Here is a 55,766-nt window from a genome sequence, read left to right on the forward strand (position 1 = left end):
GCGACGACATCCTGCTCGTCGCGTCGGACCGGATCTCGATCTACGACGTGGTGCTGCCCACGCCGATCCCGGACAAGGGCAAGATCCTCACCCAGCTCTCGCTCTGGTGGTTCGACCAGCTCGCCGACGTCGCGCCGCACCACGTGCTCTCGGCCACCGACGTGCCGGCCGAGTGGGCCGGTCGCGCGGTCCGGTGCCGGCGACTCGAGATGGTGATGGTGGAGTGCATCGCCCGGGGTTATCTCACCGGGTCGGGGCTCAAGGCGTACGAGAAGGACGGCGCCGTTTCCGGGGTCGCCCTGCCGGACGGGCTGATCGAGGGGTCGCGCCTGGCCGAGCCGATCTTCACGCCGACCACCAAGGTGGCGCCGGGCGAGGGGCACGACGAGTTCATCACCTACCCGGACGTGGAGGCGCGGGTCGGTGCGGACGTGGCGGCCGAGCTGCGGCGGATCACGCTGGAGGTGTACCGGCGCGGGTCGGCGGTCGCCGCCGAGCGGGGCATCATCATCGCCGACACCAAGATCGAGCTGGGTTGGGCGGACGGCCGGCTGACCATCGGCGACGAGCTGCTCACGCCGGATTCGTCGCGGTTCTGGGCGCAGGACGAGTGGCAGCCCGGCGGCACCCAGCGTTACCTGGACAAGCAGTTCCTCCGGGACTGGTCGACCACCGAGTTGCGGGACTGGGACCGGACGGCGCCGGGCCCGGAGATCCCGGAGCAGGTGGTGTCTGCCACCCGCGACCGCTACGTCGAGGTGTACGAGCGCCTCACCGGGGACCGCTGGCGCTGACGGTCACGCCGCGGGGTCGGTGTCGTCCGCGCGGGCGTCCTCGTCGGTGGCCGCGTCGTCGCGGGAGTCACGGGTGGCCGCGTTCAACGCGGGGTCGTGCGTGACGATGTCGGCGGCCTCCGCGGTGCTCTTCGGCGCCACGTCGTCCGATGCGCTGATCCGGGGGTCGGTCATGAGAGCCTCCAGGGTTAGAAGGGCGCGCTGGGCCGGCGCGGGGAGGACGACCACCAGGAGAAGCCGCCCGCGGGCCGGGCGGGTCCGGTGCGCCTGGTCATCAGGTGGGCGCCGTACCCGGAGGCCAGCATCGCCAGCAGCAGGCCGGTCCAGCCGCCGAGCAGGATGCAGACCGGCACCAGTGTCCACAGCAGAACGGCCAGCGCGACGCGCAGCCGGCGGCGCGGGTGGACCAGCCGGTCGAGGCGGCGTTCGAAGGCCGGATCGGCGGCGCGCAGGTGCATCACCATGCCGTCGAAAACGTACTTTTCGTTCGGATCCAGCACGATGAGCACCTCCACCAACGCCGTGCCGACGTTGTCGTCTACCCGCCCGGCCCGGGGTGAAACCCGGTGTACGTTTCAACGGTGACGTCGACACGCCAGGGACCCGTGGTCGGCGCGCCGGAGCACCCGCACAGCGTGGCGGAGTGTTCGCGCACCGACGCGGCGCTGGCCCGTGCCTTCCAGTTCCTCGGCAAGCGGTGGAACGCGGCCGTGCTGGGCAGTTTGAGTCACGGCCCGGCGGGCTTCCGGGAGATCTCCCGGAGCATCGAGCGGATCAGTGACTCGGTGCTCTCCAACCGGCTCACCGCGCTGACCGAGGCGGGGCTGATCAGCCGGACGGTCGATCCGGGCCCGCCGGTGTCGGTGACCTATGCGCTGACCGGGCGCGGTGCGGCGCTGATGCCGGCGTTCGCACAGATCTCCGCGTGGGCCGAGGAACACCTCCCGGACTGACGTTGGCACCTCGAGCACGTCCGTGGCACTCTCTATCAAGAAGCCACTAGCTTTTTAGAAGTGAGTAGACGTGGACTACGGTCATCAGCTCGAATTCGGCACGTTCATCACCCCGGTCAACGCCCCGCCGCAGGTCGCGGTCGCCCGCGCGCAGCTCAGCGAGCGGCTCGGGTACGACCTGGTGACGTTCCAGGACCACCCGTACCAGCCGGCCTTCCTGGACACCTGGACGCTGCTGACCTGGGTGGCGGCGCAGACCGAGCGGATCCGGATCGCCGGCAACGTCCTCAACGTCCCGATGCGGCCGGCCCCGGTGCTGGCCCGCGCCGCCGCCAGCCTGGACCTGCTGTCCGGCGGCCGGTTCGAGATGGGCCTGGGCGCGGGCGGCTTCTGGGACGCGATGGAGGCGATGGGCGTACCGCGGCGGACGCCGGGCGAGTCGGTCGGGCAGCTGGCCGAGGCGATCGACGTCATCCGCCGGCTCTGGGACACCGACGCCAAGGGGACGCTGCGGTTCGAGGGCGACTACTACCGGCTCCGGGGCGCGAAGCGTGGCCCCCGGCCGGCGCACCACATCCCGATCGCGGTGGGCGGGTACAAGCCGCGCATGCTGCGGCTGGTCGGTGCGAAGGCGGACGGCTGGCTGCCGTCGCTGTCCTACCTGAAGCCGGGCGACCTGGCCGCCGGCAACGAGATCATCGACGCGGCGGCCCGGGACGCCGGGCGGGACCCGCGGGAGATCCGCCGGCTGCTCAACGTGTCCGGCGACCCCGGCCGGCCGGCCGAGCAGTGGGTGGAGCAGCTGCTTCCGCTGGTCCTGTCCGACGGGGTCGGCACGATCATCCTGGGGTCGGACGATCCGGGTGAGATGCAGCGGTTCGCCGAGGAGGTGGCGCCGGCGTTGCGCGCGGCGGTGGCCCGGGAACGCGCCTCCGGCGGAGTTGCGGCCGGGCCGGTGCGCGCCGCCGCCGCGCTGGCGAAACGGCGGGAGGACATCGACTACGACGGCCTTCCGGAGTCGCTCGCGGCGGTCGCGATCGAACCCGGAGACTTCGGGTACGCGGGGGTCCGCTCCACCTATCTGCGGGGCGGCGCGCCGGGGCTGGTCCTGCAACCCCGGGACGCCGAGCAGGTGGCCGGTGCGCTCGCGTTCGCCCGCGACCAGGACGTGCCGCTCGCGCTGCGCAGCGGCGGGCACGGGATCAGCGGCCGCTCCACCAACGACGGGGGCATCGTCATCGACCTGTCCCGGATGAACCGCATCGAGGTGCTGGACGAGGCGCACCGGCTGGTCCGGGTCGAGGCGGGCGCCCGGTGGACCGACGTGGCGTCCGCGCTGGCGGCGCACGGATGGGCGCTGAGCAGCGGGGACTACGGCGGCGTGGGGGTCGGCGGGCTCGCCACCGCGGGCGGCATCGGCTGGCTGGTGCGCGAGCACGGCCTGACCATCGACCACCTGCGCGGTGCCTCGGTGGTGCTGGCCGACGGCACCCGGGTGTCCTGCTCGGAGACCGAGCACCCGGACCTGTTCTGGGCGGTGCGCGGCGCCGGCGCCAACTTCGGCATCGTGACCGCGTTCGACTTCGTGGTCGACGAGGTGGGCGACGTCGGTTTCGGGCAGTTCGTCTACGACGCGACGGACGCGGCCGGGCTGCTGCAGCGGTGGGGCTCGGCGATGGAGGCGGCACCGCGCGACGTCACCACGAACCTCATTCTCGGACCGCCGCGGCGCGGACAGGCGCTGGCCCAGGTGTACGGCGTGGTCGACTCGTCCATCCCGGACGTGATCATCGACCGGCTCCAGCCGATCGCCGACGTCGCCCCGCTGCTGGACCAGCAGGTGCAGCTGGTGCCGTACGCCGGAGTGATGAACGTGCCGGACGCGCCGCACGACGGCCGCGGCGAACCGGTCGCGCGGTCCGGGCTGATCGAGCACCTGACGCCGGAGTTCAGTACGGCCGCCGCCGACCTGATCCGCAGCGGCGCGGTGTACTTCTTCCAGGTGCGGTCCGTGGGCGGCGCGGTCGCGGACGTACCGGCGGACGCCACCGCGTACCCGCACCGGTCGGCGAACTTCTCGGTGGTGGCGTTCGGGTCGTCGAAGGAGCGGCTGGACGCGGCCTGGGCGGAACTGGCGCCGTACTTCTCCGGTCTGTACCTCAGCTTCGAGACCGACCAGCGGCCCGAGCGGGTGGCCGAGGCCTGGCCGGAGAAGACGCTCGACCGGTTGCGGACGCTCAAGCGGAGGTACGACCCGGACAACGTGTTCCGGGACAACTTCAACATCGATCCGGCGGCACCCTAGCGAGGTCGGCCAGGTGATCCGCCCACAGCTCGGCCAGGGCCGCGTCGGCCGGCGGGTGGATCTCCTGCCCGCCGCCGTAGATGTGCCGCCAGTCGTGGCCGGGCACCTCGCGGAGCAACTCCTCGAACGGCAGCCGGTGCTCCACCGGCACCATCCGGTCCCACCGCACCTCGGCGTACCAGGTGTGCCGCCGCGGGTCACCGGTCCAGTGCGGGCCCGGGAAGATCGTGCCGTCGGCGAGCCGCCCGCTGCCGACGATCCCGCGGTCGCGGCGCTGGCGGAGCAGGAACACCCGGTCGCCGGGCGCCGTGCCGCGTCGCCGGGAGCCGAAACTCCACCGGCCGGCGGCCGGGCGCCCGGCCGAGGTGGCGGCGATGTCCGCCCGGTAGTTGTCCGGCGGGAACCCGGCGTCGGTGGCATCCCAGATAAGGAGATAGGTGCGCACGTCCGATTAGCTCCATAGTGAACAGGTGGGCGATCTCATCGTGATCCGGGGCAACTCCGGGGCCGGCAAGAGCACGGTCGCGCGGCAGCTGCGGCTGCGGATCGGCCGGGGCTGCGCCCTGGTCGAGCAGGACTATCTTCGCCGGGTTCTGCTGCGGGAGCACGACGGGGTGCCGGATCCGATCGCGCCGGAGCTGATCGGCCTGAACGCCCGATTCGCGCTCTCCCGCGGCTATCACGTGATCGTGGAGGGGATCCTGGACCGGCCGCGCTACGGCGCCATGCTGGCCGAGCTGATCCGGGACCACGACGGCGCCGCCTACGTGTACTACCTGGACGTCTCGTTCGACGAATCGGTGCGCCGCCACGCCACCCGGCCGCAGGCCACCGAGTTCACCGCGGAGCAGATGCGGGCGTGGTACCGGGAGCGGGACCTGCTCGGCGTGCCGGGAGAGCGGGTCATCCCGGAGACGGCCGGTCCGGTGGCGGTGCTCGAGCTTATGGCGCGGGTTCGGTGATCCGGGGCCGCGGCCACGCCGCGTTGCTTCCGCAGCCGGCGCAGGACAGCTGGTCTCCGCAGTGGGTGCACCAGTCGTTGGTGCGGCGCAGGTACCACCCGAGCGCCACGCCCGCGAGCAGGCTGATCAGACCGATGACGGCAGCGACGGCAATCGCGCCGGTCATGCGGCCGACTCGCGGACGATCCTGCGGACGAGCCCGGACACCGGCACCGGCCGGTCCAGCGGATCGGCGTCGGCACGCCGGGTGACATAGGACGCGGTGAAGGTGTCGACGCCGGTGCCGCGGTGTTCACCGGGGCGGTAGGTCACGGTGACGGCAAGCGGCGAGGCCGCCTCGATCACACCGGCCCGCCAGCCGTTCCGGAAGACCCACACGCGGTCGGATTTGCGGTAACTGTCGGCCGGGGCCACGTCCGCCGGATCTCGCTCCGGCGGGGCGATCGTCGGGGTGGACATGGGAGAGCCTCCAAGATCCCGTGAGCTGACCCCCGCGGCCGAGCGCGTCGGCCGTCAGGTCATGAAACTCAGCACGCTCTGTCAGCAAGCAAGTACGTGTCTGTCAGCTATCATGCTCGCTGACAAGTGCGTCCGCAAGGCCGAATGCACGTGCATTTGACTTGTGCGGAAGCATGGGACTTGGACCTTCGATCGGTTTCGTTGCGAAGGATCTCCCCCTTAAGATGCGAAGGGTCTGCGACCGGCGGACCCAGAGCCCGGACCGAAGCGGTGAGGAGTCAGGTGAGTACGGAGGAGGCGCCGGGTAGCGGCCCCACCGTTCTGCGCATCCTCCTCGGTGCTCAGCTGCGGCGGCTGCGCGAGGGCAGGGCGATCACCCGGGAAAGCGCCGGGTACGAGATCCGGGCCTCCGGCTCGAAGATCAGCCGGATGGAACTCGGCCGGGTCAGCTTCAAGGAGCGCGACGTCGCCGACCTGCTGACGCTGTACGGCGTGAGCGACCCGAAAGAGCGTGAGGCGCTGCTCGGGCTGGCCCGGCAGGCGAACAACCCCGGCTGGTGGCACCACTTCGGCGACATCCTGCCCGGCTGGTTCCAGTCCTACCTGGGCCTGGAGGCGGCGGCGACGCTGATCCGGACGTATGAGATCCAGTTCGTGCCCGGCCTGCTGCAGACGCCGGAGTACGCCCGGGCGGTGATCCTGCTCGGTCACGCCGGTGCCGACGCGGACGAGATCGACCGTCGCGTGGAGCTACGCCACCAGCGCCAGCAGATCCTCCATCGGGGCAACCCGCCCCAGCTGTGGGCGGTCATCGACGAGGCGGTGCTGCGCCGGCCCATCGGCGGCGTCGACGTGATGAAGCGGCAGATCGAGACGCTCATCGAGGCGGCGAAGAAGCCGCACATCCGGCTGCAAATCATTCCGTTCCACGCGGGCGGGCACGCCGCCGCGGGCGGTCCGTTCGCGATCCTGCGGTTCCCCGAGCCGGAGCTGCCGGACGTGGTCTACGTCGAGCAGTTGACCAGCGCGATCTACCTGGACAAGCGCGAGGACGTGGACCACTACGCCATCGCGATGGAACGGGTGTGCATCGACGCCGAGCCGCCCAACCACACTCCCGAGATTCTCGAGAAGCTGCTGCACGAGGTCGGACGGCCGGCGTAGACGCCGCCTGGTTCAGGCGAGCAGGTTGTCGAAGTCGCCGTCACGGACGCCGAGGATGAAGGCCTCGATCTCGGCCGGGGTGTAGATCAACGTCGGACCCTGGGGGTCACGGGAGTTCCGCACGGCCACGCCGCCGTCCGGCAGCGGAGCACACTCGACGCAGTTCCCACTCGGGTTGCTACGGCCGCTCTTCTGCCAGATCACACCCTGCAACTGCCCGGCTGGCATGCCGTTGTAGATGTGCGCCATCTGTTGCTCCCTAGGTCCCAATCCGATCGACGTTCGATCGGCGGTCTTGCTCACCCTGCGTCCCCAAGTGGGAGCCTGTCGTGCAAATGCACGTGCATCCGGCCTTGCGGAATCACAGGATTCTGAGCATGATAACGCAAGGACACCACCTGAATAGGGTCACTAAGGGTGACATCTTTAAGTGACGAAGCGGTCGCGGAAACGGTCCGTCGGTCGCTCGAACGCGAGGCTCCTTGGCGGGGGCGTCCGAGCGGGAGGAAGCCCACCCATGTCGGCACCGAACATCGGACCCGAAATGCCCGACTCCAGCCACCCCGATGCCGTCGACCACGCCCGGAAAGGCAATCCCGCCTCGATGTACCGCGACGAGCCCCTCACCGACGACGTCCATGCGGCGTCCACCCGGGCCAGTGCGGTGACGCACCGGTTCGGCGGTGTCCGTTACGCGCTGAGTCGCCCCGAGACGGACCCGGGCACGCCCTCGGACGGCGGTGATCCGCGTGCGGGTGAGTGAGGCCGTCCGCTGTGGCCGCCAGGCATACGCGGGTGCCCGCCCCGACCGCCGGGTCCGGGTGCCGGACGCACCGGTGATCCGCGGCGGGCGCCTCCAGCTCAGCGTGCCGCGCGGGCCGCTGCACGAGTTCGCCGAGGTGGACTACTGCTACGGCGTCGGGCCGCTGACGCTGCGGGTGGACCGCATCGGGTGGGACCGCCCGGTGCCGCACGACGGCGACACCTGGCTCGAGGTGGAGGGCGTGGTGATCAGCCCGGCCGGGCGCGAGGGTGCCCGCCGGCTGGTGCTGGTCCGGGCCCGGCGGTTGCCGGTGCGCCCACCCCGCAAGCGCCCCCGCCTGCGCCCCTAGACGGCCGGTCGGGCGGTCTGGTTCCCCCGTGCCAGGCCGCTCGGCCGGTCCCAGGGATCACCGGCGGTAACTCACCGAAGCAACCATCACGTTACGAAGAGTGATGATCGACGGCCGTTCAGGCGGCCGATGCGCTGTCCCGGTAGGGCCGTATTCGCCCGGCTCTCGCCGTTCCCGTCACGACCCGGTCACGGCCCGCGCGCTTCGCGGTGTAGAGGTTACGGTCCGCAGCGGACAGCAACTCGGCCTGAGTGAGCCCGGCAGCCTCCCGGCGGCTGGCCACCCCGATGCTCACCGTGACGGTCAGTCCGTCGGCGAGGACGTCCCACGGGTACGACGCCACCGCCCGGCGGATCTCCTCGAGCGCCGCGACGGCACTCGGAGTCCCGGTGCCCGGCAACGCCAGCAGGAACTCCTCGCCGCCCAGCCGCGCCGCGAAGCCGTCCGGAGCGACCGCCGCCAGCTCCGTCTCCAGCAGCTTGGCCACCTGGATCAGCACCTGGTCGCCGACGTCGTGCGAGAGCTGGTCGTTGATCTGTTTGAAGTGGTCCAGGTCGACGAGGGCGAGGGTTAGCCCGGGATCGGAGTCGACCAGCGACGGCAGCTGCTCGTCGACGTACCGCCGGTTGCGCAGCCCGGTCAGCGGGTCGCGCCGCGCCTGCTCGCGGAACCGCTCGGCCTCCTGCCGGGCCTCCGCGGTCTCGAACATCGCCTGCCGGGTGCGCGCCTGCGCTTCGCGCTGCGCGGAGTGCAGGCTGTGGTACGCCGAGAAGAACACCTTGTGCGCCGCGTACGCCTCCGCGAACTCGCCCCGGACCGCGTGCAGTTCGGCCTGTTCCTGGTGCACCCGCACCAGGACGTCGTTGAGTTCCCGTTCGACACAGAGCGCCCGGGACGCGTCCAGGCTCGCCTGGGCCCGGTCGGTGGCGCCGAGGCCCCGTTGCGCCCGGGCCAGCGTCAGCAGGTACTCGGCGAGCGCGTCGGCGTCCTCGTGCCGGCCGTCGCGGTGCCGCTCGATGCCGTTGAGCAGCGTCTGCTCGGCCTCCGCGTACCGTCCGTTCTCGATCTCGATGGCACCGATGGTGTCCAGCGCCGCCGGGTCCAGCTCGAACCCGTACTCGGCGGCCACCGCGCGCAGCTTGCCGGCGACCTGCTGGGCACGCTCGTAGTCGCCGTAGAGGTACTCGGTGTATGCGTAGTTGTTGAGCATGCCCACCAGCAGATGCGGCTGGGCGAACTCCCGGCTCAGCTCCTCGGCCTGTGCGTAGCGCAGCCGGGCGTCCGCCATCGATCCGCTCAGCCCGAGCGAGTCGGCCAGCTTGGCCCGGTGCCAGATCTGCATGTGCGCGGTGGCCTGCTCGTCCAGCAGCTCCACCGCCAGCACCGAGTGCTCCAGGCACTGCGCCGCGTCGCCGAGGAACCGGTGGATGTTGGCCCACACCAGGTGGGTCCGGGCCCGTAACGGGGTGGCGTCGTGGTCCACCGCCCAGTGGTGGATCTGCCAGATCCGCCGGGCCGCGCCGGCCAGATCGCCGTTGCGCATCAGCATGTTCACCTGGCACAGCCGGGCCCGGTGCAGGAGCAGGTCGTCGCCCAGTTCGGCGGCCCGCCGTTCCAGCTCCACGGAGGTCCGGAGCGCGGCGGTCGCGTCCCAGAGGTAGGCGTCCTCGATCTCGAGCAGATCAGCCGACAACTGTGCCGCACGACTCGCGTGCTGATTCACCGACTCACTTCTCCAGATCTCGGGTCGACGATCGAGGGGCGGAGCGCCGGGGTGAAGACAACGCACACCTTTCCGGTACGGGAGATCACCGTTCTGTACCCGAAGGCTAGCGCTGAGTAACCGCTGAGCCCAGCGTTGCGCACGTGATCCACCTCGCTACTCCGCCGGAGTACCGGACTCCGGCCGTCCCGCGGGGAGGGGGAGCGCGGCGCCGGGAGGGGGCGTCCCGGCGCCGCGCCGGGGGAGGGCGGTCGGTCGCTGATGACTGCGGAGAGTTGATTCTGTCGTCGTCGGGGACGGAACGGCGAGGGGAAAAGCCTTAAGTTTGACTGAAAGTCCGCAGCGTAACGGCGTCCCCGCGGTCAGTTGCCCGCTCCGGGGCATTGGTCACGTAACGTGATGATCAGTGGTCGTACAGCCCGGGAAAGAACCGGTCCACCGCGACCACGTCGTACACCTGGCGTACCTCGGTGACGCGCCCGCCCTCGACGGCCAGGAACTCGGCCATCCGGACCGTGCCGAACGGCGCGGTCAGCTCGTAGACCAGCGCGGCACCGTCGTCCGCGGGACTGCGCGACACCACGGTCACCGCGTCGGCGAACACCGCGATCCGGTGCAGCGTCTGAACCAGTTCCTCGTCGTCCACCGCGGCGTCGAGGTTCCATTCCACCTCGGCGTCCGGGGCGAGCACCCGGCGGACCGCGGCCCGGTCGTCGCTGATCCACGAACCGGTGTAGAAGTCGACCACGTCCATCAGGCGTGCGCCCCGCTGACCGTGGGAGCGATCCGCCGGGACGGCATCGGCTCCGGCGGCACGGCGAGCCCGAGCAGCGCGGCGGTGGCCTGGGCGGCGCGACGGGCCGCGTGCCCGTCGCCGTACGGATTGTCGCCGGCCACCATCGCGGCCCGGCGGACCTGGCTGTCCAGCAGGTGCGCCGACTCCCGCACCAGCATGCCGATGTCGGGGTCGATCAGCCGGGCGCAACCGGCCTCCAGCGCCTCGATCCGCTCGGCCACCGGGCCCAGGAGCAGCGCCGGTACGCCGAACGACGGCGCCTCCTGCAGTCCGGCCGAGTCGGTGATGAGCAGGCTGGCCTCGCTCAGCGACCGGGACAGGTCCGCGTGCGACAGCTCCGCCGTCACGGTGACCCGGTCGACGTCCAGATGGACCGGTTCGCTGGTGGCGAGCCGCACGTGGACGTCCGGGTAGCGCTCGATCAGCCGGCGCGCGCCGGCCACCAGGACGCGGGCCGGGGTGTGCTCGGTGACGGCCAGGACCAGGCGGCGGTTCGCGGCCCGGCCCGGACCGGCCGCCTGCAGCGCGGCGTCCACCAGCGTGCTGCCGCTGACCAGCACGTCGCCGGTCGCGCGCCGCTCGTCCAGGAGGTTCATCGCGGCCAGCGCGGTCGGCGCCAGGTGCAGCGCGGCGACCTGGGTGACCAGGCGCCGGTCGTCGTCCCGGTAGGCCGGCCGGTCCGGGCTCTCCGCGCGCAGTCCGGCCTCCACGTGCACCACCGGAATCCGGCGCCAGTGTGCGGCGAGTGCCGCGGCCAGGCTGGTGATGGAGGCGCCCTGGACCAGGACGGCGGACGGGGTACGGCCGGCCCACAGCCGGTCCAGGTCGTGGATCATCGCACCGACCAGTTCCGCGTGCCCGTTGCCGGCCGGCTCGCGCAGGCTGATCTCCGGCTGCAGGCGGTACCGGGCGAGCGTGCGGGCGACCGCGTCCGGCTCCGGCCCGCCGGCCACCAGCACCGGGCGGAGCAGGCCGGCCGCGGTCATCGCGCCGGCCACGGGGGCGAGCTGGACGGCTTCCGGCCGAGTGCCGCAAACCAGATGCACCTCGGGGATCGACATCCAGGACGCCTCGCTTCTGCCAACTCGTTCACCGGTCGACAGGGACCCTAGGATGTCACTGTGAGTGACACAAGGTCGTGCGGCACTCCGGCCCGGAGACTGACCTTTCGGCCAGGTCAGCGCGGTCCGCACGGGGCGGTCAAGCAGCCCAAGCTGTTATACGGAACGTGACTTGGTCAGTCCGGAGGGGCCTGGCGGAGCAGCGTCGGGTTGTCCCGGAGCAGCGCGGCGAGGCGCTTCGCCGCCATCTCGGTCTCCTCGCTGTCCACCCGCAGCGGGATGGGCTCGGGCAGCGGGGCGGGCATCCCGCGGGCCGGTTCCGCGGGGGTCCCGCGCTCGGCGGCCGCGGGCTCCGCCGGGGCGCGGTGCTGCTCGGCGCGCACCGGATTCGGGTTCTGCGGCGGCACCGGCGGCGGGGGCGTGGCCGCGAACGGGTGCAGGTACGGATTCTCGGCCGGGGCGCCGTTGCTCGGCTCCTCGTAGTGCGGCGTCGCGTCGTACGCCTCGTCGGCATACCCCGGTCCGGGGTCCTCGTAGCGCAGCCGCCGGGTGTCCGACCCGGAACCCGCGGCCGGGTACGCCTCGGGCTCGGGGACCACGTACGGCTCCTCGACCGGCTCGTCCGGGTCGAGGTCGAAGTCCGCGTGCCGGGGTGAACCGTTCTCCGTCGGCGTGGCCCGCTGCGCGACCGCGTTGTCCGCGTTGACCTGCACCACGCCGTCCTCGACGAAGAAGTGCAGCAGCGTCGGATCACCGGCGCCCTCGACACCGACCGTCACCTCGAGCCGGGGGTGTCGGCCGACCACCCCGGCGATCGCCTCCACCAGCTCCTGGACCGCGAGCGGTGTGCCCGCGGCCTCACCGGCGGCGCGACGGCGTAGCTCGTCACGGCGTGCCAGTTTGTCGAGCGCGTCGTCCAGTCCGCCTCGCACGTCACCGTCCTCCCGTCGGAGAAGTCGCCCGGATACAACTGTGCCCGCTCAGGTGCCGATTTGGGAACCGCCACCTGAGCGACCCGGCGCACACCCTATGTCGACTTGAGCTTGATGGCGCGGTCGAGTGCCTGGTCTAACACCACGAGCAGGGCATCTCGGACGGAACCGCGGAAACGTGCGTCGAACGAGATCACCGGAACCGCGTCCCGTACCGCGAGAGCCCAGCGCACCTCGTCCAGGCGGTAGCTCAGCTGGCCGTGGAACGTGTTGATGCCGACCACGAACGGCAGCCCGGCCCGCTCGAAGTAGTCGACCGCCGGATAGCAGTCGTCGATCCGGTTGGTGTCGACCACCACCAGGGCGCCCAGTGCGCCGCGGATCAGGTCGTCCCACATGAACGCGAACCGGGCCTGCCCGGGCGTGCCGAACAGGTAGAGCTTCAGCGTCTGGTCGATGGTGACGCAGCCGAAGTCCATCGCGATCGTGGTGGTGGTCTTGGCCGAGGCGGGCCCCGGATCGTCCACCCCGACCGACTCCATGGTCATCTCGGCCTCGGTGGTCAGCGGCGAGATCTCCGAGATGGCGCCGACCGTCGTCGTCTTGCCCACACCGAACCCGCCGGCCACGATGATCTTGACGGGTACCGGCGGTGCGCCCGGCCGACGCTCCTGGGGTACGCGGGCCGTCCCCACGATGCGGTCAGGAAAGGGCTCGAAGTCCACGGATCACTCGCCTGATGGTGTCGGGGTCGGGGAAATCGCTGTCGAGGACATGCACGTCCAGGTGGCCGGCCGCGCGCAGGTCGCCGACGAGAATGCGGGTGACGCCGAGATGCAGGCGCAGCCGGGCGGAGATCTCCGCCACCGACAGCGGCTCCGAGCAGAGCGTCACGATGGCGCGCTTCTCCGGCGGAAGCCGCGTGGGCGCCGCGCCGGGCGCGGCGGTGACCTGCGTCTCCAGCCCGATGTTCGGATCCGGCCCGGCCACCCGGCCGGACGTGAGCACGAACGGGCGCAGCCCGCTGGCCGGCTCGTCGGGCGGCGGCCCGGCCGGCCTCGGCGCCGGCCGCACCGCCGGCGAACCGGACTGCAGGAACGGCCGGACCCCCGGCGTCGCCGGGTGATCCGGGTCGTCGGGGTCCGGGCGGATCATTGCTGAACGGCGTTCTTCAATTCAGCGATGAGGCGGGGGCTGAGCGCGCCGCCCGCGCGGGTGGCGAAGAGCGTCATCTCGTACGCCAGCGTGCCGAGGTTGGCGCTGCGGTCGGCGATCACGCCGAGCACCGAGCCGGCGCTGATCGCGGTGACCAGCAGGTAGCCGTCCTGCATGTCGATGATCACGCGGTTCAGGCTGCCCAGGTTGTACCAGCTGGCGGCGCCGCCGGAGAGGCTGGTCAGCCCGGACACCACGGCGGCGAGCCGTTCCGCGTTGGGCCGGTCCTTGATCGCCGACATGGCCATCAGCAGGCCGTCGGAGGAGACCGCAATGGCTTCGATCACACCGGCGGTGCCGGAGGTGAACGAGTCCAGCAACCAGTTGAACGTCTTGGCCTCGGCACTCAGCTGCGCGTGCGCGTAGTCGCGGCCGTTGCCGGTGTCGGTGCTGTAGGGGGATGTCATCGCGGTTGTCCCTCGGGTTGTGGCTGTGTCTCATTCAGGGCGAGAGCGACGCCGTACTCGAACTGCTCGATCTGGGCTCGGGCGGCGTCCGGGTCCAGTTGCTGGGCCGGCGTGGTCGCCGGTGCGGCACGCATGGGTTCGGGGCTGGGCAGAGCCGCGCCGGGTACCCGGCGGGCGAGCGGCGGGTGCTCGGCGGCCGGTGCCGACGACATGTCGGCCTCGATGACGTCCCACTGCGCCCGGGACACGCCGGCCTCGAACGCCTCGAAGGCGTGCCGGGCGGCGAGTGCGTCGTCCGCCGACGGTGGCGTGACGGACACCCGCGACGACGACTCGGCCGGCACCTGGTGGCCCGGCACGCGACGGCGCAGCGGCGGCGGTGCGGCGCCGGGCTGTCCGGCCGGCCGGCGGCTGTCGGTGTCGGCGAACCGGCCGGCCGTCGGCGCCATCGGCAGCTCGGGCATCGCGGTCGGGTGCCGCCCGGCCACCGGGACGCCCGCGTCGTACGTCCGGACCTGCAACGGCGGCGGGTCGTAGGTCAGCTCGGCCTCGTACACCGGACCGGCGGTCAGCTCCGGCGGACCGGAACGCGCCGGCTGGAACGCGTTCCAGGACTGCGCCGACTGTAGCGTCCGGGTGGCCCGGCCCAGCACGTTCGCGTCGAACGGCTGCGCGCTGCCCGGCACCGACCGGGCGGACACGCCGGCGAGCAACGGCGCGAACTCGCCGTGCTGGCTCGGCACCGTCGCCTGGATCGGCCCGGTGACCGGCATGGCTGCGGTGCGCGCGACGAGATGCCCGGCGCGCAGGTCGACCCACGCGGTCACGCCGCCGTCCGGCGTGTCGGTGAGCGTCACCTCGATGCCGTGCCGGCGGGCCAGGCGGCCCACCACGAACAGGCCGAGCACCTCGCTGGGCGCGAGGTCGAGCCGCTCCCGGCGGGTCAGCCGGGCGTTCTCCTCGGCCAGCCGCTCCGGTGCCAGCCCCAGGCCGTGGTCGACGATCGCCAGCCGGGCGCCGCCGCGCAGCCCGGCCGCGGTGACCGTGACGTGGGTGTGTGGCGGCGAGAACGCGGTCGCGTTCTCCATCAGCTCGGCGAGCAGCAGCGTCAGGTCCGCCACCAGCGCCGGTACCACCACGATCTCCTCGGGCACCTCGACCTGTACCCGGGTGTAGTCCTCGATCTCGCCGAGCGCCAGCCGGACCACGTCGGACAGCGCCAGCGGCGCCATGTGCTCGTTCGCGCCGGCGCCGCCGGAGAGCACCACCAGGCTGGAGGCGTTCCGCCGGAGGCGGCTGGACATGTGGTCCAGGCGGTACAGCTCGCGCAGCCGGTCGGTGTCGGTCTCCCGGCGCTCCAGGTTGTCGATCAGTGCGAGCTGGCGGCCGACCAGGTTCTGGGTACGGCGGCCGACGTGCGCGAACATCTGCGCCACGTTGCGCCGGCCCAGCACCTGGCGTTCCACCAGCCGGACCGCGGTGCCCTGGACCCGGTCGAACGCCCGGGCCAGGTCGCCGATCTCGTCCCGGGCCTGCACGTCGACCGGGTCCAGCCGGATAGGCCGGGCCACGTCCGTGTCGTCGTCCGCGACCCGTTCGAGTTCCGCCTCGGCGGCCCGGGCGATCCGGTCCGCGGACGCGGTCAGGCGGCGCAGCGGCCGGGCGACCGCGCGGGCCATCAGGATGCTCAGGCCGAACACCACGAGCAGCAGCAGCAGCGAGGCGCCGCCGACGACCAGCGCGGTACGCAGCGCGTCGTCCCGGTTCCTGGTCACCGCGGTGTCCACGTCCGCGGCGATCCGCTTCTGCACGAAGCCACCGAGCACGTTCACCGAGCGCAGCGCCGGGAACAGCGTGGTGGTGTTGAGCAGCTTGACCGCGCCGTTCGGGTCGACCGCGGCCTGGGTCAGGAACTGCGACCCGATCCGGGTGGTGACCGCCTCCTGCGCCGCGATGTACAGCCGGTACTGCGACGGCGTGAAGAACGGCTGGCCGTTGAGGATGTCCGCCTGCAGCTTCACCAGCACCGAGTAGAACAGGCCGACGAACGCGGTGTTCTTGGTGATCGCGGCGGTGGTCAGGTAGCCGGAGGCCTGGCTGATCTGGTCGTCCGTGCGCAGCGCCTGGTCCAGCGCGAACACCTGCCGGCCCACCGCGGTGGTGAGGTCGGCCTGGCTGCGCAGGTTCAGCCCGTCGATGATCGGCGTGATCACCTCGGTGAACTGGGAGATCACCAGGTCCGGCCGGGCGCTCCGGTTGAGCACCTGGGTGCGGGTGTTGTTGAGCCGGGTCGCGTTGGTGACCGCCCGGCCGAGCGCGGTGGACAGCGGCTCGTCCAGCCGGGTGAGCGACGCCAGCCGCTCCTGCGCCTTGGCGCTCTGGGTGACGAGTTCGGGCGCCTGGACCAGGCCGAGCGTGTAGCCGATCGACAGCAGCCGCTCCTCCTGCAGCTCCTGCACGGCGGAGCCGACCCGCCCGGCGAGTTCCACCAGGTCCGCGGTCTGCTGCGCGTCCCGGGCGGCGTCGACGCGGTTCACCACGATCGGCACCGTCAGGGCGACCACGCCGAGCAGCGGGATGAACACGAGAAGGGCGAGCTTGCCCAGAATGCGGAGCCTACCGAAGAGCACCGGACCGCTCCCGCCGTGTCGGGTCCGGTTCGGTGCCGTACGGCGGCACCGGACCGAAGGAGCCGTTGCGGTTCGGGCCGTCCGGACCCGGCGGCATCGCCCCGTGCGGGCCGGTGGCGGCGGGTGCCGGCGGACCGGTACGCCGGCGCCGGCCGGTCAGCATGACGCCGACCGCGGTGAGCGCCAGCAGCACCGCCACACCGGCCGCGATCAGCGACTCCAGCCGGCGGTTGTCGAGGCGGTCCCGCCGTTCGGTCAACAGGCTGGTCATCTCCCGCACCAGGACGCCGGCCAGGCTGCCGAGCGAGGTCTGCAACTGGCTCTGCGCAGTGGCCATCGCGGCCGAGTCCGGCGGGGCGTTGGCGCCCGGGCTGGCGCCGCGGACGAACGACTCGACGCCGCGCCGGAACGAGTCGACCGTGGTCACCAGGCTGCCGCTGAGCGTGCCGCTCTCGGTGTCGTCGACCGCCGCCTGCAGGTTGTCGGTCAGGTTGGCCACCGCGGCGTTGACCGCCTGCACCTCGGCGCCGAACTGCGGCACGAGGACGGCCTGCTGCTGGGCGCGCTGTTCGGCGGTGCCCGCGATGCCGGCCACCATCAGGCTCAGGTCGCCCATCCGGCTCACGTGTACGACCGTGGCGGGCAGGTCGACGCCGAGTGCCTGTTGCAGGTTGGACACATCGTTGTCCGGATCGCGGTTGAGCCCCGAGTTGATCCGGACCGTGGTGTACAGCGCCAGGGTCAGCTCGGTGACCTCGACGTGGGCCTGGAAGATCTCCAGCGGACTGCCGGCCACCGACGGCAGCGCGCCGATCTTGTCGCGCAGGCCGGTCCACCGTTCCCGGGTGCCGAGCGTCTCGCCGAGGCGCTGGTCGGTGGCGGTCACCCGGCTCACGGCCGCGGTCAGCGAGCCGGGTGCGGTGGTGATGCCGCGCAGCGCCGACGACTGCGCCTCGCTGAGCGAGCTGACCAACGGGGAGAGGCTGGTCAGGTAGGCCACGCCCAGTTGCTCCCGCGCGGTACTGTCCCGGTCGTCGTTGACGTCCTGCCAGACCCGGGCGAACAGGAGCCCGGCGGGCAGCAGGATCGAGACGCTGAGGATGGCCGCGAGTGCGGAGCGTAAACGGGATGGGCGGTTGTCCATCGAAACTGCCATGCTTCTTCCTCCGCCGAACGACACGCGATGGTCCGGGCTCCGACTACAGCGCGTAGTCGTTCGAGCGCACCGATCCGGGTCAATCTATCCGAGAAACAATCAAGCGACCCCTTGCCAAGGGTCAGAGTTAAGTCGGCTGATCGGGGGATACGCCGCCGGGGCGCAGTGGTTGTAACGCGCCTTCGACCTGCGGTGTCCCACGTCAAGAAGGCCCATTCGCGGTTCGTCGGTCCCGCGCGGGGGTCGCCCGCGGACGCGCACCGGCAATTCGCTGCGATTCCACAGTAGAGAAAAGCATTGACGGAAGCCAATACCAAACGCTGGGTGATCAGGCTATTACCCAGCGCAGTATTGTTACTGAAGGTAGCGAGACGGACACGCAGTCCGTCGCCCGGTCATCTCATCAGATGGGACAAGCCGTGGGAACTAGAGCCGGGCCAGGGCCCGGCGCAGCGGATCGAGGCCCAGACTGCCCAGATTCAGGGCATCGCGGTGGAACGCCTTGAGGTCGAAATCGGCACCCTTGCGGGCCTTCACCTCGTCCCGCGCCAGTAACCAGATGCGTTCGCCGATCTTGTACGACGGCGCCTGCCCCGGCCAACCGAGGTACCGCCGCCACTCGAAGCGCAGCACCTCCTCGTCGATGCGGCAGTGCTCGCGCAGGAACTCCCAGCCCAGCTCCGGGGTCCACCGCTCACCGGGATGGAAGCCGAACGGGTTGTCCCGGGGGATCTCCAGCTCCAGGTGCATGCCGATGTCCACGATCACCCGGGTGGCCCGCAGCGCCTGGCTGTCCAGCATGCCGAGCCGGTCGCCCGGATCGCCGAGATAGCCCAGGTCGGCCATCAGGCGTTCGGCGTACAACGCCCAGCCCTCGCCGTGACCCGAACACCAGGAGAGCAGCCGCTGCCAGCGGTTGAGCGACTCGGCGCGCAACTGCGCGGTGCCGATCTGCAGGTGATGGCCGGGCACGCCCTCGTGGTACACCGTCGAGGTCTCCCGCCAGGTGGAGAACTCGGTCTGCCCCTCCGGCACCGCCCACCACATCCGGCCCGGCCGGGCGAAGTCCTCGCTCGGGCCGGTGTAGTAGATGGCGCCGTCGCTGGTCGGGGCCAGGCAGCACTCCAGCCGCTGGATCTGCGCCGGGATGTCGAAGTGGGTGCCGTTCAGCTCACCCAGCGCCTTGTCGGCGAGTGCCTGCATCCAGTCCCGGAACGCCTCCTTGCCGGGAATCCGCCGGGCCGGGTCGGCGTCCAGCACCGCCACCGCCTCGTCGATGGCCGCGCCCGGACCGGCGATCTCCGCCGCCACCGAGCGCATCTCGTTCTCCAGCCGGAACAGCTCGTCGAAGCCCCACTCGTACGTCTCCTGCTGGTCCACCTTCGCGCCCAGGAAGTATTGCGACGCCAGGGCGTACCGGTCCGGACCGGCCGCCTCCTTGGCCCGGCCGCGGGGGGCCAGCTCGGTGCGGAGGAACTCGCCGAACCCGGCGGTGGCCGCGGTGGCGGCCGCGGCGCCGCGCCGGATCTCCGCGGCCAGCGCGCCGTCGGCCTCGATCCGGTCGGCCAGCGCGTGGAAGAAGTTGTCCCGCCGCGGATCGGTCCAGCCGGCGCACTGCTCGGCCACCGCGATCATCTGCGCGGTCGGGCTCACGTGCCCCGCGTCGGCCGCCTCGCGCAGCGTGGTCTGGTACTGCTCGATCGCCCTCGGGAACGCGGCGAGCCGGGCCGCGATGTTCGCCACCGCCTCCTCGCCCTCCGCCGGCATCAGGTCGAAGACCATCCGCAGCGCGTGCACGCCACTGGAGATCACACTGATCTCGCTGGCGGTGTAGCCGGCCTCGTGGCGGGCCAGCTCCAGGCCCAGACGCTCCAGCATCGCGTCCTTGGCGACCTGCTCCGCCTCGGTCTCCGCCTCGACGACGTCCAACTCGGTCAGCGTGCGCCGGGCCAGGTCGGCCTGCGCCTCGAAACCGGCCGGCGAGAGGTCGTCCAGCTTGTCGTCGTGCCCGGCGATGCCGGTGTAGGTGGCGCCGATCGGGCTGAGCGCGGCCCAGTCGGCGACGTAACGGTTGGCGAGGTCATCCACAAGTCCCACGGGCCGACCCTACTGGTCGGCTCCGCCCGGATGCTGGTGTGACCGGGTCCAGTCCAGCAACTGCTCCACCGGCCAGGTGTTGACCACCCGATCCACGGGTACGCCGCACAGCGCCGCCCGTTCACAGCCGAAGCGCAGCCAGTCCAGCTGGCCCGGGGCGTGCGCGTCGGTGTCGATGCTGAACAGGCAACCCGCCTCCACCGCGACGGTCAGCATCCGCTTCGGCGGGTCCAGCCGGTCCGGCCGCGCGTTGATCTCCACCGCCTTGCCGTGCTCGACGCACGCGCCCAGCACCGCCTCCACGTCGAACTCGCTCGGCGGGCGGGTGCTGCCGCGCCGGTGCCCCCGGTCGCCGGCGCCGGTGACACCGACCGCGGCCGCCGGCACCTTCCGGCCGGTGAGGTGGCCCAGGATGTCCAGGTGCGGGTTCGCGATGGCGGCCAGCATCCGCCGGGTCATCCTGGCCGAGGGGTCCCGCAGGTTGCTGTGCACCGAACCGACCACCACGTCCAGGCGTTCCAGCAGCGCGTCCTCCTGATCCAGGGAACCGTCGGCGAGGATGTCCACCTCGATGCCGGTGAGGATGCGGAACCCGTCCGGCAGCGCGTCGTTCAGCCGGGCCACGTGGTCCAGCTGGCGGCGCAACCGGGCCGGCGGCAGGCCGCGGGCCACCGTGAGCCGCGGCGAATGGTCGGTGAGCACCAGGTACTCGTGGCCCAGCTCGACCGCGGCCAGCGCCATCTCCTCGATCGGCGACCCGCCGTCGGACCAGTCCGAATGCGTGTGACAGTCGCCCCGCAACGCCTCCCGCAGCTGGGCCGCCGCCCCGGCCAGGTCCACCCCCTCGGTGGTCTCCATCCGGCGCAGATACGCCGGCACCTCGCCGGCCAGCGACTCGGCCACACAGCGCGCGGTCACGTCGCCGACGCCGGAGAGCTTCGACAACGTGCCCTCCGCCGCCCGCTCGCCGAGCTCGTCCGGCGGGAGCGCGGCGACCGTGGCCGCCGCGGAGCGGAACGCCCGCACCCGGTACGTCGCCTCGTTCGCGCGTTCCAGCAGGAAGGCGATGCGGCGGAGGTCGGCGACGGGATCACGGGCAGCCATGTCTGCAGAATAGGAGGCATGCGGACGATCGACTGGGTGGACGGGGCCGTCGAGATCATCGACCAGACGGCATTACCGGCGGAACTGTGCGTGCGGCGGCTGACCACGGTCGCCGACCTGGTCGCCGCGATCCGGTCGCTGGCGGTACGCGGGGCGCCCGCCCTGGGCGTCGCCGGAGCGCTCGGCGTCGCGCTGGCCGCCCGGCAGTTCGCCGACGACCCGGACGCCCGCGCGGTGGCCGTCCGGGAGATCGAGACCGCCCGCCCCACCGCGGTGAACCTGGCCCGCGGCGCCCGGCGCGCCGCGGCCCACCTGGCCGACGGTCCGGACGCGGTGCTGCGCGAGGCGTGCGCGGTGCGCGACGAGGAGATCGCCGCGTCCGAGGCGATGGCCACCCGGGGCGCCGACCTGATGGTGGAACTGTGCGGCGCCCGGCCCCGGCTGCTGACCCACTGCAACACCGGCGGGCTGGCCGCGGTCACCGTCGGCACGGCGCTCGGCGTGGTCGGCGAACTGCACCGGCGCGGCGCGCTGTCCGGGGTGGTGGCCAGCGAGACCCGGCCGTTGCTGCAGGGCGCCCGGCTCACCGCGTGGGAGCTGCAGCAGTGGGGCGTGCCGTTCCGGGTGGCGGTGGACTCGGCCGGGCCGTTCCTGATGGCCCGCGGCGAGGTGGACGCGGTGATCCTGGGCGCGGACCGGATCTGCGCGAACGGCGACGTGATCAACAAGATCGGCACGTACGCGCACGCCCTCGGCGCCCGCCGGGCCGGCCTGCCGTTCATCGTGGTCGCGCCGGAATCCACCGTGGACCACGACACGCCGGACGGCGCCGCGGTGGAGATCGAGGACCGTGGCGGGGCGGAGGTGACCGCGTTCGCCGACGCGGCGAATCCGGCGTTCGACGTGACGCCGCACGACCTGGTGACCGCGATCGTCACCGACCGGCGGGTGATCCGCCTGGACCGCGGTGAGCCGGTCGGGCCCGCCCGCGGAACCTCCTGAGCCGGGCCGGCCGATGTCCGCACTGCGGTTCCGGACCCGCGCCTCCGACTCGCCCTGGGTCGACACGGTGTGGACGTGTACCAGCGACCGCGTCACGGAGATGACCTCCGTCGCCACGCCCTGCTGGGGCCTGGTGTTCTGGGAGCGCGAGGGCCGGCCGTACGCGGCCGTCACCGGACCCGAGACCCGGACCGGTACCGCGCCGGTGCCGGAGGGCGCGTCGTTCGTGGGCATCGAGTTCGCGGTCGGCACGTCGCTCCGGGCGCTGCCCACACCGGCCCTGGTCGGCGGCGGCGCCGTGCTTCCCCGGGACACCCGCCGCAGCTTCCAGCTGGCCGGCGCCCGCTGGGAGTCACCCGGCCCGGACGACGCGGAGGCGCTGGTCGGACGCCTGGTCCGCGCCGGAGCCATGGTCCGTGACCCGCTCGTCACCCAGGTGCGCCGAGGTCATGTCCCCGCGGTGTCGCAGCGCACCGTGGAACGCCGGTTCCGGGCGGCCACCGGGCTGACCCAGGGCGCGGTGCGGCAGATCGAACGGGCGCGGGGGGCGGCCGCGCTCCTCGCCGCCGGCCTCCCGGTCGGCGACGTCGTCGGCAAACTCGGGTACGCCGACGAGCCGCACCTGGCCCGCGCACTGCGCCGGTTCGTCGGGCGCACGGCGGGACAGCTCCGCGAGGGCACCGGCGGCGGCGCGCTCGGCCTGGACCTCGGTCAGCCGGCGACGTCGTAGATCAGCTTCACCACACCGTTCGGGTAGGCGGCGGAATCCCGGAGGCGCAGGGCCCGCTTGGCCATGTCGGCGTCGCTGAACAGGCTCTTCCCGGCTCCCAGCAACACCGGGAAGACGAGCAGGTGGTACCGGTCGATCAGGCCCGCCTCCGACAGCCGCCGGGCCAGTTCCGCACTCCCGTGAATGAAGATCGCGCCGCCCTCGCCCTTCTTGAGGCCGGCGACGTCGTCGGTGGAGCGCAGAATCGTCGTCGGGCCCCACCCCTCGACGAGGGCGTCGTCGGCGAGCGCGGTGGAGACCACGTACTTCGGCAGATCCCGGTAGGCGGCGTGGTCGTCCGAGTCCCGCCACACCGGCGCGAACGCCTGGTAGCTGCGGCGCCCGAACATCAGCGCCGTGGTGTCGGCGAGTTCCTCGCCCTTGAGCGCGAACGCCTCGGGCAGGAACTCGATGTCGTTGATCACCCAGCCACCGCTGCGGTGCTCCTCGCCCGGCCCACCGCCTGGGGAGTCCACCACGCCGTCCAGCGACATGAACCCGGTGTAGACCAGCTCACGCATGTCGAGTTCCCCTCATGACCGGGCGACGGGCGTCACCACGGGAAACGAACGGCCGGACGCCGGCCGGACGCGCGACCCATGCTAGGAACCGCCGCCGGGCCTGTCTTGTACGGAAACGACGCGGGCGGAGGGCCGGCGCAGCGAAGTCTCCGCCGGAAACGGGAAATGCCCGGCACGTATGCCGGGCATTACTCCGTTCGTGGCGGTGGTGAAGGGATTTGAACCCTTGGAGGGCTTGCACCCTCACACGCTTTCGAGGCGTGCTCCTTAGGCCGCTCGGACACACCACCGCGAAGTAGATTACCCGACGTCCCACCGGCTCCGCCGCCGGGTTACCCGGGCGCCGCGACCTCGGCGGATGTGCCGGGCGGGGCCGTCGCCGCCCGGGCGGCCTGGCAGGATCGACACCATCGGCCAGGTCGACGAAGGGGTTCGGGCATGAGCGTGCACATCGGCGCGGCACCGGGGGAGATCGCGGAGCGGGTGCTGCTGCCGGGTGACCCGATGCGGGCCAAGTGGATCGCCGAGACGTTCCTCGACGATCCGACGTGCTACAGCCAGGTGCGCGGGATGCTCGGCTTCACCGGCACCTGGCAGGGGGTGCCGGTGTCGGTGCAGGGCTCCGGCATGGGCATGCCGTCGGCCTCGATCTACACCCACGAGCTGATCAACGAGTACGGCGTGCAGTCGCTGATCCGGATCGGGTCCTGTGGCGCGCTCGCCATGGACCTGCACCTGGGCGACGTGATCGCGGCGATCGGGTCGGCCACCGACTCGAACATGAACCGCACCCGGTTCGACGGTCTGGTCGACTACGCGCCGGTCGCCGACTTCGGGTTGTTGCGGACCGCGGTCGACGTGGCCGAGCGGCACGGGACCGCGATGCGGGTCGGTCCGATCCTGGCCGCCGACGCGTTCTACACCGACCGGCCCGACCTGTACGACTCGCTCGCCGACTACGGCGTGCTGGCGGTGGAGATGGAGTCGGCGGCGATCTACACGATCGCGGCCCGGTACCGCGCCCGGGCGCTGACCATCCTGACCGTCAGCGACCACATCAAGCGCGGCGAGGCGATGGCGGCGCAGCAGCGCGAGCAGGGCTTCGGCGACATGGTGCGGATCGGCCTGGACACGGCCATCGCGGACGCTCAGCGGAAGTAGGCGCGGATCAGGGCGGCGCATTCCGGTTCCAGGACGCCGGCGTACACCTCGGGCCGGTGGTTGAGCCGGCGGTCCCGGACCACGTCCCAGAGCGAGCCGGCCGCGCCGGTCTTGGGTTCCCAGGCGCCGAAGACCAGCGTCGCCACCCGGGCCAGCACCAGCGCGCCCGCGCACATCGTGCACGGCTCCAGCGTGACGACCAGCGTGCAGCCCTCGAGCCGCCAGCTGCCCACCCGCTGTGCCGCCCGCCGCAACACCAGGATCTCGGCGTGCGCGGTGGGGTCGCCGGTGGCCTCCCGCTCGTTGCCGGCGGCGGCCAGCTCGACACCGTTGGCGTCGTAGAGCACCGCGCCCACGGGTACGTCGTCCGGGGAGGCCGACGCCACGGCCAGGGCGCGGCGCATCCACTCCTGATGGAGCGGACTCGTGATCACGCCTCGCGCAGCTCTTCCATCTCGTCGCCGCACCCGAGCCGCTGGCAGATCTCGGCCGTCACGTCGGACGGCAGCATGCCCTCCAGCGCGCACAGGGAGAGCAGCCGGTGCGCCGAGACGCCGAGGTCGGCGAGCAGTTCGGCGTCGCCGACCGGATCGGCGTCGGGATCGGCGGCCGGCCGGTCGTCCTCGTCGTCGTCGGCCGGCGGCGCGGCCAGCTCGTCGATCTCCAGGGCCGGCGCCTCGATGTCGCCGAGCAGCAGGGCGCCGGTGCGGGACTCCTCGGCGAAGACCGAGTCGGAGCCGAACACCCGCAGGTCCTCGCCCTCGTCCAGGCGCAGGATGACCAGGTACTGGTCGTCGGCCTCGACGAACAGCAGCGACAGGTCGGCGTCCGGCTCGGCGTCGCGGAGCCGGTCCACCACCTCGTCGATGTCGGCGAGCCCACTGAGTTCCAGCTCCGACGCCGTCCAACCGTTCTTGCCCCGGGCGACGGCGGCAGCGAAAGTCGACACTTTTCCCCCCACGCGATGTCCTCAGGACGACGGTAGTCGCTGCCGTCACGCATGCGCCGCGCCACGCCCCGAAAGAGGGTCAGGAAACGACGTGCCGACGCCGGTTCGCGATCAACTCGCGCAGTCGCGCGCCGCGGAGCCGCTGTGGCTGGGTCCACTCCCGTGCCGACTTCGCGTCGGCGAGAGCGGCCAGCAGCTCCAGCCGGCGACGGCGACGATCGGGGTCGAGCCGCTGCGGTGAAGGTGCCATGAAGCGAAGGCTGCCGACCCGGGCACGGTTCGTCAAGGCCAAGTGCGCTGCGCCACCATGAGTGCACGTAAGGTCATCGGCGAAGCGGACCTATGGGCCGGCAGTCACCACATCGGCCAGTCGCTCGTGGTGATCCAGCGGAACGCCACGAAGCCGCCCGCGACGGAGAGCCCCACCCCGCTCGTGACGGCCACCCCGACCGCGACACCGCGGTCGCCGAGCACCGTCAGCACCGCGGCGACCACCCACGCGGACACCGCCGCCACCACGGTCCACCAGGCGTAACTGAACAGGTCACGGCCGATGGCGCCGAACAGCGCGAACCACAGCGCGGTGGCGCCGATGCCGGCGAGCAGCGGGGCGGCGGTGACCGGATGCGGTTCCCGGTAGATCGGGTGTGCCGGGCGGGCGGGTGGCATCGGGCCGGACACGGGTGCGGCCTGGTCGCCGGACGCCGGCAACCAGCCGGGCGGCGGTGGCTCGGCCGCGGGCCACTGCACCGGTCGCTCAGCCATGGGCACTCCTCGGGAACGGACCGACAGCACGCGTACCCATGGAGACTATCCAGACCCGGTGGTCGGCACGGATCAACGGCTTCTGCCAGGATGGCCCGGTGGTTGCCGTCCGTACCCTCTCCGGTCTGACCGTGTTCGCGTTGTGCCTGGCGGGCTGCGGTGGGGCCGGCGGCGGTCCGTCGGCCACCGCGACGCCCCAGTTCGTCGCGCCGTCACCGACGGTCCCGGCCCCCTCGTCGCCGGCGCCACCCGCGCCCGCCTCGGTCGCTCCGCCGTCGGCGAGCGCGGCGGCCAGTTCCGCGAAGCCGAGCGCGAGCGCCACGACCCGGCGGACGATCCGGTACGCGTTCCCGGTGAAGGCCGGCAACGTGGCGTTCCACCGGACCCACGGGAAGTATCCGGCGACCGACATCTTCGCCGACTGCGGCGAGCCGGTGGTGGCCACCACGAGCGGGGTGATCCTCGAGGTGAGCTTGACCGACCGGTACGTCGAGGGCAGCCCGGACGGCCCGAACAACGGTGGCCTGTCGGTGTCGCTGCTGGGTGACGACGGCGTGCGCTACTACGGCTCGCACCTGACCCGGGTGCAGGCCGGCGTCCGGGCCGGTGTCCGGGTGGAGACCGGTCAGCGGCTCGGCACGGTAGGCCGGACCGGCAACGCCAACAACGTCTGTCATCTGCACTACGGGATCTCGCCGAAGTGCGCGGGCACCGGCGACTGGCGGGTGCGGCGCGGGGTGATCTGGCCGGCCGACTACCTGACGTCGTGGCGGAAGAAGGGCAACAAGAGCCCGGTCGCCACGGTCCGGGCCTGGGCCCGCCAGCACGACTGCAAGGCCTGAGCCCGGACATGGCGAGGCCGCATCCCCGCCCGAAGGATGCGGCCCCGGTTCTACCGGAAAAGCTCAGCGGAACTGGGCGAACCGCTTCTGTCCGCGGCCGTTGACGGTGGTGAACGCGCCGCCCGCGGCCACCGCGCCCAGGGCGCTGCTGGTGGTCATCGTGAGTACGCCCTCGATGCCGTTGGCGTTGGCGGTCCAGCTCTGCAGATGGCCGCTGGCGACGTCGAACGCGGCCAGCTTGATGCGATCGTCCGAGCCGTCCAGGCAGACCCCCTGGGTTCCGGTACGCGGCGTCCGGCAGGCCCGGTCGAAGTGCCCGCCGACGTACACCGTGCTGCCCTGCGCCGCCACCGCCTGGGCGTCGCCGTCGAACGTCGCGGTCCAGCGCAGCGTGCCCGACGTGGAGTAGGCGTGCGCCCGGCCGCCCTGACCACCGGTGGCGGTGAAGACGCCGGCCGAGCTGACCGCGATGCCGAAGGTGATGACGGTGGCCCGGGGCCGGAACGCGGTGACGATCGCCCCCGACGTGGGGTCCAGTGCGACCAGCCGGTCGTACCCACTGGTGCCGTTGACCTTGTGGAATTTGCCGCCGACGTAGATCCGGCCGTCCGCGGCCGTGAGCGCCTCCACCTGGTCGTCGGCGGTCGGCTTCCACCCGCTGTCGAGGACGCCGCTGGTCAGGTTGAACGCGGCGAGCCGGGAGCGGGCCTGGCCGTTCACCGTGGTGATCGCCCCGCCCAGGTAGAGCCGCCCGCTCGCGGCGGCCAGCGCGTAGGGCTTGCCGCCGATGCTGTGCTTGAACGTGCTGGACACCGCGCCGGTGAGCGCGTCCAGGCGGGCCAGGCTGTCCCGCTTCTGCCCGCTGACGGTGAGGAAGTCGCCCGCGATGTACACCGACGAGCCGCTGACCGCGATCGCCTTGACCCGGGCGTCGGCGGACGGCGCCCAGGGCAGAAGCTCCCCGGTCAGCGCGTTCACCGCGGCCAGCCGGTTGCGGGTGACGGTGGTGCCGTTGACCACCGCGCGGGTGAAGTTCCCGCCGACGTAGACGGTGTCGCCCAGGTAGGCGACCGCCAGCACGGTCCCGTTGAATCCCGGCGTACGGTCCGGCGTCGACGAGACCGCCGCCTGCGCCGGCGTCGCCGCGACGGCCACGGTCGTCCCGATGACCGCCACCGCCAGGTAACGGCCAATGCCCCGAATTAGTGATTTGCCCCTGTAAGTCACGTTGTCAAGGTAACCCCGTCAATGCCGCCGAACCAGCTACGAAACGGCCTAAAAGTGACGTCACTTGAATGTCTTGCGGTCACAATCTGACCGCAAAACCTCGTAGCGTCATGAATGACAGACGAACGAGCTAAGGAGATGTCATGCCTGGTCAGGTCCGCCCGGTCGCCGACGAGCGCGACGGTCTGGTCGCCTTCCTCGCGCAGATGCGCTACCAGCTCAAACTGACCGGGTACGGACTCTCGCCGGAACAGTTGCGAGCCACCCCGAGCGCCAGCCCGCTCAGCGTAGGGGGGCTGATCTGGCACGCCGCGCACACCGAGGCGCACTGGATCGACCAGGTTCTGCAGCGGCCGACGACGTACCCCGGCACGTACGAGTGGGACCAGCACTTCGACATCGCCGAGGGCGCGTCGTACGAGGACCTGATCGGGTTCTACGACACCGTGGCGGCCGAGACCGAGCGGGTGGTGGCCGGCGTGGCCGACCTCGGCCAGGCGGTGCCGATCGACCACAGCGTGCCGTGGAACCCGCAGGACTACGACAACTGGTCGGTGCGCTGGGTGCTGCTGCACCTGATCCAGGAGACCGCCCGGCACGCCGGGCACGCCGACATCATCCGCGAGACGGTGGACGGTGGAACCGCGTTCCCGCTGATGGCGGCGGCCGAGGGCTGGCCGGAGACGGGGTGGTTGAAGCCGTGGCAACCGGCTCAGTGACGTCTGCGCCCTGCTATCCGGATCGTCTCTCATTACAGAGTGTGCCAAATCCCGCCGGATCTCCGGAGCCGTCCGACCCGCCCGGTGGCCGGTGGAAACCGCTGCTCAGCTAGGCTCTACGTAACGGTGGCGTTTCGGCGCAAGATCGCGTGCTTTCGGTGCCGCCGGTCACCTGCGGAAACTACGTACGGTGACTGCGAACAACCTGGGCAAATACGGGCGGGAGTGCGCAAGTGGTGTGGCCAAAGTCCGCCCCATCGGTCGAGGTGCTCTGACCTGGTGGTGAGAACATTTCACAAGATTGCCCCGGGTAGATCTGTCGATATCTGCCCTAGGGTGGTTACTCGTGAGAGTTGAGCATCACTGGTGGAATGGTGACGTCCGTCTTGCACGCCGGGACGTCTACGTCCGCACCGACGGCGAGGTCTGGGAAGTCGAGGCTCAGATGGGTGGGCCCCAGGGCAAGTCCAAGGTGCAACAGTGTCCAGGAAAGTCGTCCGCGATGATCCTGGCCGACGCGTGGCGTGGGCCACGCTGGCGGTGGCGCAAGCTGTAAGTAGCGCCAGGAGCCGGGCTGTGCCGCATGCTTGACTATCTCGGCCAGCCGAACCTTTCCGATCGGGCCGGAACTCCCTCGCGGGGTCCGGCCCGATTGCGTTACACAGGACCGATGCGCCCGGACGCCGGACAGGTCCTGCACTTCTCCGAAGACCCGACGATCACCAGCTTCGAGCCGCACGTCGCGGCCACCGCCCAACAGCCGGAACCGTACGTGTGGGCGGTCGACGCGGTCCAGGCGCCGGCGTACTGGTTCCCCCGCGACTGCCCGCGCGTGCTGGCCTGGCCCGGACCGGACACCGCGGCCGACGACGTCCGCACGATCATCGGACCCGGCGGCGGCCCCAGGGTGCACGCCGTCGAGTACCGCTGGCTCGACCGGATCCGCACCACCCGGCTGTACGCGTACCGGCTCCCGGCCGCCGCCTTCCGCCCCTTCGGCGAACCCGTGCCGCACGCGATGGTCGCGGAGCGGCCGGTCCGGCCGCTCGGGCCCGCCGAGCCGGTCGGCGACCTCCTGGCCCGGCACGAGGAGGCCGGCATCCAGCTGCGCGTGCTGCCCAACCTCTGGACGTTCCTCGACGCCGTGGTGGCCAGCACGCTGGAGTTCAGCGGGATCCGGCTACGCAACGCACAACCCCGCCCAGAGGCCCCCCGACGGACGGACGCACTGTCCGCTGATGTCCGATAAAGGCGATCTAGCCTGTATGCCATTGCACCGGAACGAAAGCGAAACCATGCAGGCCTCCATCACCGAGCACCGTTCCGACGTGGCCGTGCTGCACCTCCGTGGTGAGCTCGACGCGGACACCGCGGCAAAGCTGCATGCAACGCTGGCCGATCTGCTGGAACGGCCGGTACCCCGGATCGTCGTCGACCTCACCGACCTCAAGTTCTGCGACTCGGTCGGCCTGAGCGCCTTCATCACCAGCCGGCAGATCATCGCGGGGCGGGGCGGGTGGCTCAGCTTCGCCGGTGCCAACCCGTTCCTCAGCCGGCTGCTCGTCACCGTGGGGCTGAGCCGGTACTTCACCATCTTTCCCGACGTGGACCAGGCGATCGCGGCCGCGCAACGCTGACCGGCTGCTCCGTTCCTGCACCAACCGCAGTCCTCACGTGCATCCGGGCGCCGCCGAAGGGACCGGTCCGGACACCACGAGGGGACGTCAACAATGGTCGCTGTACGGAGATTTGCCGCGATGGCCGGCATCGCAGTCCTGGGTGCGGCGACACTCGGGGTGACGTCCGACGGAGTGCGTGCCGACCCGGGCCCGCAGCAGTACGCCGGGATGCCGAACCAGGACTTCGCGGACCTGATCTCCACGGACCCGATGAAGGGCGGATACCACGCGGGCTGGGCGGACATGCCTGGCGGCGTCGAGGAGCGACCGTATGTCAGCGCGCTGTCCGTGACGAACGGCTCGACGGTGACGCAGGTGATCACCAACGGCGGTACGAGCCGTCCGGCGACCGCGACCGGCGACGTCACGGCTGTGGTGTCGCCGTACAACCTGTGCCGGGTGAACCAGGTGCCCGCGCCCGGCTCCTGCTATGCCACCCCCAACCGGGTCGGCGTCACCGTCACCTACGACGCCGGCCACACCGACGGGTACGACTTCGCGAGCACGGGCAGCCCCGAGGGCCCGTTGACGACCAGCCCCGTCATCGACGCGACCAGCGTGATCGACATGACCGTCCGGCTGAACTCGCTCGGCAAGAAGCTGCGCTGGAGCTGGGTCAACGGCGAGCTGCTCTATTGGCGGACCGCGAACCTCGGCCGGGACGATGCAACCGTGCGGGTCAGGTTCCGGCCGGCGTCCGCGCCGGTGCCCGCGAGCTGGCCCGACGGCAACGGCTGCACCGCCACCCCGATCTTCAACTGCGACATCGCCCACGCGGCGAGCGAGTACCTCGGCGCCGCACTGATGTTCAGCCTCGACACGACGCTCGACCCGGTTCTGACCGGGGCGGTATTCGCTACCCGCAACGCGATCGCCGGGTACCTCCAGCCGGGCGGCACCCCGGACGCGCCGGCGCTGGACCTCCAGGCGGCGTCGACCCATCTGAAGTCCGACGGCGCCCTGCAGAAGGGCACCCTGCAGGCGTTCCTGCCGGCGGCCGGGCTGGTGAACCTGTACGGCGTACTGCCTTCCGACGCGGGAACCGCGTTCAGCACGACCCGCTCCGGCGACCCCGGCAGCAACCTGGCGCCCACCTACACGAGCTGGAACGCCGCCCAGCACGGAGCCGACGGCATGCTCGTCACGGTCCGCGACATCACCTTCAGCGTCCCGAAGTACCGGGTCAAGGGCAAGGTCAAGCCGATCGGGACCGCCGCCAAGGTCCGCGGCAGGACGACCACCGTGTCCAGCACCCTGTCGGCGTGCAGCCGCAAGACGCCGTGCGCGGCCACCGTGTACGACCTGGGCAAGGCCACCGCGGCCCGGTTCACGTCGAGCCGGAAGCTGGTCGTCAACAAGGCCCGGGTCGCCGACCGCGCGATGGCGTTGCGGACCACCACCGCGAAGCTGCCGAAGGGAAATCGCTACCTGCTGGTCGTCCGCTCCGGAACGAAGCTGATCACGTCCAGCCTGGGCAAGGTGAGCTGAGCGCGACAGGTAGACAGAAGGCCGGACCTGTTGGGTCCGGCCTTCGACGTTCTGCCTGGTTGAGCTGGCGGAGGATACGAGATTCGAACTCGTGAGGGTGTTAACCCAACACGCTTTCCAAGCGTGCGCCCTAGGCCTCTAGGCGAATCCTCCGTCCGACAGGATACAGAACCGCACCGCCCAAGTTTCGCGGGAGCCCCGGGCACCCCGCCGGACCCGCCGGGTAGGCTGTCGGGCAGCCCCTCGTGCGGCGCGTACCCCGTGAACCTCCCCAGGGCCGGAAGGCAGCAAGGATAAGCGGGCTCTGGCGGGTGCACGGGGGGTCCTTTCACTTCCGGGGCCCGCTGTTTGTTCTTGTCAGACCCTCGACGGACAATGGCGCGGTCGTTCAGGAGGTGGCAGGAGTGGCACTAGCCCTCTACCGGAAGTACCGGCCCCGGACCTTCGCCGAGGTCATCGGGCAGGAGCACGTCACCGAGCCGCTGTCGCAGGCGCTGCGCAGTGGCCGGCTCCACCACGCATACCTCTTCTCCGGGCCACGCGGCTGCGGCAAGACCTCCAGCGCGCGCATCCTGGCCCGCTCGCTCAACTGCGAACAGGGCCCCACCCCCGACCCGTGCGGGGTGTGCGCCTCCTGCAAGTCCCTGTCCAACGACGGCACCGGCTCGATCGACGTCATCGAGATCGACGCGGCCAGCCACGGCGGTGTGGACGACGCACGCGACCTGCGGGAGAAGGCGTTCTTCGCGCCGGCCTCGAGCCGCTACAAGATCTACGTGATCGACGAGGCCCACATGGTCTCGTCGGCGGGCTTCAACGCGCTGCTCAAACTGGTCGAGGAGCCACCGGACTACGTCAAGTTCATCTTCGCGACGACCGAGCCGGAAAAGGTGCTCGGCACGATCCGCTCGCGCACGCACCACTATCCGTTCCGGCTGATCCCGCCGGCGGTGCTCCGGCCGTACCTGCAACAGCTCACCGAGGCCGAGGGCGTCCACGTCGAGCCGGCGGTGTTCCCGCTGGTGGTGCGCGCCGGCGGTGGCAGTGCCCGGGACACCTTGTCGGTGCTGGACCAGCTCATCGCGGGCGCCGGGCCGGAGGGCGTCAGCTACCCGCGGGCGGTCGCGCTGCTCGGCGTCACGGACGTCGCGCTCATCGACGAGATGTGCGACGCGCTGGCGGCGGGTGACGGCGCCGCGGCGTACACCACCATCGACCGCGTGGCCGAGGCCGGCCACGACGCCCGCCGGTTCGCGTCCGACCTGCTGGAACGCTTCCGTGACCTGATGATCCTGCAACAGGTGCCGGACGCCGTCGCCAAGGGCCTGATCGACGGGCCGGCCGACCAGCTCGACGCGATGGGCGCCCAGGCGACCCGGCTCGGCCCCGCGACGCTGTCCCGCTGCGCCGACATCGTGCACAACGGCCTGGTCGAAATGCGCGGCACGACCGCACCGCGGCTGCTGCTCGAGCTGATCACCGCCCGGATGCTGCTGCCGGGCGCGGACGACACGACCGGCGCCCTGCTCCAGCGTCTGGAACGCATGGAGCGGCGGCTCACCCTGACCGGCGAGCCGGCCCTCTCTGAGCAGGCACCGCCCGTCCCGAGCGACGGCGGTGGCGCCGGTGGTGGTGGCCTGTCGGCGGCCCGCGCGGCTGCGGCTGCGGCGCGGCGGTCGCCCGCCGAGGCCGGTGCCGGCGGTGACGCACCTGGCCAGCAGCGCGCCGTCGGCCGTGGGTCGGGCGGGGGTGCCGGCTCTCCTGCCGGTGTGGGTTTCGTCGCGGGTGGCGGCTCCGGTGCGGCCGCCGTCGGTGCCGGATCGTCGGCCCCCGACTCGATCGACGTGGTCGAGTCCGCGGGAGGGCCCGGCACATCTGCGGCCGGGACGGAAGCGGATCCCGTCGGGGCAGAGCATCCGGCGTCGGTGTCGGACACTTCGGCGGATCCGGGTAGTGCGGCCGGGCCGTCCGCTGCCGGGACCGTCGTGACCGGCCAGGACCGGGACGCCGGCGCGACTCAGCCGGTGCACACCGAGGACGGGCCCGTCGCGGCCGCTTCCCCGGCGCCGGGCTCCGAGCCCTCGGCGCCCACGGCGGGTCCGGAGGCGCCGACGGCCGAGCCGGCCGGTGTGCTGCCCGATGCGCCGGAGGAGTTCGACGAGCCCGCCGCCCCGGGTCAGCTCACCGCGGCGGCCGTGCGCGAGGTGTGGCCCGAGATCATCGGCGCGGTCGGCCGGCAGAGTAAGAAGGTCGCCGCGCTGGCGTCCGGTGCCACCGTGCGGGACCTGGACGGGCAGACCGTGGTGCTCACGTTCCGGTTCCCGGCGCACGCAAAGATGGTGGCCGACCAGCCGCAGTTGATCGTGGACGCGCTGTACGAGGCACTCGGCGGCCGCTGGCAGATCCGCTGCGAGGTGTCTGGAGAGGCGGGAGGCGTCCGCAGCACCGCGCCGGGTCAGGCGGGTCCCGTGCAGGCCGGTCCGGTGCAGAGCGGCCCGGTGCAGAGCGGTCCGGTGCAGAGCGGTCCGGTGCAGAGCGGTCCGGTGCAGAGCGGCCCGGTGCAGAGCGGTCCGGTGCAGAGCGGCCCTGTGCAGAGCGGCCCCGTGCAGAGCGGACCGGTTCAGGCGGGACCGGCGTCCGTCGGACCGGCGCAGCGTCCGGCCGTTCCGGGCGTGCAGCGTCCGGCGGCGACGGGTGGTGGGGGGACCGGCGGTCGTACTCCGGCCCAGGGTTCCTCGCCCGGCCAGCAGCGGCAGGCCGCACCGGCCCGGTCCGATGACGGCGACGACTGGCCGGAGCCGGCCCGGCCCGGCGGCGCTGCCCTGGCGGCTGCGACACCTCCGAGCGGCCAGTCCCCGGGCGGAGCTGTGCCCGGCCCGGCATCGTCCAGCGGTGGCCCGGCCGGCGCCGGAACCGCGCTGGCAGCGTCTCCCGGGCCAGGCGGTACCGGTTCGGCCGACGCGCGGGCCGCGACGTCGGCTCCGGGCGGCGATCCGGCTGCCTACTCGGCCGCCGGCCCGGACAGCCGGGCGGCCGGTTCGGTGAACGGCGACCCGCGCGCCGGCACCAGCCCGCCCGGCGCCGGCTCGGCTGCTGGCACTGGCTCGGCTGCTGGCACTGGCTCGGCTGCTGGCACTGGCTCGGCTGCTGGCACTGGCTCGGCTGCTGGCACCGGCTCGGCCGTCGGCACCGGCTCGGCGCCCGACGGCGGTGAACCGGGCGGAGGGCCGAGTGGCGGATCTGCGGGACCTGGCGGAGCGACGGGGGCCCGTGGAGCGAGCAACGCACTGGCCGCGGCCCGTGGAGCGAGCAACGCACCGACTGCGGCCCGTGGGGTGAGCAACGCACCGACTGCGGCCCGTGGAGCGAGCAACGCACCGGCGGCTGCCCGCCCACCCAGCAGCGGACTGGCGGCCGCCCGAGCGGCCGCCGCGGCCGGCAGTGCACGCTCCGGGCAGGCGGCCAAACCCGCCGCACCGGCCGCTTGGGCCGACGGGTCGCCGACGGAGGAGGCACCCTACGACCCCGAGTACGACGGGCCGCCCGCAACGGAGGCGACGTCGGCGTTCGAGGGGTTCGATCCGGGTGACGAGCCGCTCGACGACGTGATCGACGAGAAGACGGCCCGGCAGAGCAGCGAACAGCAGGCGATGCAACTGCTCAAGGACGCCTTCGGCGCCGAGAAGATCAGCGAACTCTGAGCCGCTGGCCGCGACCGGAGCGAGTGGGTCGGCGCCGAGATGGCCACCGCGCGGTTCGTCCCGGAGGATTGCGTTGGCCGCCGGGCCGGCCCGGGCCGCGACCAACTCGATGGTGACGTCGGCGTAGTTCCGATGGCCGACGGCCCGCACGGTCGCTGACCGGCAGATCTTGGAGGGTGAGGCGAATCTTGGAGCGCTATGGCCCGCCCAGGGGCGTTTTCGCTCCAAGAATCGCTCAAGCCTCCAAGATCTACCGCCGGAAAGCTGCATACCGGACTAATAGGAACTCTGTCCAGCCGTGCCCACGACCGGCGCAACGAGGGACGGCGAGAGGCCGCCGGCCGGGTGCGTCGCGCGGTGGCGTGTGACGGGTGTGGCCGGTGGGCCGACTACGCTGATCGACGACGACCTCCTATCCCGACCTTTGAGGAGCGGTGCCATGCGCCCCGGTGGACAGCCGAACATGCAGCAGATCATGAAGCAGGCGCAGAAGATGCAGCAGCAGGTCGCTCAGGCGCAGGCCGAGTTGGCCGAGGCGGAGCTGAGCGGCACCGCCGGCGGTGGGTTGGTGACCGTGGTGGTGACCGGGCTGGGTGAGTTCAAGTCCGTGAAGATCGACCCGAAGGCGGTCGACGCCGACGACGTCGAGACGTTGGAGGATCTGGTGCTGGCCGCGATCCACAACGCCGCCGAGGCGCAGCGGGAGCTGACCGAGCAGAAGATGGGTCCGGCCACCGGTGGCCTCGGTGGTCTGACCCTTCCGGGGTTCTGATCACGTGTACGAAGGTGCCATCCAGGACCTGATCGACGAGCTGGGACGGCTTCCGGGCGTGGGCCCGAAGTCGGCCCAGCGCATCGCGTTCCACATTCTGTCCGCCGACCCGGCCGACGTCACCCGGCTGGCCAACTCCCTGCGCAAGGTCAAGGAGCTGGTCCGCTTCTGCACGACCTGCTTCAACGTGGCCGAGTCCGAGCAGTGCCGGGTGTGCCGCGACACCCGCCGCACCAACGAGGTGCTGTGCGTGGTCGAGGAGCCCAAGGACGTGGTGGCGATCGAGCGCACCGGCGAGTTCCGGGGGCGTTATCACGTGCTGGGTGGTGCCATCAATCCGCTCGAGGGGATCGGGCCGGACAACCTGCGCATCCGTGAGCTGTTGATCCGGCTCGGCACGGGGGAGGTCAAGGAGCTGATCCTGGCCACCGATCCGAACACCGAGGGTGAGGCCACCGCGACGTACCTGGCGTTGATGGTCAAGCCGATGGGGATCTCGGTGACCCGGCTGGCGAGCGGGCTGCCGGTCGGCGGCGATCTGGAGTACGCGGACGAAATCACGCTGGGCCGCGCGTTCGAGGGCCGGCGCGCCGTCTGAGTGGTTCCGGGGCCTCTGTGCCGGGTCGGGGGACGTTACCCGGAAATCGGCTCTCTGTGCCGTCTGGGTGAGTTACGTTTCGGTTGCCCGTGGGCCGCCTCGTGGCCAGGTCACGCTGCCATCACGGCGCGGCCTGAACTTGGTTACAGCACCGCGAGGGTCTTGACCGGTGACCGGGATTACGTGAGCGTTCCTCTCACGGCGGCGGCTAACCCCGTTCGCCGGCTTGACGTGCCCGTTCCGGCGCCCACCGACGCCGACCCGGGTCCGCAGTAACCCACGTACGCGACAACCGATCGGTTGCCCGCGCTGCGGGGCCGGTCCGATCCGGCGGCGTTGCCGTGCGTTTCGGCCTTGGCGCCGTGGCCCGGCCGCCGGGGAGAGGACCGGGCGCTTCATGGTCGTTGGACCCGGCACGGTCTCTGACCAGGGACCGATTGCTCCGGACCCCGCCACCGGCGCGGACCCCGCGAAGGGCGCGGCTCCCGGCAAGGCGATCGAAGGCCGGTCACTCAGCCGCATCGCCTGGACCCGGCTCAAGCGTGACCGCGTCGCCATGGGCGGCGGTCTCGTCGTCGGGTTCCTGATCCTGGTCGCCGTCTTCGCGCCGTGGATCGTGGATCTGCTGGGCGCACCGCCCAACCAGTTCCACCAGGATCTCATCGACGTGAACACGCTCGCCCCCAAGGGCGGCACCGGCATCAGCGGCGACCACCTGTTCGGAGTGGAACCGCAGAACGGCCGGGACATCTTCAGCCGGGTCGTCTACGGCGCCCGCATCTCGCTGCTGATCGCGTTCCTGGCCACGCTCCTGTCCGTACTCATCGGCTCCACCCTGGGTGTCATCGCCGGCTACTTCGGCGGCTGGGTGGATTCGCTGATCAGCCGCGCGATGGACGTGTTCCTGGCGTTCCCGCTCCTGGTCTTCTCGATCGCGCTGGCCGGCGTCATCCCGGACACCGCGTTCGGGCTGTCCGGCGACGCGCTGCGGATCGCCCTGCTGATCTTCATCATCGGATTCTTCAGCTGGCCGTACATCGGGCGCATCGTCCGCGGTCAGACGCTGTCGCTGCGGGAGCGGGAGTTCGTCGACGCGGCCCGCAGCCTGGGTGCGCGAGGGCCGTACATCATCTTCAAGGAAATGCTGCCGAACCTGGTGGCGCCGATCCTGGTCTACGCCACGCTGCTCATCCCGACGAACATCCTGTTCGAGGCGGCGCTCTCGTTCCTCGGCGTGGGCATCCGCCCGCCGACCGCGAGCTGGGGCGGCATGCTCTCCGAAGCGGCCCGGTTCTACACGATCTGGCACTTCATGTTCTTCCCGGGCATGGCCATCTTCATCACGGTGCTGGCCTTCAACCTGTTCGGGGACGGTCTGCGGGACGCGCTCGACCCCAAGGGCCGGCGCTGATGCGCACCGCGCCGGCCGCCTCGGCGACTCCGACTTCCACTCCAGCCGCGCGGTCCGGACCCGGACCGTTCCACCAGGGAGGTTGCTTTAAGTGAACCGCTATTCAAAGGTGCTGGTGGCCGGTACGGCCGTGCTGGCACTGACTTTGTCCGCCGCCTGTGGGGGCGGAGGTAACGACTCCGACAGCGACTCGGGCAACGCCGCCAAGGCCGAGTTCAACGCCGCGCTGACCAAGGTGTACAACCCCTCGGAGAAGAAGGGCGGCACCATCCGGTTGGCCAACTCCGGCGACTGGGACAGCCTCGACCCGGGTGACACGTACTACGGCTACTCGTGGAACTTCCTCCGCCTGTACGGCCGCAGCCTGCTGATGTTCAAGCCGGTTCCGGGCGCCGAGGGCAACCAGCTGGTTCCGGACCTCGCCGAGGGCATGGGCGTGCCCAGCGAGGGCGGCAAGACCTGGACCTACAAGATCCGTCAGGGCGTGAAGTACGAGGACGGCACCCCGGTCAAGGCCGCGGACGTCAAGTACGCCGTCCTGCGCACCTTCGACCGCGTCCTGTTCCCCCGCGGTCCGGAGTACTTCCGGGCGTTCCTGAACATCCCGGCTAGTTACAACGGTCCGTTCAAGTCGAAGGGCGTGAACACCGACGCGGGGATCTCCACCCCGGACGACAACACCGTCGTGTTCCACCTCAAGTCCGCGTTCGGCGGCTTCGACTACCTGGCCGCGCTGTCGCAGACGGTTCCGGTGCCGCAGGCCAAGGACACCGGTGCGAAGTACAAGGAGCACGTGCTCTCCACCGGCCCGTACATGTTCGACCAGAACAACCCGGGCAAGAACTTCACGCTCAAGCGGAACCCGAACTGGGACCCGGCGTCGGACCCGAACCGCAAGGCCCTGCCGGACGCCTACGACGTGCAGCTGAACGTCAACGCCGACGACATCGACAACCGCCTGCTCTCCGGCGACCTGGACATCGATGTGGCGGGCACCGGCGTGCAGCCGGCCGCGCTGGGACGCGTCGTGGGCGACCCGGCGCTGAAGGCGTCGTCGGACAACCCGGTGCTGCCGCGACTCTGGTACACCTCGATCAACCCGACCGTGGCGCCGCTGGACAAGATCGACTGCCGCAAGGCCATCGAGTACGCCGCGGACAAGACCGGTTACCAGACCGCGTACGGCGGCCCGCTCGCCGGTGGTGACATCGCGACGACGATCCTGCCGCCGATGATCCCGGGCTACAAGAAGTTCGACCTGTACCCGTCCGCGGACGGCAAGGGCGACGTGGCGAAGGCCAAGGAGGCGCTGACCGCCTGTGGCCAGCCGAACGGCTTCGAGACCAACATCTCGTACCGCTCCGAGCGGCCGAAGGAGAAGGCCGCCGCCGAGTCGCTCCAGCAGTCCCTGGGCCGCGTGGGCATCAAGCTGACGCTCAAGCCGTACCCGCAGGGCGACTACTTCACCCAGTACGCCGGCAACCCGCCGTTCGTGAAGAACAACAAGCTGGGTCTGGTCGTCAACGGCTGGGGTGCCGACTGGAACGACGGTTTCGGCTTCCTGTCGCAGATCGTGGACAGCCGGGTCATCAAGGAGGCCGGTGGTTCGTCGAACACCAGCGTCCGGATCCCCCAGGTGGACCAGATGCTGGACAAGGCGATCGCCGAGACCGACCAGGCCAAGCGCGACGCCCAGTGGGGTCCGATCGACGAGCGGGTCATGCAGGAGGCGGTGATTCTGCCGGGCGTGTACGCCAAGAGCATCCTCGTGCGGCCGAAGACGCTCACCAACGTGTTCGTCAGCGACGCGTACAACATGTACGACTACCTGTCGCTGGGCGTTGCCTGATCCGAGTTGTTGCTCCTCCTAAGTCAAGTGGGTAGGTGAAGGCAGCGGGCGGCCGGTCCGGGGTGACCCGGGCCGGCCGCTGAGCCGGACTCTGTGATCGCGTACATCATTCGGCGTCTCGTCGCGGCCGTCGGGCTGCTCTTCATCATCAGCGCCGCCACGTTTTCGATCTTCTACCTGGTGCCCCGCCTGGCCGGGTCGTCGTCCGAAACGCTGGCCGCCCGGTACGTGGGCCGGGCCGCGACCCCGGAGACCATCGGCCAGGTCGCGGAACAGCTCGGCTTCAACGACCCCATCTGGCTGCAGTACGGCCGCTGGGTGAAGGGCATCTTCACCGGCGCCGAGTACGACTACGGCGCCGGGATCGAGCGCTGCCCGGCACCCTGCTTCGGGTACTCGTTCATCACCGGCCAGCCGGTCTGGCCCGACCTGATCGACCGGCTCTCGGTCACCTTGTCGCTGGCCATCGGCGCGGCGATCCTGTGGCTGGCGATGGGCCTGACCATCGGCGCGGTGTCCGCGCTGCGCCGCGGCTCGATACTCGACCGCGCGGCCATGACGTTCTCGCTGGCCGGCGTCTCGCTGCCGATCTTCTTCACCGGCATGATCGGCCTGCTGGTGTTCAGTTACCAGCTGGGCATCACCGCGCCCGGTGGCACGTACACCCCGTTCACCGAGAATCCCGGTGAGTGGTTCTACGCCCTGTTGCTGCCCTGGATCGTGCTGGCCCTGCAGTTCTCCGCGCAGTACGCCCGGCTGACCCGCGCCGGCATGCTCGAGACGATGGGCGAGGACTACATCCGCACCGCCCGGGCCAAGGGCCTGCGCGAGCGCGACGTGAACGTGAAGCACGGCATGCGTGCGGCGCTCACCCCGATCCTCACCATCTTCGGTCTGGACTTCGGCCTGCTGCTGGGCGGCGCCATCCTGACCGAACAGGTCTTCTCCCTGCCCGGCCTCGGCAAGTACGCGGTCGACGCGATCACCAACAACGACCTGCCGAAGGTCCTCGGCGTAACGCTGATGGCGGCGTTCTTCGTCGTCATCGCGAACCTGGTCGTGGACCTGCTCTATGCGGTCGTCGACCCGAGAGTGAGGGTGGGCTGATGCCGGACGGACATCCGTTCCTCGAGGTCAAGGACCTCAAGGTGCACTTCCCGACGGACGACGGCGTGGTCCGCAGCGTGGACGGCCTGTCGTTCAAGCTGGAGCGCGGCCGTACGCTCGGCATCGTCGGCGAGTCCGGCTCCGGGAAGTCGGTGACCAGCCTCGGCATCATGGGGCTCTACAACAAGCGCAACGCCGACGTCTCCGGCGAGATCTGGCTGGACGGCGACGAGCTGGTCAACGCCGGCAGCGAGACGGTCCGCAAGCTGCGTGGCGACAAGATGGCCATGATCTTCCAGGACCCGCTGTCCTCGATGCACCCGTACTACACGATCGGGCGCCAGATCATCGAGGCGTACCGGGTGCACCACAAGGTCTCCAAGCAGGTCGCCCGCAAGCACGCGGTGGACATGCTGGGCCGGGTCGGCATCCCGCAGCCGGACCGGCGGGTGGACGACTACCCGCACCAGTTCTCCGGCGGCATGCGGCAGCGCGCCATGATCGCGATGGCGCTGGTCAACGACCCGCAGTTGCTGATCGCGGACGAGCCGACCACCGCGCTGGACGTGACCGTGCAGGCGCAGATCCTGGACCTGATGCACGACCTGCAGTCGGAGTTCAACTCGGCGCTCATCGTGATCACCCACGACCTCGGCGTGGTGGCCGAACTCGCCGACGACGTGCTCGTCATGTACGGCGGCCGGTGCGTCGAGTTCGGCGGCGCCACCACGATCTTCGAGCGCCCGGAACACCCGTACACCTGGGGTCTGCTCGGCTCCATGCCCCGCATGGACCGGCCCAACCTCGACCGGCTGATCCCCATCCCGGGCCTGCCGCCGTCTTTGATCAATCTGCCCTCGGGCTGTGCCTTCCACCCGCGCTGCCGTTTCGAGCCCCGCACCGGCGGGCTCGGCAGCACGGTCCGGCCCGAACTCGTCCGGGCCGGCGGCAGCAACCACCTGGTGCGCTGCCACCTGCCCACCGAGGAGCGCCAGCGGATCTGGGCGGAAGAAGTGAAGCCGGAGTTGGAGGCGTGATGAGCGAGCAGGGCGACGCCCTCCTCAAGGTCCGAGGGCTGGAGAAGCACTTCCCGATCACCAAGGGCGTGCTGCGGCGCCAGGTGGGCGCGGTGCGCGCGGTCGACGGCATCGACTTCGAGGTCTACCGGGGGGAGACGCTCGGCCTGGTCGGCGAGTCCGGCTGTGGCAAGTCGACCACCGGCAAGCTGCTGACCCGGCTGATCGAGCCGACCGGTGGATCGATCGAGCTGGACGGCCGGGACATCGCCCACCTGCGCCAGGGCCAGCTGCGGCCGCTGCGCCGGGACATGCAGATGATCTTCCAGGATCCGTTCTCGTCGCTGAACCCGCGGCACACCGTGGGCACGATCGTGGGTGCGCCGTTCCGGATCCAGAACGTGAAGACCGAGCACGGCGTGAAGCGGGCCGTGCAGGATCTGCTGAAGCTGGTCGGGCTCAACCCGGAGCACTACAACCGGTACCCGCACGAGTTCTCCGGCGGGCAGCGGCAGCGCATCGGCATCGCCCGTACGCTGGCGCTCCGGCCCAAGCTGATCGTCGCGGACGAGCCGGTCTCCGCTCTCGACGTGTCCATCCAGGCGCAGGTGGTGAACCTGCTGGAGGACCTGCAGAACGAGTTCGGCCTGACGTACGTGTTCATCGCGCACGACCTGTCCGTGGTGCGGCACATCTCCGACCGGGTCGCGGTCATGTACCTCGGCAAGGTGGTGGAGATCGCCGACCGGGAGACGCTGTACGCGAACCCGCGGCACCCGTACACGGTGGCGTTGCTGTCCGCGGTGCCGGTGCCGGACCCGGCGCGCCGGGACCGGGCCCAGCGCAACCGGGTGCTGCTCACCGGTGACGTGCCCAGCCCGATCAACCCGCCGTCGGGTTGCCGGTTCCGGACCCGCTGCTGGAAGGCGCAGGAGATCTGCGCGACGGAGGAGCCGCCGCTCGTGCCCCGGCTGGACGACCCGGCGTCGCACCAGACCGCGTGCCACTTCCCGGTCGTCGAAGGCGAGGAGGTGGCGGGCCGTACGCCCGCCACCACCAGCGCCTAGCGCCAGTCGATCTGCGGGGAGGGGTAGAAGTCGACGCCGCGGGCGGTCCACTGCGGGCCGTACGCGGCGAGCCGGGCCCGGAACGACTCCCAGTCGTGGGTGGACGCCGGTGACCAGCCCAGTTCGGCGATCGCGGCGAGACGGGGGAACGCCATGAACTCGATGTCGTCCAGGTCGCGCAGCGTCTCCGACCAGAGCGGCGCCTCGACACCCAGCACCGACTCCTCGCCGACGCCGGTGAGGTGGCCGGCCGGGTCCCAGTCGTACGCGGTCCGCACCTCGATGTAGCCGGCCCAGCTCAGACCCAGCGGCGTGGCGGGGTCGTACTTCATGTCCAGGTACGCCTTCTGCGCCGGGGACATGACGACCTTCATGCCGTTCGCCGCCGCGGCTGCCACCGTCGGATTGCTGGTGGTGGTGTTCCAGTACTGGGCGACCGCGTTCGTGGCCAGCGGCGACTGCGCGATCTCGTTCCAGCCGTACGCGGTCTTGCCGTACTTCGTCACCAGCGGCAGCACCCGCTGCTGGAACGTCAGGTAGTCGGCCTCCGAGGTGGCGTGCGCCTCGTCGCCGCCGATGTGCAGGTACGGCCCCGGCGTCAGCGCGGCCAGTTCCCGGATCACGTCCTCGACGAACCGGTACGTGGTCTCCGACGAGATGCACAGCGAGCTGTACCCGACCGCGGTGTCGGTGCGCGGCGGCGGCGCGACCCCGTCGCAGGTGAGTGCCGGGTAGGCCACCTGGGCGGCGTTGACGTGCCCCGGCATGTCGACCTCGGGCACGATCGTGACGAAGCGCGCGGCGGCGTACCTGACCAGGTCCCGGTACTGCGCCTTGGTCAGGAAGCCGCCGCCGACGCCGTCCACGCCGGTGCCGGGCGCGGCGCCGACCGTGGTGAGGCGCGGCCAGCTGTCGATCTGGATGCGCCAGCCCTGGTCGTCGGTGAGGTGCAGATGCAGGTGGTTGACCTTGAAGCGGCTGATCTCGTCGATGTACCGCCTGATCTCGTCCGGGGTGTGGAAGTGCCGGGCCAGGTCCAGCATCGCGCCGCGGTAGGCGAACCGCGGGTAGTCCACGATGGAACCACCCGGAATGGTCCGGTCCCGCACCAGCTGGCGCAACGTCTGGGTGCCGGCGAACAGGCCGGCCGGGGTGTTCGCCCGGAGGGTCACCGCGTTGCGCCGCACCCGGAGCCGGTAGCCCTCGTCGCCGATCGTGTCGTCGCCGGGCGCGAGGACCAGCGCGATCTTCGGCACCGGCCCGGGCGCGAACGACGTGACCGGCAGCGGCTGACCGGTGACCCGGCGCAGGTCCCGCGCCAGCCGGTCGGCGATGTCGCGGGTGGCCGGCCCGGTCCGGACGACCGTGACCGGGCTGATCCGGAAGTCGGCCCGGGCGGCGGGCGCCACCTCGGCGGGCGCCGGGATGACGTCGCCCAGCGAGGTGGCGGCCGCGGCCTCGGGCACGACGGCGAGCGGCAGACCGAGAGCGGCTACGGCGAGCAGTAATCTACGCACCCACCGAAGCTACATTCGCTCCGATCTATTTGTAAACGTTCTTCTTCATTTAGGCGATGTACGGCTGGGCGGACAGCACGGTCTGGTTCCAGCCGGCCCGGTCCACCGGGTCGTTCGGGAAGGACGTGATGTCGCCGCCCTGGCCGTTGGTGGGCGTCGCGTCGCGGAACCGGTTCAGCGCGCCGGCGCTGGTCCGGGTGAAGTACGCCCCGTTGCCGGGCGACAGCAGGTGGGTGGCCTGCCAGCCGCTGGCCGCCAGCGAGTGCCGGGTCCAGCCGCCGTCCGCCGAGATCGGGTAACCGACCAGCTCACCGTCGGCCATCGTGCCCAGGATGTAGTTGGGTGCGGAGGCGGTCAGCGTGGTCTGGGAGAAGCCGTCGCCGATCACGGTGTTGTCGACGATGTTCGCGCCGACCGGCTTCTTGCTGGTCACGGTGTACCGCCGCAGGGTGGTGCCGGCGATCCCGAACAGCGAGGACCGGCCGTCGAAGCTGAGCAGGCGATGCGTCCACCCGGTGCCGATCGCGACCGGGGTGGCGAACACCAGCGAGGGGTACGTGGCGAGAACGTCGACCCGGTGCAGCACCCCGGCCGAGGAGGTGACCAGGACGGTGTTGTAGTTCAGCGTGGCCATCGCCTTCGGCGTGAAGCCCAGCGTCGCGGTCGACGTCACGGTCGCCTGCCGGTCACCGTTGTCCGAGTCGATGGCCGACCAGGTGAGGTGGCCGTCCGCCGTGGCGCCGAAGACCGACACGTCCACCGGGTTCTTCGGGTGGGCGTCGAACGGCACCGCCGCCAGGATCGGCGTGGCCCAGCCGCTGTCATCGACCGGGTCGCTCGGGAACGCCCCGAGGCCGGCACCGTTCAGGTCGTACGGCGTGGGGTCGACGAACCGCTGCAGGCCGCCGGCCGGGGTGCGGCCGTAGTAGAGCCCCCGGCCCGGCGAGACCAGGCTGGTGAGCTGCGCCCAGTTGTTGTTGACCTGGAGGTCCGCGCCGGCCCAGCCACCCGCGGGCGGCACCGAGTAGGAGCGCAGCTGGCCGCTGGCGGTGGTGCCGAGGATGAAGTCCGGGCCGGTCGCGGTGAGCGTGCGGAGCGTGGCGCCGGACTCCACGATCACCGTGCGGTTGATGATGTGCTCCGGACGGGCCGGCTTGCCGCGGGTGACCGTGTAGCGGATGAGCGACGAGCCGGCGATGCCGTACAGCGAACCGTCGCCGTCGTAGGAGAGCAGATCATGCGTCCAGCCGCCGGCCGCGTCGACCGGAGCGGAGAACGTCAGCACCGGGTTGTTGGCGGTGATGTCCACCCGGTGCAGCCGGCCGGAGGTGGAGGTGACCAGCAGCGTGGTGGGGTTGAGCGCGGCCATCGCCTTGGGCGTGAAGCCCAGCGTGGCGGTCGAGGTCACCCTGGTGAGCCGGTCGCCGGTGGACGGCTCGATGACGGCGTAGGTGAGCCGGCCGTCCGGCAGCGCGCCGTAGATGCCGACCTCGCCCTGCGTCGTCTGCCGCACCCAGCCGGCCAGGTCGTCGACCCGGGTCTCCACCGCGCCGCGCCGCTCCTCCGCCTGGTTGCCGAGGCAGCCGCCCTGGAAGGAGCTGAGGTGCAGGCCCACGAGCTCGGGTCCGCTCGCGGTCTCGCGCAGCGCCGGACCGCCGGCGTCGCCCTGGCAGATCGCGCCGGCCTCGGTCACCGGCTCGATGGCGAGCGTGCCGGCCTCCACCGCGCCGACCCGGAACACCGCGCTGTGCAGGCGGTCCGGCACCCAGGTGGTGGCGGTCCGGCCGAAGCCGGCGACCCGCAGCGACTCGCCGACGGCGGCCGGCGTGGTGCCGATCCGGGCCGGGGTGATCCCGGTGGCGGGGGTGGCCAGCTTCGCCAGCACCACGTCCCGGTCCGAGTACGGCGCGAGCCAGACCACCGGCGCGACGTGGCCGGTGGACGAGGCGGTCAGGTCGGTGCGGCCGACCGTGACGGTGGCCGCGACCGGAGGTGCGCCGAGCGCCACCGGGCCGCTGCCGAAGCAGCTGCGCGCGGTCATCACCCACTGCGGGGCGACGAGGGCGCCGGTGCACGCACGCGCCTCCGGATGGGTGCCGACCGACACCTTGGCGACGAACGCGTATCCGCCGTCGGTGACCACGTCACCGGAAACGGCCTGCGCCGAGCCTGCGGTGAGCACCGCGACCGCGATCGCGGCCGCGGCCAGACCTGTACCTTGTGACAACGTCATGTCTCATCCCCCGTGCGGTTTGTGACCGGCACGGGAGAGTATAGGGATCGATCATCGTGGCGTGGGGGTCCCCTGTGGACCGGCTACTCCGGCCGGTGCAGCAGCGCGACGTACAGCGTGTGCACGGCGTCCAGGTCGGCCGGATCGGCGAGGGTGACCTTGCCGCCGGTGACGCCGTACCACTCCTCGGCGTCCTTGTACTGCACGTGCAGCGTCGCCTCGGCCCCGGACAACTCGGTGCGCAGGGTCAGCTCCCCGGTGATCACGCCCACCTCGTCGGTCATGACGCCGCCGGGCGCGTTGACGTCGGCGGTACGGCTCTCGGTTGGCATCAGCACTTCTCCAGCATGTCGGTCAGCGCGGCCTTCTCGGTGCTGGTCACGGTCAGCTTCCAGTAACTCTTCACGGTGATCCAGTCCACCGCGTACTCGCACCAGGAGCCGGTCGCCGACGGTTTCCAGGTGGACGGATCCTGATCGCCCTTCGCCCGGTTGGACGTCTGCGAAACCGCGATCAGCTGCGGACGGTCCAGGTCGTTGGCGAAGTCCTCGCGCCGGTCCGTGGTCCACGCCGAAGCCCCGGAACGCCACGCGTTGGCCAGCGGCACCACGTGATCGACGTCGACCTTGGTGGGGGTGTCCAGCGTCTTGTTGTCGTACACGCTCCGCCAGGTGCCGGCCACCACGTTGCAGCCGGAGGTCTTGACCTTGGTCCCGTCCCGGGCCAGCACCGAGTCGCGGACGTCGCAGTTGGCGCCGGTGCTCCGCCAGGACGGAAACTTGGCCCGGCTGTAGCCGCGCATCGAGCCGGCCTTGGCGACCTTGAGCTTGCCGAGCTGGGCACGCGAATCGCCCGGGTCGACGGTGGAGCTGCCGGCCGGCGGCTCGGTGGGTGCGACGACGCATCCGGCGGCGACGGTCAGGAGCGCGGCGGCCAGGGCCGCGGCAGACAGGGCGGAGCGGAGGGTACGGGGGGCCACCGCCTAATGGTATGTGCCGAACGCCCGCTTGGCGTGATCCGTTCCCGGGTGCCCGGTTCATCCCGCGCGCCGGACCCACACCGACTCCGGTTCTCCGGGCGACCACCGCGCGGCCAGCAGCTCGCGGGCCTCAGCGGTGCTCGGCAGGCCCACGGTCAACGGATGCGCTCCCGACCCGGCTACCAGGCCCGCGAGCCGGTTACGGCTGGTGACCACGGCGACGCACCCGGGCGCTCGGCCATCCCGGCCGCAGCGTGTGGAAACGCGGCATCCACCGCGCCCGAACTCCACGCGCAGCATTTGCAGCGTGCTGCTGTGTGGAGATGTGGCATTCAGCGCGCCTGAATTCCACGCGCAGCATTTGCAGCGTGCTGCTGTGTGGAGATGTGGCATTCAGCGCGCCTGAATTCCACGCGCACCGGGTGCAGAAGGGGTGGGGGCGTTGTGAGGTTCTCAATTCGCCATGCGGCCCGACTGCGGATGGAGTGCAGGTCCCTCGTTTCCGGCTCGGCAGCGGACTTCACCCGGCTGGAGGGCGGGGATGCCCCGAACGGCCCGTCCACCGGCGATCTGAGCCGCCCGCCCACAATGACCGACCGCGCGACGAGCACCGCCTCGTCGATCCTGGACGGTGGTGCACCACCATGTCCAAGATCGACGAGGACGGTGGCGGCTACCGGGCGCGGTTTACCGCGCTGGTCAGCGCCTTGATCGAGGCGGTCACGATGTTGGCGTCCAGGCCCACGCCCCAGACCGTGGTGTCGCCCACCTCGCACTCGACGTAGGCGGCGGCCTGTGCGTCTCCGCCGGACGACAGCGCGTGCTCGGCGTAGTCGAGCACCCGGACCCGCACGCCGAGCGGGTGCAGCGCCTGGACGTACGCGTCGATCGGGCCGTTGCCGACGCCGACGACCGGCCGGCGGTTGCCGCCGAAGACGACCTGCGCGTCGATCTCGACCTTGCCGTCCACGGTGGCGGTCGAGTAGTGCTCCAGCCGGAGCGCGCCGAACTGCTGGTGGTCCACCAGGTATTCGCCGGCGAAGATGTCCCACATCTGCTGCGGGCCGACCTCGCCACCCTCGGCGTCGGTCACCTGCTGCACCACGCCGGAGAATTCGATCTGCAGGCGGCGCGGCAGGTCGAGCTTGTGCTCCTCCTTCATGATGTACGCGACGCCGCCCTTGCCGGACTGCGAGTTGACCCGGATGACGGCCTCGTAGTTGCGGCCCACGTCCCGGGGATCGATCGGCAGGTACGGCACGCCCCAGGTGAACTTCTCCAGCGGTACGCCGGCGGACTCGGCGTCGGCCTCGAGCGCGGAGAAGCCCTTCTTGATCGCGTCCTGGTGGGACCCGGAGAACGCGGTGTAGACCAGGTCGCCGACGTACGGGTGGCGCTCGTGCACCGGCAGCTGGTTGCAGTACTCGACGGCGCGCTTGACCTCGTCGATGTCGGAAAAGTCGATCATCGGGTCGATGCCCTGGGAGAACAGGTTCAGTCCCAGGGTGACCAGGTCGACGTTGCCGGTGCGTTCGCCGTTGCCGAACAGGCAGCCCTCGACCCGGTCGGCCCCGGCCAGCACGCCCAGTTCGGCGGCGGCCACGGCGGTGCCCCGGTCGTTGTGCGGGTGCAGGCTCAGCACGACCGAGTCGCGGCGCGGCAGGTTGCGGTGCATCCACTCGATGGAGTCCGCGTACACGTTGGGGGTGGCCATCTCGACGGTGGCCGGCAGGTTGATGATCAGCGGGCGGGCCGGGGTCGGGTCGATGACGTCGATCACCGCCGAGCAGATCTCCAGGGCGTAGTCGAGTTCGGTGCCGGTGTAGGACTCCGGGCTGTACTCGTAGAAGATCTCGGTGTCCGGGGTGTGGATCTCCGCGTATTTCTGGCAGAGCCGGGCGCCGCTGGTGGCGATGTCGGTGATGCCGTCGCGGTCCAGCCCGAACACGACCCGCCGCTGCAGTGTCGACGTCGAGTTGTAGAAGTGCACGATGGCGCGCTTGGCGCCGCGGATCGACTCGAAGGTGCGGTCGATCAGGTGCTCGCGGCACTGCACCAGCACCTGGATGGTCACGTCGTCCGGGATCAGGTCCTGCTCGATGAGCTGGCGGACGAAGTCGTAGTCGGTCTGGCTGGCGGCCGGGAAGCCGACCTCGATCTCCTTGTAACCCATCTGCACCAGCAGCATGAACATGCGGCGCTTGCGCTCGGGCGACATCGGGTCGATCAGGGCCTGGTTGCCGTCCCGCAGATCGACGGCGCACCAGCGGGGCGCGGCCTCGACCCGCCGGGTCGGCCACCGGCGGTCGGGCAGATCGACGGCGAACTGCTGGTGGTAGGGCTGATAACGCTGGTACGGCATCGCGCTCGGACGCTGCTGGGCGATGGGGTTTTCCACGGCGGACATGCGGGCTCCTACGAAGTGGTCAGTTCCGAAAACCGACCGGCGCGCGTCAACTCCGCGACGAGGTGCCGGCCTCGGATGGGGCCTCGTCGCGGCAGCGAAGGAGGAGGTTGCGCCACATGTCGTGGAAGAGCCTACGGGCTTCGCCGGGCGGTCGCCACCGCAACGCCCGGATCGTGGGACCTCGGCTATCCCGCGGGGGCGGACGGCGACCCGGACGGCAGCACCTCTTCGGGAAGCGGTTCCGGGCTGGTCATGGGCATCGGTACGCCGCCGGTCACCGGGCCGGGCAACGTCACCGAGGCGGGCGCGGCGGCTGTGCTGACCAGCGTGAACGTGCCGAAGGAGACCCGTGCGGCGGTGAGCAGGCCACTGTCGGCGTAGCAGTAGATGCCGACGTCGACCGGTGCCTTCAGGGAGGCCGAGATGGAGTCGATCGAGTAGCAGCTGCCCTGCGCGCCGGGCAGCGGTGCGGACACCGCCACGGAGAGCGGCGCCTGCTGGTCGGTGAACACGGTCAGCCACTGGCGGAAGATCCGGTGCACCTTGGGGTCGTAGTCGCGGGGGATGCGCTTGCCGGGCTCGGCCACCCGTACGCAACCGGGGGTGACCGGGTTCGTCGCCGAGGCCAGGGCGCACTGGAACACGCCGTCGGTGTTCTCCACGACCGAGACGTCCGCGGTGCCGCCCAGGGCGCCGCCCGGGATGTCCACCCGCCAGCTGCCGTCGACCGCCACGGTCGCCACCACCGAGCGGGGTTCGGCCCCGGGGCTGTCCAACGTGTAGAGCGCGGCGAAGCGGTGGTCCAGGGCCTGCGCGGCCCGGCCGGCCAGGTCGACGCGGGCGTCGCCGCCGGTGGCCGGCGCGGCGGCCGAGGAGGGCGGTGGCGTGGTGGGCGTCGGCCGGGCCGCGGCGTCACCGCCGCACGCGGCCAGGCAGCCGGCGAGCAGGACGGTGGGAACGAAGCGTGGACGCACCGAGACATTCTCGCCTCTGCTCCTCGAAACGGTCGCCGCGGACGCGGCGTGTCGCGGTCCACAGGCCGGATTCTGGGATCGCCTGTCGGGCCCCGGCCCACCCGCGGCTAGGCTGGGCCGCGATTGTTGCCGGACCGTGTTCTAAGGAGTTGCCTGCCGTGGCGCTGGTGGTGCAGAAGTACGGCGGTTCGTCCGTCGCTACGGCCGAGCGCATCAAGCGGGTGGCGGAGCGGATCGTGGACGCCCGCAAGGCCGGCGACGACGTCGTGGTCGTGGTGTCCGCGATGGGCGACACCACCGACGAGCTGATGGACCTGGCCAACCAGGTCAGCCCGTTGCCGCCCGGTCGTGAGCTGGACATGCTGCTCACCTCCGGTGAGCGCATCTCGATGGCGCTGCTGGCGATGGCGATCCACAACCTGGGGTATGAGGCCCGGTCCTACACCGGCTCGCAGGCCGGCGTGCTGACCACCTCGGTGCACGGCAAGGCCCGCATCATCGACGTGACGCCGGGCCGGCTGCGCACCGCGCTGGACGAGGGCGCGATCGCGATCGTGGCCGGGTTCCAGGGCGTCTCGCAGGACACCAAGGACATCACCACGCTGGGCCGGGGCGGGTCGGACACCACCGCGGTGGCGCTCGCCGCGGCGCTGCGCGCCGACGTCTGCGAGATCTACACGGACGTGGACGGTGTTTTCACCGCCGATCCGCGCATCGTGCCCAATGCCCGGCACATCAAGACGATCACGTACGAAGAGATGCTCGAGCTCGCCGCCGGTGGGGCGAAGGTGCTCATGCTGCGTTGCGTGGAGTACGCGCGCCGGTTCAAGGTGCCGATCCACGTACGCTCGTCGTACTCGAACAAGCCCGGGACCATGGTCACCGGCTCGATGGAGGACCCGTCCGTGGAACAAGCGCTGATCACCGGAGTGGCCCACGACCGCAGCGAGGCCAAGATCACCATCGTCGGGGTGCCCGACGAGCCCGGTGCCGCCGGCCGGATCTTCGAGACCGTGGCCCAGGCCGAGATCAACATCGACATGATCGTGCAGAACGTGTCGACCGAGGGCACCGGCCGCACCGACATCTCGTTCACGCTGCCCAAGGCGGACGGCCCGACCGCGATGACCGCGCTCAACAAGATCCAGGAACAGATCAAGTTCAAGAGCCTGCTCTTCGACGACCACGTCGGCAAGGTGTCCCTGATCGGCGCCGGCATGCGGTCGCACCCGGGCGTCGCCGCGTCGTTCTTCGCCTGCATCGGCGAGGCCGGCGTCAACATCGAGATGATCTCCACGTCCGAGATCCGGGTGTCGGTGGTCTGCCGGGACAGCGACCTGGACACCGCGGTGCGCGCCGTGCACGACCAGTTCGAGCTGGGCGGCACCGAGCAGGCGGTGGTTTACGCCGGCACCGGGCGGTAACCCCGGCATGACATCTCGCAGCGCGGGCCGCGCGGGCATGGCCGGGGTGAACTGACATGCCGCAGCCCACGCTCGCCGTCGTCGGAGCCACCGGTTCCGTCGGCACCGTCATGCGGGAACTGCTCTCCTCCCGCCGCAACGTCTGGGGCGAGATCCGGCTGGTCGCGTCCGCGCGCTCGGCCGGCAAGGAGCTCGACTGCCGCGGCGAGAAGATGGTCGTCCGGGAACTCACGCCGGACGTGTTCGACGGCGTGGACGTGGCGATGTTCGACGTGCCCGACGACGTGGCCACCGAGTGGGCGCCGGTCGCGGTGTCCCGGGGCGCCACCGTGGTGGACAACTCGGCGGCGTTCCGGATGGATCCGGCCGTGCCGCTGGTGGTGCCGGAGGTGAACCGGGACGCGATGCGGCACCGGCCGCGCGGCATCATCGCCAACGCCAACTGCACCACGATGGCCATGATCATGGCGATCGGGCCGCTGCACCGCGAGTACGGCCTGCGCGAGCTGGTGCTGGCGTCGTACCAGGCGGTGTCCGGTGCCGGGCAGATCGGTGTGGACATCCTGCACGACCAGCTCAGCAAGGTGGCCGGTGACCGGGCGCTGGGGTCCCGCCCGGGCAACGTGCGGCAGGCGGTCGGCGACGACCTCGGCCCGTTCCCGGCACCGCTCGCTCTGAACGTGGTGCCCTGGTCCGGTGCGCTGGCCGCGGACGGCTGGTCCTCCGAGGAACTCAAGATGCGCAACGAGTCCCGTAAGATCCTCGGGCTGCCCGACCTGAAGGTGTCCGCGACCTGCGTCCGGGTGCCGGTGGTGACCGGTCACTCGATCGCCGTGCACGCGGTGTTCGGCTCGGAGCTGAACGCCGACGAGGCGCGTGCGGTGCTGCGCAACGCGCCCGGCGTGATCGTGGTGGACGACCCGGCGGCCGGCGAGTTCCCGATGCCGATCGACGCGGTGGGCACGGATCCGTCCTGGGTGGGCCGGATCCGGCGGGCCATGGACGACCCCCGCGCGCTGGATCTCTTCATCACCGGCGACAACATGCGCAAGGGCGCCGCGCTGAACACCGTGCAGATCGCGGAGCTCCTGGCCGCCGAGTCCGCCCGGAGGTAGGCCGTGGAGGACACGGACGTCTGCGAAGTGGTGATCACCGCGGCCGACCCGGAGTGGCTGGCCGGCTTCACCCGGCGGCTGGTCGAGGACCGGCTGGCGGCGTGCGGGCAGCAGATCGCCGCCGTCCGGTCGATCTACCGGTGGGAGGGCGCGGTGCACGACGAGGCCGAGGCCCGGGTCGCCCTGCACACCCGGGCCGCCCTGGTGCCGCGGATCGTCGAGCGCGCGGACGCCGAGCACCCGTACGACGTACCGTGCGTGCTGGCGCTGCCGGTGGTCGGCGGGAACCCGGCGTACCTGCGCTGGGTCGTGGCCGAGACGTCAGTCTGACAGGTCGGCGCGGGTGAGCAGTGCCCGCAGCTGGATGCCCTCCGCGGCGAGGGCCTGGGCCCCGCCCTCCTGCCGGTCGATCACGCACAGCGCGTGGTCCACGTGCGCGCCCAGCTTGCGCAGCTCGTTCGTGGAGATGACCACCTGGCCGCCGGAGGTGACCACGTCCTCGACCACCAGGACCCGCCGGCCGGCCACCTCGGCGCCCTCGGCGAGCCGGGCGGTGCCGTACTTCTTCGCCTCCTTGCGGACGAACGCGCAGGGCAGCTTGGCGTGCCGGCCCAGCGCGGTGACCACGGCGATGCCGCCCATCTCCAGGCCGGCGAGCACCTCGGTGCCCTCCGGGATCAGCACGGCGAGCTGCGCGGCGAGCCGGTCGAGCAGCTCCGGGTCGGCCTCGAACTGATACTTGTCGAAGTACTCGTTGGCGGTCCGGCCGGAACGCAGGGTGAACTCACCGGTCAGCCGGCTCACTGCGCGGACCTGCCGCGCGAGATCAGAGTCAGTCACAAGGGAACAGCCTGTCAGGCCCGCCGGGAACCGGCCACAGCACCCCGCCCGCACCCGCTCAGCAACCGCGGCGGCCCGCCGAACAGAGGACCATGTCCACCCCGCATCGCTGGTTCGGCGCCGGGCACAGCACCGCGGACGACTCGGCCAAGGCCGGGGCGGAGGCCGGTCACCTCGCCATCGGCGGACGGAGCCCCGCGCTGGTGCTGGTCTTCTGCTCCAGCCGGCACGATCTGGCGGCGGTGCTGCTCGGGATCGGGGCGGAGGCCGGCGACGCGGCCGTGATCGCCGGATGTACCACGCTGGGCGAGCTGACCAACGACGGTGCCGGACTCGGCGGGGTGGTGGTGGCCGCGCTCGGCGGTCCGGGATTCGCGGTACGCAGCCGGGTGGCGTACCGCCGGGATGCCGGTGACCGGGAGGCCGGCGCGGTGGCGGCCGAGGCGATGACCGGGCTGGACCACCCGCACCGGGCCCTGCTGCTGCTCGGCGACGGCCTGTCCGGCACCGGGTACGAGGTGGTGCAGGGCGCCTACGGCGTGGTGGGCGCCACGGTTCCGCTGGTCGGCGGCTTCGCGGACGACCCGGAGCTCGGGCGGACGTTCCAGTTCCACGGCACCGGCGGCGTCCCGGCGGTCCTGGAGGACACCGTGGTCGGGGTCGCGATCGGCTCGGACGGGCCGATCGGCGTCGGGGCCGCGCACGGCTGGCATCCGGTCGACCCGCCGATGGTGGTGACCGGCTGCGCGCCGGGCCGGATCGAC

The 55,766-nt window shown here is 71.3% G+C and carries 56 protein-coding genes, 2 tRNA genes, 1 other RNA gene and 1 pseudogene (2 of these 60 cut by a window edge); 28 read left to right on the forward strand and 32 right to left on the reverse strand.

Going from position 1 to position 55,766, the window contains the following annotated elements; all coding sequences use genetic code 11:
- Positions 1-794, forward strand: the 3' portion of a protein-coding gene (locus LDL48_RS23155; RefSeq protein WP_225257304.1) for a phosphoribosylaminoimidazolesuccinocarboxamide synthase. Its footprint begins 46 nt before the window's first position; the window shows 794 of its 840 coding nt (coding positions 47-840); its start codon lies off the left edge, out of view; it ends in the stop codon at positions 792-794.
- Positions 795-797: 3 nt separating this feature from the next.
- Here LDL48_RS23155 and LDL48_RS23160 read toward each other — a convergent pair whose 3' ends face one another.
- Positions 798-968: a hypothetical protein gene (locus tag LDL48_RS23160; RefSeq protein ID WP_225257305.1), complete on the reverse strand. Its 171-nt coding sequence runs from the start codon at positions 966-968 to the stop codon at positions 798-800.
- Positions 969-982: 14 nt separating this feature from the next.
- On the reverse strand, positions 983-1,294 hold the full coding sequence (locus tag LDL48_RS23165; protein ID WP_225257306.1) for a DUF3040 domain-containing protein: 312 nt from the start codon (positions 1,292-1,294) through the stop codon (positions 983-985).
- A gap of 81 nt (positions 1,295-1,375) precedes the next feature.
- Between LDL48_RS23165 and LDL48_RS23170 the strand changes: the two genes are divergently transcribed.
- Both LDL48_RS23170 and LDL48_RS44605 read left to right on the forward strand, forming a co-directional pair.
- Positions 1,376-1,747, forward strand: a complete 372-nt coding sequence (locus tag LDL48_RS23170; RefSeq protein ID WP_225257307.1) for a winged helix-turn-helix transcriptional regulator — start codon at positions 1,376-1,378, stop codon at positions 1,745-1,747.
- Positions 1,748-1,817: 70 nt separating this feature from the next.
- Complete coding sequence (locus tag LDL48_RS44605; protein WP_225257308.1) at positions 1,818-4,052, forward strand: LLM class flavin-dependent oxidoreductase; 2,235 nt, start codon at positions 1,818-1,820, stop codon at positions 4,050-4,052.
- Here LDL48_RS44605 and LDL48_RS23180 read toward each other — a convergent pair.
- The gene (locus tag LDL48_RS23180; RefSeq protein ID WP_225257309.1) at positions 4,027-4,497 is read right to left on the reverse strand and encodes a hypothetical protein; all 471 of its coding nucleotides are present in this window, start codon (positions 4,495-4,497) and stop codon (positions 4,027-4,029) included. The two genes, LDL48_RS44605 and LDL48_RS23180, sit on opposite strands and share 26 nt — an antisense overlap.
- A 25-nt stretch (positions 4,498-4,522) precedes the next feature.
- Between LDL48_RS23180 and LDL48_RS23185 the strand changes: the two genes are divergently transcribed.
- Complete coding sequence (locus LDL48_RS23185; RefSeq protein ID WP_225257310.1) at positions 4,523-5,014, forward strand: kinase; 492 nt, start codon at positions 4,523-4,525, stop codon at positions 5,012-5,014.
- Here the strand turns inward: LDL48_RS23185 and LDL48_RS23190 are convergent.
- A complete protein-coding gene (locus LDL48_RS23190; protein WP_225257311.1) occupies positions 4,995-5,180 on the reverse strand; it encodes a hypothetical protein in 186 nt (61 codons plus the stop codon). The two genes, LDL48_RS23185 and LDL48_RS23190, sit on opposite strands and share 20 nt — an antisense overlap.
- The gene (locus LDL48_RS23195) at positions 5,177-5,473 is read right to left on the reverse strand and encodes a hypothetical protein (RefSeq protein ID WP_225257312.1); all 297 of its coding nucleotides are present in this window, start codon (positions 5,471-5,473) and stop codon (positions 5,177-5,179) included. The genes LDL48_RS23190 and LDL48_RS23195 overlap by 4 nt, the downstream gene beginning before the upstream one ends.
- Before the next feature lie 282 nt (positions 5,474-5,755).
- Between LDL48_RS23195 and LDL48_RS23200 the strand changes: the two genes are divergently transcribed.
- Entirely contained in the window at positions 5,756-6,637 is an 882-nt protein-coding gene (locus LDL48_RS23200) for a Sco1979 family transcriptional regulator (RefSeq protein ID WP_225257313.1), read from the forward strand.
- Positions 6,638-6,649: 12 nt separating this feature from the next.
- Here LDL48_RS23200 and LDL48_RS23205 read toward each other — a convergent pair whose 3' ends face one another.
- Positions 6,650-6,886: a DUF397 domain-containing protein gene (locus tag LDL48_RS23205; protein ID WP_225257314.1), complete on the reverse strand. Its 237-nt coding sequence runs from the start codon at positions 6,884-6,886 to the stop codon at positions 6,650-6,652.
- A gap of 268 nt (positions 6,887-7,154) precedes the next feature.
- Between LDL48_RS23205 and LDL48_RS23210 the strand changes: the two genes are divergently transcribed.
- Together LDL48_RS23210 and LDL48_RS23215 are read left to right on the forward strand one after the other, a co-directional pair.
- The gene (locus LDL48_RS23210) at positions 7,155-7,400 is read left to right on the forward strand and encodes a hypothetical protein (protein ID WP_225257315.1); all 246 of its coding nucleotides are present in this window, start codon (positions 7,155-7,157) and stop codon (positions 7,398-7,400) included.
- On the forward strand, positions 7,387-7,749 hold the full coding sequence (locus tag LDL48_RS23215; RefSeq protein WP_225257316.1) for a hypothetical protein: 363 nt from the start codon (positions 7,387-7,389) through the stop codon (positions 7,747-7,749). The genes LDL48_RS23210 and LDL48_RS23215 overlap by 14 nt, the downstream gene beginning before the upstream one ends.
- 118 nt (positions 7,750-7,867) lie before the next feature.
- Here the strand turns inward: LDL48_RS23215 and LDL48_RS23220 are convergent, their stop codons facing one another.
- From LDL48_RS23220 to LDL48_RS23270, 11 genes are all read right to left on the reverse strand, one after another.
- A complete protein-coding gene (locus LDL48_RS23220) occupies positions 7,868-9,472 on the reverse strand; it encodes a tetratricopeptide repeat-containing diguanylate cyclase (RefSeq protein ID WP_225257317.1) in 1,605 nt (534 codons plus the stop codon).
- A 403-nt stretch (positions 9,473-9,875) separates the two neighbouring features.
- Positions 9,876-10,226 carry a hypothetical protein gene (locus tag LDL48_RS23225; RefSeq protein WP_225257318.1) on the reverse strand — a complete coding sequence of 117 codons (351 nt, stop codon included), beginning with the start codon at positions 10,224-10,226 and terminating at the stop codon, positions 9,876-9,878.
- Entirely contained in the window at positions 10,226-11,329 is a 1,104-nt protein-coding gene (locus LDL48_RS23230) for a UDP-N-acetylglucosamine 2-epimerase (protein ID WP_225257319.1), read from the reverse strand. The genes LDL48_RS23225 and LDL48_RS23230 overlap by 1 nt, the downstream gene beginning before the upstream one ends.
- A gap of 176 nt (positions 11,330-11,505) precedes the next feature.
- On the reverse strand, positions 11,506-12,261 hold the full coding sequence (locus LDL48_RS23235) for a hypothetical protein (RefSeq protein WP_225257320.1): 756 nt from the start codon (positions 12,259-12,261) through the stop codon (positions 11,506-11,508).
- Positions 12,262-12,356: 95 nt separating this feature from the next.
- The gene (locus tag LDL48_RS23240) at positions 12,357-12,986 is read right to left on the reverse strand and encodes a GTP-binding protein (protein ID WP_225257321.1); all 630 of its coding nucleotides are present in this window, start codon (positions 12,984-12,986) and stop codon (positions 12,357-12,359) included.
- Positions 12,964-13,416 (reverse strand): DUF742 domain-containing protein, encoded by a 453-nt coding sequence (locus LDL48_RS23245; RefSeq protein ID WP_225257322.1) that lies wholly within the window; start codon positions 13,414-13,416, stop codon positions 12,964-12,966. Before LDL48_RS23245 ends, LDL48_RS23240 begins: the two co-directional genes overlap by 23 nt.
- Positions 13,413-13,883, reverse strand: a complete 471-nt coding sequence (locus LDL48_RS23250; protein ID WP_225257323.1) for a roadblock/LC7 domain-containing protein — start codon at positions 13,881-13,883, stop codon at positions 13,413-13,415. The genes LDL48_RS23245 and LDL48_RS23250 overlap by 4 nt, the downstream gene beginning before the upstream one ends.
- The gene (locus LDL48_RS23255) at positions 13,880-16,513 is read right to left on the reverse strand and encodes a sensor histidine kinase (protein WP_225257324.1); all 2,634 of its coding nucleotides are present in this window, start codon (positions 16,511-16,513) and stop codon (positions 13,880-13,882) included. The genes LDL48_RS23250 and LDL48_RS23255 overlap by 4 nt, the downstream gene beginning before the upstream one ends.
- On the reverse strand, positions 16,500-17,669 hold the full coding sequence (locus LDL48_RS23260) for a hypothetical protein (RefSeq protein WP_225257325.1): 1,170 nt from the start codon (positions 17,667-17,669) through the stop codon (positions 16,500-16,502). The genes LDL48_RS23255 and LDL48_RS23260 overlap by 14 nt, the downstream gene beginning before the upstream one ends.
- Positions 17,670-18,095: 426 nt before the next feature.
- Positions 18,096-19,766 (reverse strand): DUF885 domain-containing protein, encoded by a 1,671-nt coding sequence (locus LDL48_RS23265; RefSeq protein ID WP_225257326.1) that lies wholly within the window; start codon positions 19,764-19,766, stop codon positions 18,096-18,098.
- Between the two features lie 9 nt (positions 19,767-19,775).
- Positions 19,776-20,870, reverse strand: a complete 1,095-nt coding sequence (locus tag LDL48_RS23270; protein WP_225257327.1) for a PHP domain-containing protein — start codon at positions 20,868-20,870, stop codon at positions 19,776-19,778.
- Between the two features lie 18 nt (positions 20,871-20,888).
- On the opposite strand from LDL48_RS23270, the gene mtnA reads away from it, so the two are divergent.
- A complete protein-coding gene (gene mtnA, locus LDL48_RS23275) occupies positions 20,889-21,872 on the forward strand; it encodes an S-methyl-5-thioribose-1-phosphate isomerase (protein WP_225257328.1) in 984 nt (327 codons plus the stop codon).
- A gap of 13 nt (positions 21,873-21,885) precedes the next feature.
- Complete coding sequence (locus tag LDL48_RS23280; RefSeq protein ID WP_225257329.1) at positions 21,886-22,602, forward strand: helix-turn-helix domain-containing protein; 717 nt, start codon at positions 21,886-21,888, stop codon at positions 22,600-22,602.
- On the opposite strand, the gene LDL48_RS23285 is transcribed toward LDL48_RS23280, so the two are convergent.
- Together LDL48_RS23285 and LDL48_RS23290 are read right to left on the reverse strand one after the other, a co-directional pair.
- Positions 22,584-23,162: a dihydrofolate reductase family protein gene (locus LDL48_RS23285; protein WP_225257330.1), complete on the reverse strand. Its 579-nt coding sequence runs from the start codon at positions 23,160-23,162 to the stop codon at positions 22,584-22,586. The genes LDL48_RS23280 and LDL48_RS23285 overlap by 19 nt on opposite strands.
- Before the next feature lie 200 nt (positions 23,163-23,362).
- Positions 23,363-23,452, reverse strand: a tRNA-Ser gene (locus LDL48_RS23290).
- A gap of 148 nt (positions 23,453-23,600) precedes the next feature.
- On the opposite strand from LDL48_RS23290, the gene deoD reads away from it, so the two are divergent.
- Positions 23,601-24,323 (forward strand): purine-nucleoside phosphorylase, encoded by a 723-nt coding sequence (deoD, locus tag LDL48_RS23295; protein WP_225257331.1) that lies wholly within the window; start codon positions 23,601-23,603, stop codon positions 24,321-24,323.
- Here deoD and LDL48_RS23300 read toward each other — a convergent pair.
- From LDL48_RS23300 to LDL48_RS23315, 4 genes are all read right to left on the reverse strand, one after another.
- Positions 24,311-24,727, reverse strand: coding sequence for a nucleoside deaminase (locus tag LDL48_RS23300; protein WP_225257443.1), 417 nt, complete (start codon positions 24,725-24,727; stop codon positions 24,311-24,313). The two genes, deoD and LDL48_RS23300, sit on opposite strands and share 13 nt — an antisense overlap.
- Positions 24,728-24,753: 26 nt before the next feature.
- The gene (locus tag LDL48_RS23305; protein WP_225257332.1) at positions 24,754-25,272 is read right to left on the reverse strand and encodes a tRNA adenosine deaminase-associated protein; all 519 of its coding nucleotides are present in this window, start codon (positions 25,270-25,272) and stop codon (positions 24,754-24,756) included.
- A 79-nt stretch (positions 25,273-25,351) separates the two neighbouring features.
- Entirely contained in the window at positions 25,352-25,522 is a 171-nt protein-coding gene (locus LDL48_RS23310) for a hypothetical protein (protein ID WP_225257333.1), read from the reverse strand.
- A 104-nt stretch (positions 25,523-25,626) separates the two neighbouring features.
- Entirely contained in the window at positions 25,627-26,037 is a 411-nt protein-coding gene (locus LDL48_RS23315; RefSeq protein WP_225257334.1) for a hypothetical protein, read from the reverse strand.
- Positions 26,038-26,135: 98 nt separating this feature from the next.
- Between LDL48_RS23315 and LDL48_RS23320 the strand changes: the two genes are divergently transcribed.
- Positions 26,136-26,879, forward strand: coding sequence for a M23 family metallopeptidase (locus LDL48_RS23320; RefSeq protein WP_225257335.1), 744 nt, complete (start codon positions 26,136-26,138; stop codon positions 26,877-26,879).
- 63 nt (positions 26,880-26,942) lie between these two features.
- Here LDL48_RS23320 and LDL48_RS44610 read toward each other — a convergent pair whose 3' ends face one another.
- Positions 26,943-28,055: an NHL repeat-containing protein gene (locus LDL48_RS44610; RefSeq protein WP_225257336.1), complete on the reverse strand. Its 1,113-nt coding sequence runs from the start codon at positions 28,053-28,055 to the stop codon at positions 26,943-26,945.
- Between the two features lie 194 nt (positions 28,056-28,249).
- Between LDL48_RS44610 and LDL48_RS23330 the strand changes: the two genes are divergently transcribed.
- The 4 genes from LDL48_RS23330 to LDL48_RS23345 all read left to right on the forward strand — a co-directional run bounded on the left by LDL48_RS23330 (position 28,250) and on the right by LDL48_RS23345 (position 31,992).
- The gene (locus tag LDL48_RS23330; RefSeq protein WP_225257337.1) at positions 28,250-28,825 is read left to right on the forward strand and encodes a DinB family protein; all 576 of its coding nucleotides are present in this window, start codon (positions 28,250-28,252) and stop codon (positions 28,823-28,825) included.
- Between the two features lie 670 nt (positions 28,826-29,495).
- Positions 29,496-30,074 (forward strand): DUF6886 family protein, encoded by a 579-nt coding sequence (locus LDL48_RS23335; protein WP_225257338.1) that lies wholly within the window; start codon positions 29,496-29,498, stop codon positions 30,072-30,074.
- Between the two features lie 46 nt (positions 30,075-30,120).
- Positions 30,121-30,462 (forward strand): STAS domain-containing protein, encoded by a 342-nt coding sequence (locus LDL48_RS23340; RefSeq protein ID WP_225257339.1) that lies wholly within the window; start codon positions 30,121-30,123, stop codon positions 30,460-30,462.
- Between the two features lie 120 nt (positions 30,463-30,582).
- The gene (locus tag LDL48_RS23345) at positions 30,583-31,992 is read left to right on the forward strand and encodes a hypothetical protein (protein WP_225257340.1); all 1,410 of its coding nucleotides are present in this window, start codon (positions 30,583-30,585) and stop codon (positions 31,990-31,992) included.
- Between the two features lie 65 nt (positions 31,993-32,057).
- Here the strand turns inward: LDL48_RS23345 and LDL48_RS23350 are convergent.
- Positions 32,058-32,145 (reverse strand) — tRNA-Ser (locus tag LDL48_RS23350).
- Positions 32,146-32,226: 81 nt separating this feature from the next.
- Here LDL48_RS23350 and ffs point away from each other — a divergent pair.
- The 9 genes from ffs (at position 32,227) to LDL48_RS23395 (ending at position 43,513) form a co-directional block, all read left to right on the forward strand.
- An RNA gene (ffs, locus tag LDL48_RS23355) (signal recognition particle sRNA small type) lies at positions 32,227-32,323 on the forward strand.
- A 73-nt stretch (positions 32,324-32,396) separates the two neighbouring features.
- Entirely contained in the window at positions 32,397-35,693 is a 3,297-nt protein-coding gene (locus LDL48_RS23360; protein WP_225257341.1) for a DNA polymerase III subunit gamma and tau, read from the forward strand.
- A gap of 463 nt (positions 35,694-36,156) precedes the next feature.
- Complete coding sequence (locus tag LDL48_RS23365; RefSeq protein WP_225257444.1) at positions 36,157-36,465, forward strand: YbaB/EbfC family nucleoid-associated protein; 309 nt, start codon at positions 36,157-36,159, stop codon at positions 36,463-36,465.
- 4 nt (positions 36,466-36,469) lie between these two features.
- A complete protein-coding gene (gene recR / locus LDL48_RS23370) occupies positions 36,470-37,063 on the forward strand; it encodes a recombination mediator RecR (protein ID WP_225257342.1) in 594 nt (197 codons plus the stop codon).
- A gap of 397 nt (positions 37,064-37,460) precedes the next feature.
- A complete protein-coding gene (locus LDL48_RS23375) occupies positions 37,461-38,474 on the forward strand; it encodes an ABC transporter permease (protein ID WP_225257343.1) in 1,014 nt (337 codons plus the stop codon).
- Between the two features lie 91 nt (positions 38,475-38,565).
- Positions 38,566-40,323, forward strand: coding sequence for an ABC transporter substrate-binding protein (locus tag LDL48_RS23380; RefSeq protein ID WP_225257344.1), 1,758 nt, complete (start codon positions 38,566-38,568; stop codon positions 40,321-40,323).
- 93 nt (positions 40,324-40,416) lie between these two features.
- The gene (locus LDL48_RS23385) at positions 40,417-41,430 is read left to right on the forward strand and encodes an ABC transporter permease (RefSeq protein ID WP_225257345.1); all 1,014 of its coding nucleotides are present in this window, start codon (positions 40,417-40,419) and stop codon (positions 41,428-41,430) included.
- The gene (locus tag LDL48_RS23390; RefSeq protein ID WP_225257346.1) at positions 41,430-42,467 is read left to right on the forward strand and encodes an ABC transporter ATP-binding protein; all 1,038 of its coding nucleotides are present in this window, start codon (positions 41,430-41,432) and stop codon (positions 42,465-42,467) included. The genes LDL48_RS23385 and LDL48_RS23390 overlap by 1 nt, the downstream gene beginning before the upstream one ends.
- Complete coding sequence (locus LDL48_RS23395) at positions 42,467-43,513, forward strand: ABC transporter ATP-binding protein (RefSeq protein WP_225257347.1); 1,047 nt, start codon at positions 42,467-42,469, stop codon at positions 43,511-43,513. The genes LDL48_RS23390 and LDL48_RS23395 overlap by 1 nt, the downstream gene beginning before the upstream one ends.
- Here LDL48_RS23395 and LDL48_RS23400 read toward each other — a convergent pair.
- The 6 genes and pseudogenes from LDL48_RS23400 to LDL48_RS23425 all read right to left on the reverse strand — a co-directional run bounded on the left by LDL48_RS23400 (position 43,510) and on the right by LDL48_RS23425 (position 51,623).
- Positions 43,510-45,030: a beta-N-acetylhexosaminidase gene (locus tag LDL48_RS23400; RefSeq protein ID WP_225257348.1), complete on the reverse strand. Its 1,521-nt coding sequence runs from the start codon at positions 45,028-45,030 to the stop codon at positions 43,510-43,512. The genes LDL48_RS23395 and LDL48_RS23400 overlap by 4 nt on opposite strands.
- Positions 45,031-45,079: 49 nt before the next feature.
- Positions 45,080-47,263 carry a trypsin-like serine protease gene (locus LDL48_RS23405; protein WP_225257349.1) on the reverse strand — a complete coding sequence of 728 codons (2,184 nt, stop codon included), beginning with the start codon at positions 47,261-47,263 and terminating at the stop codon, positions 45,080-45,082.
- An 83-nt stretch (positions 47,264-47,346) separates the two neighbouring features.
- Positions 47,347-47,580 (reverse strand): annotated as a pseudogene (locus LDL48_RS23410) (hypothetical protein); the annotation flags it as partial.
- A 14-nt stretch (positions 47,581-47,594) separates the two neighbouring features.
- The gene (locus LDL48_RS23415; RefSeq protein WP_225257351.1) at positions 47,595-48,242 is read right to left on the reverse strand and encodes an HNH endonuclease family protein; all 648 of its coding nucleotides are present in this window, start codon (positions 48,240-48,242) and stop codon (positions 47,595-47,597) included.
- 673 nt (positions 48,243-48,915) lie between these two features.
- Positions 48,916-50,649: a 2-isopropylmalate synthase gene (gene leuA / locus LDL48_RS23420; RefSeq protein WP_225257352.1), complete on the reverse strand. Its 1,734-nt coding sequence runs from the start codon at positions 50,647-50,649 to the stop codon at positions 48,916-48,918.
- 185 nt (positions 50,650-50,834) lie between these two features.
- A complete protein-coding gene (locus LDL48_RS23425) occupies positions 50,835-51,623 on the reverse strand; it encodes a hypothetical protein (protein WP_225257353.1) in 789 nt (262 codons plus the stop codon).
- A 158-nt stretch (positions 51,624-51,781) separates the two neighbouring features.
- On the opposite strand from LDL48_RS23425, the gene LDL48_RS23430 reads away from it, so the two are divergent.
- Genes LDL48_RS23430 through cutA form a run of 3 tightly spaced genes read left to right on the forward strand, consistent with a single transcriptional unit; the run spans position 51,782 to position 54,492 of the window.
- On the forward strand, positions 51,782-53,047 hold the full coding sequence (locus tag LDL48_RS23430) for an aspartate kinase (RefSeq protein WP_225257354.1): 1,266 nt from the start codon (positions 51,782-51,784) through the stop codon (positions 53,045-53,047).
- 56 nt (positions 53,048-53,103) lie between these two features.
- The gene (locus LDL48_RS23435) at positions 53,104-54,162 is read left to right on the forward strand and encodes an aspartate-semialdehyde dehydrogenase (RefSeq protein ID WP_225257355.1); all 1,059 of its coding nucleotides are present in this window, start codon (positions 53,104-53,106) and stop codon (positions 54,160-54,162) included.
- Between the two features lie 3 nt (positions 54,163-54,165).
- Complete coding sequence (gene cutA, locus LDL48_RS23440) at positions 54,166-54,492, forward strand: divalent-cation tolerance protein CutA (RefSeq protein WP_225257356.1); 327 nt, start codon at positions 54,166-54,168, stop codon at positions 54,490-54,492.
- Here the strand turns inward: cutA and pyrE are convergent.
- Positions 54,484-55,002 (reverse strand): orotate phosphoribosyltransferase, encoded by a 519-nt coding sequence (pyrE, locus tag LDL48_RS23445; RefSeq protein WP_225257357.1) that lies wholly within the window; start codon positions 55,000-55,002, stop codon positions 54,484-54,486. The two genes, cutA and pyrE, sit on opposite strands and share 9 nt — an antisense overlap.
- 92 nt (positions 55,003-55,094) lie before the next feature.
- Here pyrE and LDL48_RS23450 point away from each other — a divergent pair, with 92 nt between their 5' ends.
- Positions 55,095-55,766, forward strand: the 5' portion of a protein-coding gene (locus LDL48_RS23450) for an FIST signal transduction protein (protein WP_225257358.1). It continues 492 nt past the right edge of the window; only the first 672 of its 1,164 coding nucleotides appear in the window; the start codon lies at positions 55,095-55,097; its stop codon lies off the right edge, out of view.

Origin of the sequence: Jidongwangia harbinensis (genome assembly GCF_020216025.1) — a bacterium.
Taxonomy (GTDB): Bacteria; Actinomycetota; Actinomycetes; order Mycobacteriales; family Micromonosporaceae; genus Actinoplanes; species Actinoplanes harbinensis.

Excerpts from the sequence above, each read along its gene's own strand:
- LDL48_RS23160 (WP_225257305.1), bottom strand. The coding sequence starts at position 968 with ATGACCGACCCCCGGATCAGCGCATCGGACGACGTGGCGCCGAAGAGC.
- LDL48_RS23190 (WP_225257311.1), bottom strand. The coding sequence starts at position 5,180 with ATGACCGGCGCGATTGCCGTCGCTGCCGTCATCGGTCTGATCAGCCTG.
- LDL48_RS23195 (WP_225257312.1), bottom strand. The coding sequence starts at position 5,473 with ATGTCCACCCCGACGATCGCCCCGCCGGAGCGAGATCCGGCGGACGTG.
- LDL48_RS23205 (WP_225257314.1), bottom strand. The coding sequence starts at position 6,886 with ATGGCGCACATCTACAACGGCATGCCAGCCGGGCAGTTGCAGGGTGTG.
- LDL48_RS23210 (WP_225257315.1), top strand. The coding sequence starts at position 7,155 with ATGTCGGCACCGAACATCGGACCCGAAATGCCCGACTCCAGCCACCCC.
- LDL48_RS23225 (WP_225257318.1), bottom strand. The coding sequence starts at position 10,226 with ATGGACGTGGTCGACTTCTACACCGGTTCGTGGATCAGCGACGACCGG.
- LDL48_RS23230 (WP_225257319.1), bottom strand. The coding sequence starts at position 11,329 with ATGTCGATCCCCGAGGTGCATCTGGTTTGCGGCACTCGGCCGGAAGCC.
- LDL48_RS23245 (WP_225257322.1), bottom strand. The coding sequence starts at position 13,416 with ATGATCCGCCCGGACCCCGACGACCCGGATCACCCGGCGACGCCGGGG.
- LDL48_RS23250 (WP_225257323.1), bottom strand. The coding sequence starts at position 13,883 with ATGACATCCCCCTACAGCACCGACACCGGCAACGGCCGCGACTACGCG.
- LDL48_RS23260 (WP_225257325.1), bottom strand. The coding sequence starts at position 17,669 with ATGGCAGTTTCGATGGACAACCGCCCATCCCGTTTACGCTCCGCACTC.
- LDL48_RS23270 (WP_225257327.1), bottom strand. The coding sequence starts at position 20,870 with ATGGCTGCCCGTGATCCCGTCGCCGACCTCCGCCGCATCGCCTTCCTG.
- mtnA (WP_225257328.1), top strand. The coding sequence starts at position 20,889 with ATGCGGACGATCGACTGGGTGGACGGGGCCGTCGAGATCATCGACCAG.
- LDL48_RS23280 (WP_225257329.1), top strand. The coding sequence starts at position 21,886 with ATGTCCGCACTGCGGTTCCGGACCCGCGCCTCCGACTCGCCCTGGGTC.
- LDL48_RS23285 (WP_225257330.1), bottom strand. The coding sequence starts at position 23,162 with ATGCGTGAGCTGGTCTACACCGGGTTCATGTCGCTGGACGGCGTGGTG.
- deoD (WP_225257331.1), top strand. The coding sequence starts at position 23,601 with ATGAGCGTGCACATCGGCGCGGCACCGGGGGAGATCGCGGAGCGGGTG.
- LDL48_RS23300 (WP_225257443.1), bottom strand. The coding sequence starts at position 24,727 with ATGCGCCGCGCCCTGGCCGTGGCGTCGGCCTCCCCGGACGACGTACCC.
- LDL48_RS23310 (WP_225257333.1), bottom strand. The coding sequence starts at position 25,522 with ATGGCACCTTCACCGCAGCGGCTCGACCCCGATCGTCGCCGTCGCCGG.
- LDL48_RS23315 (WP_225257334.1), bottom strand. The coding sequence starts at position 26,037 with ATGGCTGAGCGACCGGTGCAGTGGCCCGCGGCCGAGCCACCGCCGCCC.
- LDL48_RS23330 (WP_225257337.1), top strand. The coding sequence starts at position 28,250 with ATGCCTGGTCAGGTCCGCCCGGTCGCCGACGAGCGCGACGGTCTGGTC.
- LDL48_RS23335 (WP_225257338.1), top strand. The coding sequence starts at position 29,496 with ATGCGCCCGGACGCCGGACAGGTCCTGCACTTCTCCGAAGACCCGACG.
- LDL48_RS23340 (WP_225257339.1), top strand. The coding sequence starts at position 30,121 with ATGCAGGCCTCCATCACCGAGCACCGTTCCGACGTGGCCGTGCTGCAC.
- LDL48_RS23345 (WP_225257340.1), top strand. The coding sequence starts at position 30,583 with ATGGCCGGCATCGCAGTCCTGGGTGCGGCGACACTCGGGGTGACGTCC.
- LDL48_RS23365 (WP_225257444.1), top strand. The coding sequence starts at position 36,157 with ATGCAGCAGATCATGAAGCAGGCGCAGAAGATGCAGCAGCAGGTCGCT.
- LDL48_RS23375 (WP_225257343.1), top strand. The coding sequence starts at position 37,461 with ATGGTCGTTGGACCCGGCACGGTCTCTGACCAGGGACCGATTGCTCCG.
- LDL48_RS23390 (WP_225257346.1), top strand. The coding sequence starts at position 41,430 with ATGCCGGACGGACATCCGTTCCTCGAGGTCAAGGACCTCAAGGTGCAC.
- LDL48_RS23395 (WP_225257347.1), top strand. The coding sequence starts at position 42,467 with ATGAGCGAGCAGGGCGACGCCCTCCTCAAGGTCCGAGGGCTGGAGAAG.
- LDL48_RS23405 (WP_225257349.1), bottom strand. The coding sequence starts at position 47,263 with ATGACGTTGTCACAAGGTACAGGTCTGGCCGCGGCCGCGATCGCGGTC.
- leuA (WP_225257352.1), bottom strand. The coding sequence starts at position 50,649 with ATGTCCGCCGTGGAAAACCCCATCGCCCAGCAGCGTCCGAGCGCGATG.
- LDL48_RS23435 (WP_225257355.1), top strand. The coding sequence starts at position 53,104 with ATGCCGCAGCCCACGCTCGCCGTCGTCGGAGCCACCGGTTCCGTCGGC.